This window comes from Mesorhizobium sp. M1342, from assembly GCF_040317955.1.
In the GTDB taxonomy this organism is placed as follows: domain Bacteria; phylum Pseudomonadota; class Alphaproteobacteria; order Rhizobiales; family Rhizobiaceae; genus Mesorhizobium.
Genome location: NZ_JAMYLI010000023.1, coordinates 1 through 54,515, shown reverse-complemented (window position 1 = coordinate 54,515; position 54,515 = coordinate 1). Strand labels below are relative to the sequence as shown.

The following is a 54,515-nucleotide window of genomic DNA, read 5'->3' as shown; positions in this document are numbered from 1 at the left end:
TATTTCGCGGATTCGTTGGGAAAGGTGATCATGATCGGCTCCTTCAAGTCGCGGCGCCGGCGTCCCGGCGCGGTTGCTCTGCGACCCAAGGACGTTTGGCGGCGATCGGTTCCGACATTTATTGCGCATGGTGAGATGTCGTAATACCTGTTCGGGCAGCGTGATCCGGGGAACAATATGCACGACGACGAGATCGATCTGCGCTGCCCGCAAGTGGTGGCCGACAATGCCGCCAAGGGCCTCAGGCTGCGCGGAGAATTCGGCCGCGGCGGCACCGAGATCGGCGTCGCCCGCGCCACCGAGCTGAAGAACCGGGAAAAGCTCGCGCCCTCCACCATCCGCCGCATGGTCAGCTATTTCGCCCGCCACGAGATCGACAAGCGCGGCAGGAACTACGGCAATGAGCAAAACCCTTCGGCCGGTTACATTGCCTGGCTGCTGTGGGGCGGCGACGAAGGCCGCGCCTGGGCGCTGGAGCTCAAGCAGAAGATCGGCAACGCACCGGACATCTGAGCGTTTCGCCCCCTCACCCCTTGACCCCGCCGGCGGTGAGGCCGGAGACGATCTTGCGCTGGAAGATCAGCACCAGCACCACCAGCGGCACCGTGACGATCACCGAGGCCGCCATGATGTTGCCCCAAGGGATCTCGAACTGCGAGTTGCCGGAGAGCAGCGCGATCGCTACCGGCACGGTCCGCTGTGCGTTGTTGGAGGTGAAGGTCAGGGCAAACAGGAACTCGTTCCACGCGCCGATGAAAGCCAGCAGGCCGGTGGTCGCCAGCGCCGGCCACATCAGCGGCAGGAAGACCCGCGTGATGATGATCCACGGCGTCGCGCCGTCTAGGATCGCCGCCTCCTCGACCTCGACCGGCAGGTCGCGGACGAAGGTGGTGAGCACCCAGACGGTGAACGGCAAGGTGAAGATCATGTAGGAGAAGATCAGCGCGAACAGCGAATTGTAGAGGCCGAACAGGCGGACCAGTTCGAACAGCCCAGCCAGCAGCGCCACCTGCGGGAACATCGACACCGACAGGATGATGAACAGCAGGGCCGAGCGACCGCGAAAGCGAATGCGCGCCAGCGCATAGGCTGATGTGACGCCGAGCAACAGCGAAAGCGCAACCACCGCGCCGGAGACGAACAGCGAGTTCAGCAAGTTGCGCACGAAGCTGCCCTCGGTCAGCACATTCCGGTAGTTGGCAAGGCTGATCGTTGTCGGCCACAGATCGGCCCGAAACAGATCGGTCCCCGATTTCAGGCTGGTGACGATGGCGTAGTAGAACGGGAACACCGCGACGAAGACGATGACCGCGACCAGCAGGTAAAAGGCCGTGCGCTTCACGATCCACATGTCAGCGGCCTCCGTCCAGGCTTATCCGGCCGATGCGGATGGTGACGATGGTGAGCAGAGCGAGGATCAGGAAAAGCAAGGTCGAGGCGGCAGAGCCATAGGCGAACTTGTCGAACTCGAACAGGTTCTCGCGGGCGAACACCGACATCGACTTGGTATGCACATTGTTGGGCGTCAGCACATAGATCAGGTCGAAGATGCGCAGTGCATCGAGCGCGCGGAAGATCACGGCCACCATCAGCGCGGGGCGGATGAGCGGCAAGGTCACCCGCCAGAAGATCTGCCAGGGGTTGGCGCCGTCGAGCCTGGCGACCTCGATGATCTCCCTCGGCAGCATCTGCAGCGCGGCCAGGATGAGCAGCGTCATGAACGGTGTCGCCTTCCAGATATCGACGATGAGGACGGCCGCCATCGCCGTGTCGGCGTTGGCCGTCCAGGCGATCTTGGTGCTGATCAGGCCGAGATTGAGCAGCACGACATTGATGATGCCGAACTGGTCGTTGAGCATCCATTGCCACATCTTCGCCGAGACGATCGTCGGGATCGCCCAGGGGATCAGGATCGCTGCCCTGACGATGCCGCGGCCGGCGAATTCCGCGTTGAGAACCAGGGCAACGATGGTGCCGAGGATGGTCTCGCAGGTCACCGAAATCACTGTGAAACGCACCGTGTTCCAGACGGCACGCCACCAGACCGGATCGACGAGCAGCCCGTCATAGAGGGTCCGGCCGCTCGGCATGTGCAGCACCGAGAAATAATTGGCGAAGCCGACCCATTGGCGCGCGTCGAGGTCGGCCAGCGAGGCGTCGGTGAAGCTGAAATAGACCGTGCGGGCAAGCGGCCAGCCGGCCGCCGCGGCGAGCACCAGCAGCATTGGCGCCAGGAAAAGCCACGCCGAGCGAACGCGCTGCGCCGTCAACTGCGAGTGCGCGGCCCTGGCTGTTTCCGGTTCCGTCCTTGTCATCTCGCTCCCGCTCGTTGCGGTCCCGCCGGGTGGCTGTCCCAGTATCGTCACCAGCCTCGGCCCTTCAACTTGGTCAGCATCGCTTCGAGATCGGCCAGATTGTCGGCGGCAGTGCCGTCGCCCGAGAGCGTGTTGTGCACGGCGTTCCAGAACTGGCTCGACGCCTCGTTGTATTTGATCCTGGTCGCGGCCGAGGGGCGCGGCACCGCATCGAGAAAGATCTGCTTCCAGCGCGGAACGATCGGCTGTTGCCTGGCGATGTCGGCATCGTCATACAGCGCCTGGATGGTCGGCAGGTTGGACGTCTTCAGCGTGCGGTATTTCTGCATCGCGGGCGAGGCGATGAACTTGATCAGCTCGATCGCGGCATCCGGATGCTTCGAATATTTGGAGACGGCGAGATTCCAGCCGCCCAGGGCCCCGACCGGTCGGGCGCCCTCGCCCGTGCCGGCCGGCAGCGGCGCCACGTCGAATTTGCCCTTGATCGGCGAGCCCTCGCCGTTGCCGAGCGCGTAGGCATAGGGCCAGTTGCGCATGAACACCGCATTGCCTGTCTGCCAGACACCGCGCGATTCCTCTTCCTGGTAGGCGAGCACGCCGGGTGGCGCGATGGTCCCGACCCAGCCCTTGACCATGTCGAGCACCGCCGCCGCTTGGCTGTTGTTGACGGAGATGGTGCCGTCCGGCTCGATGATCTGGCCGCCGCCATTCGACATCACCCATTCGAGCGCGTCGCAGGTCAGCCCCTCATAGGCATTGCCCTGAAAGACGAAGCCCCAGATATCCCGATTGCCAGCCGCACGCTCCTTGTCCATGACCAGCTTGGCGGTGTCGGCCAGTTCCTTCCAGGTGGCCGGCACCTTGGCGCCATATTTGTCGAGGAGATCCTTGCGGTAGTAGAGCGCCGGCGCATCGGTAAAGATCGGCAAGGCGACGAGCTTGCCGTCGACGGTCTGCGACTGGATGATCGACGGGAAATGCTCAGCCACGATATCCTTGGTCGCTGCGGTCAAATCCACGAGCTGGCTGGCGAGTTGCGGCGCCCAGATCACATCCGTCTGGTAGACGTCGATGTCGCTGTTTCCGGCGGCAAGCCAAAGCCGGTACTGGCCGAACTGGTCGGTCCCGGACGCCGGCATGACGACGATGCCGACCTTGTTGCCGCTGTCTTTCTCGTAACGGTCGAGGATCTCGCGCAGCACCTTGATGCCATCGCCGGTATCGCCCGACACGATCGACAGATCGACGGCCCATGCTGGCGTGCCAGCGAGCATGGCAGCGACGCCGACCGCAAGGAATGCGTGAGAAAACGTCATGGTGGTGGATGTCCCTCCGCAGCCGGTGACGGAAAATCCTCCCACGCGCCGGCAGCTTGTCAGGCCCTCACCTCCCATTAAATGCGAAGCGGCGCTTTTGGGTTCCCAAATCATGCCGTTCCTGCGTGGGCGACATGCATCAGGGTGTGTTGAGATTCAGGTCAGGCAACTATGGGTGCTTCGGCCGGCGAAGGCCGGAAGCGCAGGGAACCGTCGCTTGCAGGCCGGCATCACCTGAATATCCGCACACCCTAGCCTTCCCAGGCGACAGGCATCATCCCCAGCCGCTCATAGAGCCGGACCGCGGCGGGATTCTCGACCGTGTTGGTCTTGAGGTCGACATGATCGGCGCCGCGTTCGCGAAAAACGGCGAAGGCGTGCCACATCAGCGCTTCGGCAACACCCCTGCCGCGCGCCTCGGGATGAACGGCGAGGTCCTTGACGAAGCCGCGGGTCCAGCACAACGCCGCCGCCGCCAGCCGGCCCTTGGCGTCGATGACGAGGAAGCACAGCGCCGGGTCGAATTCGGGATCGTCCGCGATACGCGGCCACCACTCGTCGAACGGACCATCGGCGTCGTCATCGAACACTTCGGTCAAAAGCGCATGCAGGGCGGGCGCGTCACCGGGCTCGAAGCTGCGCATGACAAAACCCTCCGGCCAGTGCGGCGGAACCAGCGTCTCGTCGAGGATTTTGCACAGCCGGATGTCATTCAGAGCCGGCGGGCGCGGTTCAGGCATTGCGCTCAGGCGTCGGGCTGCAGGCGGCGGCGCTGGCGGTCGCGGCCAAGGCCGGTCGCCTCGAGCAGGCCCTTGCGCTTGGCGTCGTAATAATAGCCGGTTTGATAGAGCCAGTCGGCCTTCTTGGCGTTGCCGCCGGCCACCAGCCAGGCGCCGCGCAGATATTTCACCGCGTATTTCAGATTGGTATCGGCGTCGAACAGGCCCTTGGCCGGCCCGTCATAGCCCATGCCGCGCGCCGTCGCGTGTTTGATCTGCATCAGTCCCCAATGGCCGTTGTTGTAGGCTTTTGGGTTGAAGGTGCTCTCGCGGTTGACGACATGGCGCACCAGATCCACCGGCACCTGATAGATCGCCGCATATTTCTCGATCAGCCGCTCGACATCGCCACGCACGCCCGTCGCGTGTTCTTCTTGCACGGGCCCTGCCGGGAACTGGACCAGGGCCGCCGGGTTCTGCGGCACGACATAGGCGACCTGCTGGACGCCCGGCATGCGATCGCCCTTGGCGGTTGCCGGTATGACGAGCCCCGCGGTCGTATAGGTCTCGGCCGCCTTGACCGGCTCGCTCGCCTTTGCCGGCGGCGGCGCCTGCCAGGCATTGGCGGTCATCACCGCGGGCACGGCTGGTGCCGCCGGTGTCGATCCGGCAAAAGCGGCGGTCGCGGCAGCCGGCTGTGCGGCGGGATCGAGCGGCAGTTCGGCCGTCTGAGCGGGGGCGATTCCCGATGATTCCGGCAGCACCGAAACCGTCTCCGGCAGAGGCACGGTGAAGCCGGCGTCAGTGCCGGCGACGGTCGCTGTTTCGGTGAGAGCAGGCGCGGACTTCATCTGCGAGGTCGACGTGCAGCCGCTGATGCCGGCGGCGGCCAGGATCACGCCGATCGCGATAAGGTTGAGTTTTGCTGGCAAGCCGCGCTCGGGTCCGGTTTGTCGGGTTGTTAAGAAATCCCTTACACCAGCGATTCAGGCCGGGCAATCGGGGCGATCAGGTGGTTTTCGGGTGGCGAGACGCAGGCGGTGGTGCCATATTGTTCCGGATATGTACTGGGACGAATCCCGGATTTCGCCACTTTGCGGGAAGGAGCGCATCATGGTCACGACAGCTTCGATCACGGCCGGCCACGCAGTGTTAGAAACAGTGATCGGTTTCATGGGCATTGCCTGGAGCGAAAAGGGCCTGATCCGGCTCTGCCTGCCCGAACGCAGCCGCGAAGCGGTGGAGCGGCGCCTGCTGCGCCATGGCGGCGTTTCCACCTCCACGGCGCAGCCGCCATGGGTGGTCGAGCTGATCGCAGCGATCAAGGCCTATGCGGCGGGCGAGGACATCGATTTCTCCGCCGTGCCGGTCGATCTCGACGGCGTCGACGATTTCCGCCTCGCCATTTACGACGCGGCGCGAAAACTCTCCTTCGGCGAAACCACCACCTATGGTGAGCTGGCCAAAACCGCCGGCCATGCCGGGCTCGCCCGCGAAACCGGGGCCGCCCTTGGCGCCAATCCGGTGCCGCTGGTCATCCCTTGCCATCGCATCCTTGCCGCCGGCGGCAAGATCGGCGGCTTCTCGGCGCCCGGCGGATCGATCACCAAGGAGAAGATGCTGGCCATGGAAGGCGTGCGCGTCGGCCCGCTGCCACCGGCGCAGGTGTCGTTCGGGTTTTGAACGGCGGCCGGTGCTGGCAGTAAGCCGGGATCAGTACATCGATCGCCTGTTGACCGGGTTGGCGGGCACCGGCTTCCAACGCGGAAAATATCCACGATGACCGTCTCTGGCGTGTCAGCCGTTTTCGGCTGAACGACCTGGGGCATGACAAGATCGCCTTGGGCGATCACCCGCTTGAAGTCGACCGCCTGTTTCGGCCAATGGGCAACTCCCATCTTTTCCAGAAGCTGCCTGACCGAGTCGCGACCGTCCGTCATCGTCGGGTTTAAGTTGCAGCATGGATGTCTCCCTGGTTGCGTCGGTGTCAGGTCAGTGCGCGCGCGACGAGGACCGTATCGACATACTGCCGCATGCGGATGATCTTGCCGTCCCGCAGTTCGTAGAGATGAGCGAAGGGGGCCGTCATGGATTTTCCCGTCGCCTTGTATGTACCGGAATACACGCCGAAGGCCGCCACCCGGTCGCCATCGGCAATGAAACTGTGCACGGCGGCGTGGTATCCGGTCCACTCCGAGCCGAGCCGCTTGAAAACACCCTGCATCAGGGCCTCGACGCCGGTATAGGTGCCGGCATAGGGAAACCCTTCCGCCTCGGTCCATTCGATGTCGGCGGAAAGAACGGCCAGCAGATTGCGGCCGTTCTCCTCGGAAGTTCCCTCGTAGGTTCTACGGATCAAATCGAGGTTCGTCGCCATCTCAGCCCCACTTCATCTCGCCCTTGGCGACCTTGGATCCGACATCGAGGGCGACGCCCATACCGAGGCCGGGGAAGCGGGCCTCCATGGCCGCCTTCAACGCGGCGCTGTCTGCCGCCTTGCCCAGTTCTTCCTCGAAGGTGATGAGATAGGACTTGGTGAACTCCACCGCCGAAGGACCGATCGCGGCATCGGGGGCCATGTGGCCAGGCACCACGACAGCGGGCTTGCGGGCGGCAATCGCGTCCAGCGTCTTGATCCAAGCGGCGCGGCTCTCCCTGGTCTGCGTGTCGGCGGTCCAGACATGAACGCCCGAGAAGATCATCACTCCGCCGAAAACGGCATTGAGCGACGGCACGAACAGATAGCGGCGGTTGGCCAATCCTTCTTCCGCATTGACGATCTCGACAGTCTCGCCATCGACGGTCAGCGTTGCGCCGTCGAATGCCTCGGGGAAGACGATGTCGGACAGCGCCTGCGGGCCATTTTCCTTCAATTGCGGACCCCAGACGGCGAGCTTCTTCTCCACATTGCCCTTGATGGCTTCCAGCGTGGCGGAGGCGGCGATCACTTTCGCCTCCGGGAAGGCGTCCCGCACCGGCTTCAGGCCGAAGTAGTAATCGGGATCGGACTGAGTGACGTAGATGGTGGTCAGCTTCTTGCCGCTGGCCTTGATGGCATCGGCGAGCGCTTTGCCGTCCGGATAGGTGAAGCCGCCATCGATCAACAGGGCTTCGCTCGGCCCCGACAGCAGCACCGGCGCACGGAAGAAGCCGTTTGGACCCGCCGGGAAGTGTTTCCAGCCAAGCTTGGCGCCGGCGGCTCGGCCGCTGTCGATGGGAGCGAAAGCGGCGGTTGCGCCGAGGGCCAATGAGGTCTTCATGATCTGTCTCCTCGTGAACATGGAATATCTCCGTTGAATGAAAGGGATCGGATGCGGCTGCGCACCCGCCGGCCGCAGGACGGACGGTGGAACGGCACGGTAGGCTCTTTGGATTAATCAATAAATTGGCTATAATAATACAAACTGTATGTTGAAAGCTTACAATGAGCCTTCGTGGTGGAATCGATAAACCTCAATCGCCTCGCCTATTTTGCCACGGTGGTCGACGCGGGTTCCTTCACCCGCGCGGCCGAGCGGCTCGGCATCACGAAAACAGTTGTCAGCCAACAGGTCGCGCGCCTTGAGGCTGAGCTGCGAACCACGCTTCTCGTGCGCACGACGCGAAGGGTCGAGCCGACGGAAGCAGGCCGTCTTCTGCATGCACGCTGCGTTCTGATCCTGCGGGATGTCGAAGAAGCGATCGCCGAGGTTGGCGAGGCCAACGCCGAGGTGGCCGGTGTGCTGCGTGTTTCCGCGTCCAATGATTATGGCGCGATCGTGCTGGCCCCGATCGCCGCCCGCTTTCGCCAGAAATTTCCTGCCTGCGGCGTCGAACTGCTCATTTCCGATGCCATAATTGACTTGATCGACAACAAGATAGACCTGTCCATCCGGGTCGGCTGGCTGGAGGACTCCAGCCAGCAGGCGCGCCGCATCGGCACCTTCCGGCAAATCCTGGTCGCGTCGCGGGATTTCGCCGCCGGGATCAGAGTAGACAAGCCAGAAGACCTTTCTTCCTTACCGCTCGTTGCCAATGCCGTGCTTCGCAAGCCGTTCACCTGGAACTTCACCCGAGGCGGTTTCGAGCCGCGCACCATCACCCTGCGCGAGGCATTCTCCATCAACTCGACGCCGGCTGTGCTGGAAGCGACGCTCGCCGGGGGCGGACTGGCAGTTCTGCCGGACTATCTGGTCGTCGACCACCTATCGCAAGGCCGCCTCGTCCACGTGCTCCCCGACTGGGTGCTGCCCTCCGGCGGCATTCACGTGGTCTATCCGGCAGCGCGCTTTCGCCCGCAAAAGGTGACGCAATTTGTGTCCATGCTCACAGAACACATCCGGGATTGAGAGCAATGGCTGCCGGTCGATAAGCGCTAGTTGTTGTGGAAGAACCGCCGGCGGAAATGCCGGTCATTGTCCGGCCGCTTACAGTTGTAGACCGGGCAGGACTTTGTGTCGGCGCTCGGCACGTAGGCCCGTGTCCTCACCTCGCCCATGCTGCAGAATCGCTGGCTCTGTACATAGCGGTCGTAGAGCGGCAGCCCAGGCACCCGCTTCGACTGATAGCGCAGGATGACGGCCCCTTGCCGGGCGATCGTCCCCTGAACCTTGCCGCAGCTCATACGCGTCGGGTCGTAGCGCGAGATCGCCTGCGCCTGAGCGGCGACAAGCGTGAGGCAGGCGGCAAGCAGAATGATTTTCATGGTCGTCTCCCCTGATCCGCCGCTCGAGAACAGCGTGATCTGCCGCAACGTTTTCAGCAGATTGGGGCAGCCGTTGGGCAGCGCTCGATCACGGCTTTCTCACGCAGTCTTGTATTTTATGCGAAACCAGCCTATATGCCTTCCATTGATATTTCGGCCGATCGATCCGGGCCTCGCGATCTTCGCGTTTGCTGACGTCTATCTCCAAAATCTCGATGCACACCGGCTGGACTTCGGTCCGGTCAATCTAAAGCAAATGTTGAAGGACTATCTAAAATGGCAACAGGAACGGTCAAGTGGTTCAACGCCACCAAGGGCTTCGGCTTCATTCAGCCTGACGCGGGCGGCGCGGACGTTTTCGTCCATATCTCCGCTGTCGAGCGTGCTGGACTGTCGACCCTGGTCGAAGGCCAGAAGATCAACTTCGAGATCGAGCAGGACCGCCGCACTGGCAAGTCGTCCGCGGGATCTCTGAGCAAGGCAGCCTGATTTTGCGAAGTGCGCGCGCCGGGCGAGAGCTCGGGGCGCGCGGCAAGTCACGGATGTACTGACAGTCGCGCGAGAAGCGCGCTGGAGCGGAAAGACCCGACAAGCTGGATCAGCAGATAGCTGCCAGCCCGGACCCGACGCTCCCGATCAGGCTACCAAGCATGGAAGGCGGGATTTATCCCGCCTTTTTGCTGTCTGGAGATCGGCGCCGCAGGCGATACGACCACCGGCGTTACTTACTCCACCCACTCGATCGGCACATGCCCCGGATCGGCCTCTACCCGGCCAAGCCAGGCCGCCACCGCCGGATAGGCGTCGAGCTGGAAACCACCCTGCTCCGCCGTATGCGTATAGGCATACAGCGCGATGTCGGCGACGCTGAGCGTGCTGCCGGAAAAGAAAGCATTGTTTTCCAGATGCCTGTTCATCACGCCGAGCGCCTTGTTGCCGCGCTCCAGCGTCACCGCCAGCCGCTCCGGGGTCGCATCCCCGGCACGTTCGGGGAAGGTCAGCAGCGCCTTGCGCACGGCAATGTAGGGCTCGTGGCTGTATTGTTCGAAGAACAGCCATTGATAGGCGAGCCCACGCTCATACCTGTCCGCCGGCAGGAAGCGTGTGCCTTCGGCGAGATAGAGCAGGATGGCGTTGGATTCGGCCAGCCGCCGGCCATCGTCGAACTCGAGCAGCGGCACCATGGCGTTCGGGTTCTTGGCGACAAAATCGGCTTTGCGTGTGTCGCCTGTGTGCGAACTCACTCCGACATTGGTAAAGGCAAGGCCAAGCTTGGCCATCAGCAGGCGCGGCTTGTAGCAATTGCCGCTGTCGATCATGCCGTAGAGTATCATGGCTGTTCTCCGGAGCACTGTCTCCGCGCGATTATCGCAGCGGCGGCGGCCTCAACCAATGATTTGTTTTGGTACGACGATCAGCGCCGCTGATGCAAAGCGTCCAAGGACGCTCACGGCACCAATTGTCGGCATGCCCTAGCCAAAGAGGGGCACGACCTTGCTGTCCCGGCCCAGCAGCGCATCGATGACCAGCGGCTTTTCCTCGAATACCGTGCCGGCAAGCGCGGGACGGGCGAGGAGAAAACCCTGCAGCAGGTCGACGCCGCCTTCGAGCGCGACGCGCAGATGGGTGGGCTGCTCGATGCCTTCGACCAGCACCTTGGCGCCGCGGTCATGCAGGCTGGAAACCAGCGGGCGGAAGAACCGTTCGGCGGCAGCGTGGCGGCAGAACTCCGCGAACCAGGTGCCGTCGATCTTGACGATGTCGGGCTTGAGCAGGCTCACCCGCTCCTCGGTCGAGTGTCCGGTGCCGAAATCGTCGATGGCGATGCGGATGCCGTCGCGCCGCAATTCGCGCACCAGCCGCGCGAGAAGCGCGTCGTCGGCCGCCTGTTCGGTGATTTCGCAGACCAGCATGGCCGGCGCCAGGCCGAACTCGCCGAGATGCCTGGTCATCAGGCGAATCTCGGCCAGTGCCCGCCCGGCATGGTCGTTGATCAACGGGTTGTAGTTGAAGAACAGGTCGAGGCCGTCGACGCCGATGTTGCGGAAATTCCTGAGATGCAGCGCCCGGCACATGGTTTCCACAAACAGCCGGTCCGAGACGGCAACGCTTTCAAAGAATACCTTCGGCGCGCCGGGGCGGCCGGCACGGTGCGGCTCGATCAGGGCTTCGGCCGCGACCGCGTGAAGGAAACGGCCGCGCGGCGCGAAAATCGGCTGGTAGGCGCTGCGCAGCCGGAACTCGCCATGCATGCCGTATTCGATACCGACTTCGTCGACCTGGATCGCATCGCCGACATTGCGCCGCCGATCGTCTCTCATGTCGCCACACGGCGCCCGAAGACCTTGACCGGCCGCGCCGAAGGCGTTGCCACGGCAGGAACCGTGTCGACGGCAGCAGCGACAGGCGCCTGCCTGGCCTTGTCGAAGACGCCAAAGCTGGTCGGCGCCAATTCGGGCCGCGCCAGCACGAAACCCTGCACCATCGACGCACCCGATTTCTCGGCGAGCTCCAGTTGCCAGCCCTCCTCGATGCCTTCGAACACCGTATGGATGCCTTGCTCCTCGAAGTTCTTCACCATGGCGGTCAGCAACGCAAAGCCGGCGCCGGACTCCATCAGCTGCGTGATCCAGTAGGCATCGAACTTGACGATATCCGGCTTCAACTCCTTGACCCGATTGATGTCGGAATCGTCGGCGCCATAATCGTCGACGGCGATGCGAAAACCGTTGGCCCTCAGTGCCGCGACGAAGCCGTGCAAGGCTTCCTGCGACGCCGACCGCTGCTCGGTCACCTCGCAGACGACGCGACGCGGGTCGATGCCGGCCTCGTGCAGCACGAGCCGCATGTCGCGCAAGGCAGCGTCGGCAACAGTGCGTTCGGTGAACACCGACGGGTCGAAATTGACGAAGATCGACGCTTCCCGCGGCAGGCAGGCACCGGCGTTGAGAAGATGCAGCGTCCTGGTCAGCGCCTCGATATGCAGCCGGTCGGCGGCCGGACAGGTCGAGAAGAAATTCATCGGCGATTGTGGCTCGCCGTCGCGGAACGGTCGGATCAGCCCTTCGAACGCGACCACCGACAGCTTGCCTTCCTTGAAGGCGAAGATCGGCTGGAAGGCGCTTTGCAGCGTGTAGATGCCCCAGACACCGGTGGAGGTGCCGTCGTCCTGACGGATGATGTGGGCAAGCCCGACGCTGCGCGACACGGTTCCTCGCTCCGCAATTGGTCTGCGATCCTGCCACTCAAGCCTCTACCGCTCGTTAATGAATTTATTGTTGCCGACCGGGTCCCGATCACGGCTCCTTGAGACCTGGATCAGCCGACAATGCTTGCGTTGCGCGAAATCATGCGACATGAGAAGCGCCGCGGTCGCTCCTGGCCGCGCCGATCTTCCATGGAGACGTCAAGCTCATGGCCTTTCTTGCCGACACCCTTTCCCGCGTGAAGCCTTCCGCCACCATCGCGGTGACGCAGAAAGCGCGCGAGCTGAAAAATGCCGGCCGTGACATTATCGGGCTTGGCGCCGGCGAACCGGATTTCGACACGCCAGACAACATCAAGAATGCGGCGATTGAGGCAATCCACCGTGGCGAAACCAAGTATCCGCCGGTTTCGGGCATCGTGCCGCTGCGCGAGGCGATCGCAAAAAAGTTCAAGCGCGAGAACAATCTCGACTACAAGCCCGAGCAGACCATAGTCGGCACCGGCGGCAAGCAGATCCTGTTCAACGCCTTCATGGCGACGCTGAACCCCGGCGACGAGGTCATCATTCCTCGCCCCTACTGGGTCAGCTACCCCGAGATGGTGGCGATCTGCGGCGGCACCTCCGTGTTTGCCGACACCTCGATCGACGATGGCTTCAAGCTGACCGCTTCCGTGCTGGAAAAGGCGATCACGCCGAAGACCAAATGGCTGCTGATGAACTCGCCGTCGAACCCGTCGGGCGCTGCCTATACCGAGGCCGAACTGCGCGCACTGGCCGACGTGCTGTTGAGGCATCCGCATGTCTGGACGCTGACCGACGACATGTACGAGCACCTGACCTATGGCGATTTCGTCTTCAAAACCATCGCCGAGGTCGAGCCTAAGCTCTACGAGCGCACGCTGACCATGAACGGCGTGTCGAAAGCCTATGCAATGACCGGCTGGCGCATCGGTTATGCGGCGGGTCCGGTTCAACTGATCAAGGCGATGGACATGATCCAGGGTCAGCAGACATCGGGCGCCTGCACCATTGCGCAATGGGCATCCGTCGAGGCGCTGAATGGCCCGCAGGATTTCATCGCCAAAAACAAGGCGATCTTTCAAGGCAGGCGCGACCTTGTCGTGTCGATGCTCAACCAGGCACGCGGCATCACCTGTCCGTCGCCGGAAGGCGCCTTCTATGTCTATCCCTCCTGCGCCCAGCTGATCGGCAAGAAGACCAAAGCTGGCAGGCTGATCGACACCGACGAGACCTTCTGCTCGGAACTGCTCGAAGCCGAGGGCGTCGCGGTGGTGTTCGGCTCGGCCTTCGGCCTTGGGCCCAACTTCCGCATCTCCTACGCGACCTCGGAGAGGCTTCTGGAAGAAGCCTGCACACGCATCCAGCGTTTTACGGCTTCGCTGACCTGACCGACGCACTATGAACGCGAAAAACCCCGAAGGTTGTATCCAACTTTCGGGGGTCAGTTCATCACCGCCGTTTTTAATGGGTCGTCAGCCTCACGCCTCGTGCTTGGTCTCTTTGGCAGAGCGCGCCTCGGCCGGCGCCAACACGGCAACCAGCAGTGCGGCGGTGAGGAACGCGCCGATCGCTGCCGTCAGCATCGCGGCGTGGAAGCCGCCGGCATAGGCGGCAGCATAGAGTTCATGCACGCCGCTTTCGCCCATCGCCGCATCGGTTGCGAAATCATGCCGCGAAATTGCAGCACGAGCCACCGCTTCCGCGTCGGCGACACCGGCGTCGCCGAGATACCCGGTCAAAAGGTTGGTCGCCCGCATGCTCATCAAGGCGCCGAGCAAGGCGATGCCGATGGCAAGACCGCTCTGGCGGGTGGCATTGATGACCGCCGACACCATGCCCGAGCGTTCGCGCGGCGCATAGGACATGGCGGCAGCGCTGCCGGTCGGGATTGCAAGCGCATTGCCGAGGCCGCCAATGGCGAACAGAAGGCACAGCATCGCATAGGGCGTCGAAGGACCGGCCCAGCACATGCCGAGCATGGACAGGCCGATAGCAACATAGCTGATGGTCATCAGCGCGGAGTGACCATAGCGCGCGCTCAGCCTGCCGATCCATGGCGACACCACGATCTGAACGATGAAGGCCGGCGCCATGCGCAGGCCGGTCTGCGTCGGCGACCAGCCCTGCACCTGCTGCAGGAACATCGAGAAGAAGAAGACGCTGGAATAGGAGGTGAAGCCGAGCGCGAACGAAGCGACATTGGCGACGGCGAAGCGAACGTCACGGAACAGGCCAAGCGGCAGCATCGGCCGTGCCGTGCGCGCCTCGAAGCCGAGGAAAGCAGCCAGGCCGACGACGCCGGCGATGAGCGCCGCGACCGTCCTTGGCTCGCCCCAGCCATTCTCGCCGGCCGAGATCAGGCCAAAGGTCAGCGCCCCCAGCCACAGGATGCTGAGAGCCAGGCCGACGAGATCGAGATGGGCATGTTCGGGATGCGCCGTCTCGTTGATCGAAGCAGCACCGAGCGCGATCGTGATCAAGCCAAGCGGCAGGTTGATCAGGAAGATGCTTTGCCAGCCGACGGTCTCGACCAGGATGCCACCGAGGACGGGACCAACGAGCAGAGAGATGGCAGCGAACGACGCCCAGCCGCCAATGACGCCGGCGCGCTGGCGCGCATCGGGAAAGGCCTGCGTCAGGATCGACAGCGCGCCTGGAATGAGCAGCGAGCCGGCGATGCCCTGTACCACTCGGCCGGCCAGCAGCACCGGCAGATTGGGCGCGACGGCGCAGATCAGCGAGCCGGCCACGAAGATGCCGACGCCGGCCAGCCACGAGCGCTTGCGGCCATAGCGGTCGCCGATCAGGCCGGACGACAACATGAAGGCGGACAGGCACAGCGTGTAGGCGTCGGCCACCCATTGCAGGCCGCCGAAATCGGTTTGCAACGCTTGCTGGATGGTCGGCAGCGCGACATTGACGATGCTGACGTCGAGCAGAGCCACGAACGAACCAAGATAGACAGCGGCGACCAGGGGCAAACGGTGCTTTGACATGGCTACGTCTGGACGTGAGTTTCGCAATCATCACTGACCGACGGTCAGTTGAACGGGCGGCATGGCGCTGTCGATCCGGCGATTGAGCATGGCCTGCGCCACGATACGGGACTCGCCGCGAGTCGCCCTCTTCTAAAAATGTAGCGGCTGGAAGAGAAGCCGGCTTCCTGCGGACTGAGCATTCAGCCGCCATATTGTTCCGATGTCACCCCCTCCAGCCAATCGACATGGACATCGTCGAGCGCCTCCTGCATCGCGATATGCGTCATCGCCGATTTCGGCGCCGCGCCATGCCAGTGTTTTTCGCCAGGCGCGAACGAGATGACGTCGCCGGCCCTGATCTCCTGCACCGGGCCGCCCCACGTCTGGGCAAGCCCGGCGCCCACCGTCACGTAAAGCGTCTGGCCAAGCGGATGCGTATGCCAGTGGGTGCGCGCGCCCGGCTCGAAGCTGACCAGCGTGGCCCGCAGCCGCGCCGGCGCCTCTTTCTCGATGATCGGCGTCTGCAGCACCCGGCCGGTAAAGTATTTTTCCGGTGCGATGACGGTCGGCACGCTGCCGCAGGCAATGATCTTCATGGGTCGATGGTCCTTCAAACAGCGGGCGACGGATCGCCTGTTTTCAGTTTCGGCCGATATCGGTCGACGTGCAACAGCTTCCGGCTGCCAGCCCAGCATATGATCCGCACGGTCCACGGCCGAGCAAAGGGTTTCTATTTTTCTTGCCCTGCCGGCAAACAAGTGGGACGATGGCTTTGGGCAGGTGGCAATTGAAAAGAACCCCCGCCCGCGACGGTCGAACAGGCCGGCCGCCGCTCAGGACCGATTGACCACGCCTGAACCATGCATGCCAGTCGGTCCTACGGGAAAAGCCTGAGTGGAGGTCAGTCATGGGTACTCGCGCCGGAGGACGACGCACGGGACCGAAATGCATTGCCATAGTCGGTCCCTTCGCAAGCGGTAAGACGACACTTCTCGAAGCCATATTGGCCCGTACGGGCTCAATTCCCCGACAAAATCCCGTTTCATCAGGTAACACCGTTTCAGATCATTCGCCCGAGGCGCGCGCCCACGCCATGAGCGTCGAGGCGACGGTCGCCACGACCGAATTCATGGGCGAGCAGATCACCTTCGTCGACTGTCCCGGTTCCATCGAATTCTCCTTCGAGGCCGAGCCGGTGCTGGCCGCCTGCGACCTCGCGGTGGTCGTAGCCGAGGCCGACGAAAAGAAGATCCCTGCCCTGCAACTGATCATGCGCAAGCTCGACGATCTCGGCGTGCCGCGCATTCTGTTCCTCAACAAGGTCGACAAGGCAATCATCGGTGTGCGCGACACGCTGAAGATGCTGCAGCCGGCCAGTGCCGTGCCGTTGCTGCTGCGCCAGATTCCGCTGCGCAAGGACGGCGTCGTCATTGGTTCGATCGACCTGGCGCTGGAGCGCGCCTACATCTATCGCGAATATGCCGAAAGCGAGGTGGCGCAGATTCCCGGCGACGACAAGGCGCGCGAGCTCGAAGCGCGTTTCTCGATGCTGGAAACGCTGGCCGACCATGATGACCAGTTGATGGAACAGCTGCTTGAGGAGATCGAGCCGCCCCAGGACGCGATCTTCGACGACCTCGCCGCCGACCTGCGCGACGGTGCGGTGATCCCGGTGCTGATCGGCACCGCCGAGAAAGGCAACGGCGTGCTGCGCCTCCTGAAGGCGATCCGCCACGACGCGCCCGACATCGAGGCGACCCGCAAGCGGCTCGGCGCACCCGACGGCGCGGCCACCTTGGTCCAGGTAATCAAGACCATCCACACGCCGCATGGCGGCAAACTGTCGGTATCACGTATCCTCTCCGGCCAGGTCGTCGACGGCTCCGAACTTTGGCTGCCCGGCGGCGACACGGCCAAGGTCTCCGGCATTTACCGAATGCTCGGCAAGGACCAGGTTAAGCTCACCATCGCCAAGGCCGGCGACACGGTGGCGCTGGGCAAGCTGGACGAGGTCAAGACCGGCCAGACGCTGAGTTCGGCCAAGGGCGGCATCAAGCCGCTCGTCCAGTTCGAGCCGCCGCAGCCGGTCTTCGCCTTCGCGCTCCGCCCCAAGGAGCGCAAGGACGAAGTGAAGATGTCGGCTGCCATCCAGCGGCTGGCCGAGGAGGATCCCTCGCTCAGCCTGCGCCACAATCAGGACTCGGCCGAAACCGTGCTGTCGGGCCATGGCGAGATGCATCTGCGCGTGGTGCGCGAGCGGCTGGAAGGCAAGAACCAGATACCGGTCGAAGGCCATGCGCCGGCGGTGCCCTATCGCGAGACGATCCGCAAATCGGCGCAGCAGCGCGGCCGTCACAAGAAACAGTCCGGCGGCCACGGCCAGTTCGGCGACGTGGTGATCGAGATCAAGCCGCTGCCGCGCGGTTCCGGCTTCCAGTTCACCGATACAATTACCGGCGGCGTCGTGCCCAAGACCTACATCCAGTCGGTCGAGACCGGGGTGCGCGATTATCTGAAATTCGGGCCGCTGGGCTTTCCGGTCGTGGATGTCGCAGTCAACCTGTCGGACGGCTCCTATCATGCGGTCGATTCCTCCGACATGGCCTTCCAGATGGCGGCCAGGCTGGCGATGAAGGAAGGCATGGCCGCGTGCTTGCCGGTGCTCCTGGAGCCCGTGATGAAGGTCGAGATCGTCACCCCCTCCGACGCCACCTCGAAGATCATCGCTCTCATCCCGCAGCGGCGCGGCCAGATCCTCGGCTACGACGCGCGGCCCGACTGGCCGGGATGGGATGTCGTCGAGGCAACCATGCCGCAAGCCGAGATCGGCGACCTGATCATCGAGTTGCGCTCCGCGACCGCGGGCGTTGCCAGCTATCGTGCCGTCTTCGACCACATGGCCGAACTCACCGGCCGTCTGGCCGACGAGGCGATGAACACCAACGGCAAGGCTGCCTGATGGCGTGGCGTTCCTCTCGAACCTGATTTGGGGGAACAAGAGAAAACGACGTCCGGCGGGGCCGGACGTCGTTTTGTTCGCGGACCGTTTCCTTGGGAGGTAAAACGTCAGGTCCGCCGCATTTGGTACCGCCGTGTTCGGCGGAAAAACGGTTCGGACGCGGTAGCCGCCTGAGCCCGGGCCGTACGAGTGATGCCCCCATCTCCCGTCCGAACCACACCGCGTCCTATGATCTACATAGCAGGTCGCGAGCGTCCGGGATATGTTACCAGAGGTTACATGTCACCGTTACGTGGCAATTGTGATGGAATTTTTGGCCGGCCCAGCAGGGCACAGGCAACAAAAAAGCCGGATCAATGAAGATCCGGCTGAGTTTGATTGGAGTGCCTGTTAAGGCTAACCTCCAGAGGGGAACACTCGAGGGCGCTAATGGGAGGAGAACGCGCCCAGGAGATGATCTATATATGTGCTCATCATGCCCAAGAAACAAGCATCTATTTTGCAACACACACATGCAAAAAGACGCAGGCTGTGGTCTAACCCATTCCAGAAGCCAATAGGACCAGCAAAATCGTCGAAATGGAGCGCTGAATCGGGTAATTGCAACTACAGAATCGCCAATCTCGGCTGGCTTTCGGCTCGAAATGCCAAAACTGGGCAATGATGTGGAAGCGGGCAGCAGGCGTGCATTTCTAAGGCAATCGGGGAGGAAGCAGCCAATGCGGGCGTTTTCGGCGATCGCGGGCAGTGCGGCCTTCTTCATCGCGGCGCCCTGCGTGGTTGCCGGGCTGGTGCCCTGGCTGTTGACCGATCGCTGGGGTTTGCCGTGGTCTGGTCTGCCGGGCTTTGTCCCTGTCGGCGGGCTTCTGATCGTCGCCGCGGTCGCGGCACTCCTGCATGCCTTCGGCCGTTTTGCGCTTGAGGGCCTGGGCACACCCGCACCGGTCGCCCCGACCGAGAGGCTGGTGATCGGTGGCATCTACCGCCATGTCCGCAACCCGATGTATGTCGCCGTGCTGTCGATCATCCTCGGCCAGGCGCTGCTGTTCTCGAGCTGGGCGCTTGTCGCCTATGCAGTCATCGGCGCGATCGTCATGGGCTCTTTCGTGCGGTTCTACGAGGAGCCGACCTTGGCTCACCGCTACGGCGCCGAATACGACACCTACCGCCGCAACGTCCCGGGCTGGCTGCCTCGACTGTCGCCCTGGCGTGGTTGAGCCACCATCGCAGGGCGCGTTGAGATTCAGGTCAGGCCGAGTCGAGAATGGTGGCTGCCGAGAACCGGAGCGGAGCATACTTAAGTACGTGAGCACAGTTCTACCACGATGCGGTAGACGGGGAAGCGCAGGAAGCGGCCATTCGCGGGCCGGCCTCACTTGAATATCGGCATGCCCTCAGAAGGACCAGCTTCGGGCCTTGGCGATGATGAAGTCCCGGAACACATGCAGCTTGGCCTGGTTCTTCATCGCGTCGGGATAGGCGAAATAGGTGTCGAAAGACGGCACCTCGGTCTCCGGCAGCAGCTGCACCAGATCGGAGTCCTTGCTGATCACATAGTCGGGCAGCATGGCGATGCCGGCACCGCCCTGCACCGCACGCTTGATGGACAATATGTCGTTGATCTGCAGCGTCGGCACCCTTTGTCCGCCTTCGAAATCACCGACCGTCTCCAGCCAGTTCAGCTCCGACAGATGCGACGGCACCGGCACGCCAAAGGTGACGATGCGATGGGCCTTCAGCTCGGCGACGGAAGACGGCTTACCATGCTTGGCGACATAGGATGGGGCCGCGTAGAGGTGGAAATGCACGGTGAACAGGCGGCGCTGGATCAGGTCCGGCTGCTGCGGCTGGCGCAGCCGGATGGCGCAATCGGCCTGGCGCATGGTGAGATCGAGTTCCTCGTTGGCGAGGATCAGCTGCAGGCTGATTTCGGGATAGAGTTCGATGAATTCCTGTACCCGCTCGGTCAGCCAGCCGGCGCCCAGCCCCACCGTCGTCGTCACCCGCAGCACGCCCGACGGGCGATCCTTGGTCTCGGTCAGCCGGGACTTGATGGTCTCCAGCTTCATCAGCACGTCATGCGCCGTGCGAAACAGCATCTCACCCTGCTCGGTCAGCACCAGCCCGCGGGCGTGGCGGTTGAACAGCGGCACGCCGACATCATGCTCGAGCGCGCTGACCTGCCGCGAGATCGCCGATTGCGACAGATGCAATGTCTCGGCCGCATGGGTAAACGACCCCGCCTCCGCCGCAGCGTGAAACACGCGTAGCTTGTCCCAGTCCAACGCCATGATTCCCCTCGTTCTGTTTTGGCGTCTGAATGAAAAATCAGGCTTTTACACGGCGTTTCTAAGCCGCTCTCTGAACTCTCTACTCGGCCGCTTCGCGATGCACTTCGATGCCGGCCAGATACTTCTCCGCCTCGAGCGCGGCCATGCAGCCGAGCCCCGCTGCCGTCACCGCCTGGCGGTAGATATCGTCGGTCACATCGCCGGCCGCGAACACGCCCGGCACATCGGTGCGGGTCGAATCCGGCGCCGTCCACAGATAGCCGTTCGGCTTCTGCTTGAGCTTGCCGGCGAACAGTTCAACCGCCGGCGCATGGCCGATGGCCACGAACACGCCGTCGACCTTGAGGTGCGACACCTCGCCGGTCACCGCATGCTTGAGCTTCAGCCCCTCGACCGAGGGCGGCAGCGGCGTCTTGCCGGGTCGACCGGTGATCTCATCGACGATCGTGTCCCAGATGATGCGGACATTGTCCTTCTTCAGAAGCCGCTCGCGCAGGATACGTTCAGCGCGAAAATCGCTTCGCCTGTGGATGACCGTCACGCTCTTGGCGAGATTGGACAGATAGAGCGCCTCTTCCACCGCGGAATTGCCGCCACCGATCACCGCGACATCCTTGCCCCTGTAGAAGAAACCATCGCAGGTGGCGCAGGCCGAGACTCCAAAACCCATGAAGTCCTGCTCGGTCGGGATGCCCAGCCATTTCGCTTGCGCACCGGTGGCGATGATCAGCGCGTCGGCGGTATAGGTGGTGCCGGAATCGCCCTTGGCACGGAACGGTCGCACGTTGAGGTCGACCTCGGTGATGATGTCGTTGATGATGTCGGTGCCGACATGCTCGGCCTGTTTCAGCATCTGCTCCATCAGCCACGGACCCTGGATCGGGTCGGCGAAGCCGGGATAGTTCTCGACATCGGTGGTGATCATCAACTGCCCGCCCTGCTGCAGGCCGGCGACCAGCATCGGCTTCAGCATGGCGCGGGCGGCATAGACCGCCGCCGTATAGCCGGCCGGACCGGAACCGATGATGAGAACGGGCGCGTGCTTGGTGGTCATCTAAAGCCTCTGCGGAGGGCTGCCGGCAATTGCGGCATGGAAAACTCGATCATTGTCGCGCGTAATGTAAGTGTTGCCCACGACGCCAGCAAGGCAAGTTGGAGTTCGTCCCCGGAAAGCTTTGTCACACCTGTCGCCCGCTGATCCCGTGAAATATTCCGGGCGAAGGAGGAATGGACAGCGAAGTCGTTTAATTACAAAATCACGCAAGATTCTTGCGTATTGCCCCTGATGATCGAGAACCCCCATGCCGCTCAAGGCCGACCTCGACGCCATCGACTGGAAGATCCTGCGCGAATTGCAGGGCGACGGCCGCATGACCAATGTCGAACTGTCGAACCGCGTCGGCATTTCGGCTCCGCCATGCCTGCGCCGCGTCAAGCGCCTGGAGGAAGCGGGCATCATCCGTGGCTACCGCGCCTTGCTCAATGCGCCAGCGCTCGGCCTCGATGTCGTTGCCTTCTGCCTGGTCGGCCTGCATCATCAGGCCGATGCCGAGCTGCGCATCTTTGCCGAGCGCACCCGCGGCTGGCCGATCGTACGCGACGCCTGGATGGTGTCGGGCGAATCCGATTTCCTGCTCCATTGCGTGGCGAGCGACCTTGGCGCCTTCCAGACCTTCGTCATCGAGGAACTGACCTCGACCCCGAATGTCGACACGGTGCGAACAGCGCTCACCATCCGCCGGGTCAAGGACGAAGGGCTGGTCTCGTTCGCACAGCCTTGACCCGGTTGAACCGCAGCGGGCTTCGCCGATGCGGCTTGAACGCCTCGCCATATCAGCGCCGCTTTGGCGTTCGATAGCTCTCCTGTGAAGCCGGAATTTCTGCCGTAGCCGTCTTGTTGGTTTCCTAGAGCAATTCCAGAAAAAGTATGTAACGGTTTTCCCGGGAAAAGCGCATAGCGCTTTCGGGATTGCGTAAACAGGTGGCGCAGGGCAGCCCAATTCCGAGAACAGTGTGCCGTGGGGTGGGACGATGACTCGATTTTCTAGCCCGGTTTCGGCGCTGGTCATCTGCATGAACGAGGCCGATATGATCGGCGAGTGCCTGGAAAGCGTCGATTTCTGCGCCGAGATCATCGTCGTCGATTCGGGCTCGACGGACAGCACTCTGGACGTCGTCAATGGGTACATCGCCAAAGGCTACCCGATAAGGCTGTTTCACAACGATTGGCCGGGCTTTCCTCGTCAGCGGCAATTCGCGCTCGATCAGGCCACGCAACCATGGTGCCTTTCGATTGAAGCCGACGAGGCCATCGACGACGTGCTCAGGCAGTCAATCATGAATGTGACCCAGCTTGGGAATGACGCCTTCGACGGATGGTACATCAGACGCCGCGACAAGCTGAAGGGCTATGGCTATGCGCACCGCTGGGTGCTTCACAACAGGCTGCTGCGTCTTTTCCGCCGCGACAAGGCCACGATGGACCTTAATCTGCGGGTCCATGAGTCGTTCGAGGTGCCAGGCGAAACCGGCACGATAGAAAATGGCGTGCTGCTGCATCGCCGCGAAATGACCATTGCCGAGGATCTGGCAAGAGCCAACACCTACTCCAGCCTCAAGGTTGCCACGCTGGTCGAACGAGCCAAGAAGCCCGGCCTGATAAGACTGGTGCTGTCGCCTCTCGGCAACTTCCTGAAGTTCTACCTGGCCAAGCGCTACTTCCTGTGCGGCCGGCACGGATTCGTCTATTCGATGCTGGTGATGCTGTATTCGTTCGCGACAGAGGCCAAGCTTTATGAAGCCTGGCGAGACAAAGATCGGATGTAAGCCGTCACGGCGCGCCCGAGGCGGTGCCAAGCGCAGCTATTGCGGCGAGCAGGCCGTCGAAATCCGCGCGGGCGCACCAAGGCTGAATTGTGAAGCCCGATCGGACAGCTGCTTGCCCGTCTACCAGCCAGCCCTGCGCGAGGCCGGCGCGTTGTCCCGCCTCCATGTCGGCCTCCTTGTCGCCGACGATCAGCGAACGCCGCAGATCGAGCCCGAGGCGCCCGGCCGCCTCCAGCAACATGCCCGGATTGGGCTTGCGCATCGGATGATCGGCGACCGCAAGCACACCGGTGCCAGCTTCGTGATAGGCGCAGGCGACGACCATATCGACGAACGCATTTTCGGCGCGCAGCAGCTCGAGCACGCGGCCGTTGACGGCAGCGAAATCGCCCCAGCCGAAATAGCCACGCGCGATGCCCGACTGGTTGGTGACGATGATGACCGGAATGCCGGCCCGGTTGGCGGCGGCTATCACCGCGGCTATGTCCGCGCGCAGCACCATTTCGGCAGGATCATCCGGATAGCCCGTATCGACATTGATGGTGCCGTCGCGATCGAGGAACAGCGCCGGCGAGCCGGCGGCGAACAGCCTTGAGCCGACCTGCTCGACCCATAGGCCAGGCTCCGCCAGCGGATAGCGGCCAGAGGTCGGGGGATCAGCCATTGCTGAGGCGCGCTTCGACCACCTCGCACAAATGATGGTAAAGGCACAGATGCCCCTGCTGGATGATCGGCGTCGAGGTCGACGGCACGTTGAGCAGGATATCGGACAGAGGCTTCAGCTTGCCGCCGGTGTCGCCGGTCATGCCGATCACCGTCATGTCCATCCTCCGCGCCTGTTCGGCGGCGGCAAGGATGCTCGGCGAATTGCCGCTGGTCGAGATCGCCAGGAGCACCCCGCCGGCGGCGCCATGCGCCTCGACCTGGCGCGAAAAAACCGTGTCGAATCCATAGTCGTTGCCCCAGGCGGTCAGCACCGCTGCATTGGCCGGCAGCGCGATGACATTGTAGGCCTTGCGCTCCTTGAGAAAGCGGCCGACCAGTTCGCCGGCAATGTGGATGGCGTCGCTGGCCGAGCCGCCATTGCCGGCGATGAGCAAGGCTTTCCCCGACGAAAGCGCCGTCACCACCGCGCTCGCTGCCCGCCCCATCTCACCGGTCAGGTCCCGTTCGACCATGGCTGATATGGCAGCCGCGGAGCGGACAAGATAATCGTTCAACTCGGACATGAAACCCTCAGTTTGTGGTGCCGCCGGCGCGCAATTTGCCAATGGTGTTGGTGGTGCTTTTTCCGGCGACCAGATCGACCAGCACGACGCGTCCGCCGGCCTTCTGCACCACATCGGCGCCGACCACGGTGTCGACCGTGTAATCGGCCCCCTTGACCAGTATGTCGGGCAGCAGCGCTTCGATCAGCGCCAGCGGCGTATCTTCCTCGAACACCACGACCGCATCGACCGAGGCAAGTGCTGCCAGCACGCAGGCGCGGTCGTGCTGGTCGTTGACCGGGCGCCCGGCGCCCTTCAGTCGCCGCACCGAGGCATCGCTGTTAAGGCCGAGCACCAGCCGGTCGCACTGGCTGCGCGCCGCGTGCAGCAAGCTGACATGGCCGGCATGCAGGATGTCGAAGCAGCCATTGGTGAAGCCGACGCTCAGGCCCTCTTCCTTCCACGCCGCCACCATGCGGGCGGCCGATGTGGCATCGAGGATGGCGTCCTTGTGGGCGGTCGGCCCATGTGAACGGAACAGCGCGCCGGTGAGTTCCTCGACCGTCAGCCGCGCGGTGCCACGCTTGCCCACCACGACGCCACCAGCGGCATTGGCGATCGAAGCGGCCATGACCGTATCGGCGCCCACGGCCAGCGCCAGCGCGAAGCTCGCGATCACCGTGTCGCCGGCGCCCGAAACGTCGAACACTTCGCGCGCCTGGGTGGCGATGTGGCGCGCCTCGTCGGGACCGACCACGCTCATGCCCTTTTCGCTGCGCGTCGCAACGACGAAATCGAAACCATGTGCCGAAATCAGCTCGCGTGCGGCAGCCACGATCTCGTCATCGGCGAACACCGCATGGCCGACGGCCTCGCCGAGTTCCTTGCGGTTGGGGGTGATGGCGGTCGCCCCGGCATAGCGCGCATAATCGCGGCCCTTCGGGTCGACCAGCACCGGCTTTCCAGCCTCGCGGCAGATGGCGATCAAGTCGCCGGCGACGCCGTCGAGCAGGATGCCCTTGCCGTAGTCGGACAGGATGACGATGTCGGCGCGCGTCAGTGCGGCGCGGAAATGCCGGATCAGGCCGGCTCGCTCCGCAGCACCCAACGGCTTGATTTCCTCCTCGTCGAAGCGCAGCACCTGCTGGTTGAGCGCGCTGAAGCGGCTTTTGGACGAGGTCATGCGACCACGCTCCTGCGCGAGGCCCGCCGTATCGGCGCCAAGCTCGCCGAGCATCCGCACCAGGCTATCGCCTGCCACATCGGTGCCGATGACCGAGACGGGAACAGCGGCAGCACCAAGCGAAACGATGTTGGCCACGACATTGCCGGCACCGCCCATGGTCGAGGTCTCGCCGCGCCCGTGCAGCACCGGGATCGGCGCCTCCGGCGAGATCCGCTCGATGACACCGTTGACGAAACGATCGAGGATGAAGTCGCCGACCACCAGCACGGTGGCCTGGCCGAACCGCGCAATGGCGCGGTGCAACGGTTCGGGAGAAGGCGGATTGTGCTTGATCATGTCACTGGCAACACAGGGAAAAGGCCGATTTCAATCTCATAAGTGCTCATCAATCGACTGGTCGGATCGCTCATGGCGAAAGCCGATATACCGCAAATTCACGCAGCGCAACGGCAGGCATGATCCCGGCAGGCTCGGGCGGTCAGCTCTTCTGCAGGGCGACATGGACGCCCAGCCCGACCAGCACAGCTCCTCCCGCCCGTTGCATCAGCCGCTGTGCGCGGCTCGAACGCCGCAAACGGCCGATCACGGCGCCCGCCAGGAACACACAGACGATATCGGCCGAGGAGAACATCAGATTAACGATCGTGCCGAGCACGACGAACTGCAGCCAGACCGGAAACGCCGCCGAGGCGTCGATGAATTGCGGCAGGAACGCCATGAAGAAGATCGCTGTCTTCGGATTGAGCACCTCGACGGTGATGCTCTCGAAAAAGGCGCGCCGTGCCGATTTGCGCTCGATGGCAGGCAGCGACGCATCGCCGTCCGCGCGCTTGCGAAACAGCGAGACGCCAAGCCAGATCAGATAGAGCGCGCCGACCAGCTTGACCGCCTGGTAGAGGGTCGGCACGGCATGAAACAGCACCGACAGCCCGGCAGCCGCGGCGAAAACATGCACGTAGCCGCCCAGATGGATGCCAAGTGCCGCCGTCAGGCCGGACCAGCGGCCGCGCGCCATCGTCTGCGCGGCGGCATAGAGCATGGCCGGCCCTGGAATGTAGGCGAAGATCGCCGTGGTGGCGAAAAACGCGATGAGCAGTTCGGTCGATGGCATTTTTGGTCCCTCACGATCGTGCTCTGTTCTGTCGATTCAGTCCGCGCGCGGGATGGCTTTGGACTGACCCGTGCGGACAACCGCAGTAAAAGCGAACATAATTTTCTTGTGAAATGACGGGCTGAACGCGCCGATTCGCGCACCCGGCTCGAAATAGGCTGACGCTTCCAGGATATCATGATTGTACTCGTCGACCATGACCCAAAGGGGCATAGGGTAGAGGCCCGCACGGTGGCGTTCAATTTCCGGGATGCTGACGGCAACGCGATCACGGCCCGGCTGCGTGGAAGTGATTGCAAGGATGAAGAGGTTCGTACCGCCGGCTTTCCCAGGAAGGACAGCCACAAAGGCTACAGGCCGTGACTTCCGGCCTTCGGTCTCGCCGTCTCCGTGTTGGCGATGCCAAAGATATGGATATCGCCAGACGTCCGCAGCGGCGGGTTTAATCACGGTCCAATTCCGCGGCGTACTCCTCAAGCATCTCGACATGTTCGGTCGGGGCATCCTCCGCAGCGTAGACGCGGCGGCTGTCGTTGCCGAAGCGCGCTTCGTAGGCCTCGATGCTCATCAGGACGTATCTCGGCTTGTTGTGGCGAGTGATGGAGACCGGCTGCTGGCTGGCAGCTGCAAGCACATCTCCAAGATTCTGTTTCAGATCGGTCGATGGATAGTTTTTCATGGGATGTCCCGTTTTGTCCATAATAGACAAAACAGACAAAACAGACAAGCCCATAAAAATGGCAGGACAGGCACATGCCTGGCTTTATCGACAGCCCGCCTAGCCTCCCCTATAAGGGCCGGAATCGCAAGCAACCAGAGGCCCTTCATGATCATCGTCACGGGCGGCGCCGGTATGATCGGCTCCAACATCGTCGCCGCGCTGAATGCCGAAGGGCATGACGACATCCTCGTCGTCGACGACCTTACCGACGGTCACAAGATCGCCAATCTTGCCGATCTCAAGATCGCCGACTATCTCGACAAGGACGATTTCTTGGACCGCATGGAGGCAGGCTCGCTCGGCCGCATCGAGGCCATCTTCCACCAGGGCGCCTGCTCGACCACCACCGAGTGGAACGGCAAGTTCATGATGGAGGTGAACTACGCCTTCTCGAAACGGCTGCTGCACGCAAGCCAGGCGCTGCGCGTGCCCTTCCTCTACGCCTCCTCGGCTTCCGTCTATGGCGGCGGCTCGGAGTTTCGCGAGGATCCGGCGCTCGAGCGGCCGCTCAACGTCTACGCCTATTCCAAGAAGCTGTTCGACGACTTCGTCAGGCGAACCGTGTTCGCCGGGCGCACCGCCTTCGATACCGACCATTCACAGGTCGTGGGCTTGCGCTACTTCAACGTCTATGGCCCGCGCGAGGCGCACAAGGGCGCCATGGCCTCCGTCGCCTTCCATCTGTTCAACCAGGTCGAACGCGGCGAGAACCCGAAACTGTTCGGCGCCCATGACGGGTTCGGGCCCGGCGAACAAAGCCGCGACTTCATCCATGTCGGCGACGTCGCCGACGTCAATCTGTGGCTGTGGAAACAGGGCTCAAGCGGCATCTTCAATTGCGGCACCGGCCGTGCCCAGCCCTTCCGCGCCATAGCGGAAACAGTGATCGACACGCTGGGCAAGGGCGAGATCGAGTTCATCACCTTCCCCGACCATCTCAAGGGCAGCTACCAGAGCTTTACGCAAGCTGATATGTCCCGTTTGCGCGCGGCCGGTTACAATGGCCAATTCCGGACAGTGGAAACCGGTGTCAGAGACTATGTCGAATGGCTGAAAGCCCAACGATCCTCGTGATCGGCCCACGCTGGGTGGGCGACATGGTGATGGCGCAGTGCCTGTTTTCGGCGCTGAAGGAGTTGCATCCCAACGCCGCCATCGATGTGCTGGCGCCGGCCTGGGCAGCGCCGCTGGTCAAGCGCATGCCCGAAATCCGCCAGCAGATCGACTTTCCGCTCAAACCCGGCGCGCTCGAATTCACCCATCGCCGCCGCTTCGGCCGCCTGCTGCGCGGCCGCTACGACATCGCCTATATCCTGCCGGGCAGCTGGAAGTCGGCGCTGATCCCGTTCTTTGCCCGCATTCCGCGCCGGGTCGGCAACCTGCGCGAGATGCGCTATGGCCTGTTGACCGACATCGTGCCATTGCCCGACAGCATCAAACGACGCACCGCGCAGGCCTATTTCGGCCTTGCCCAGGGCGGTGGTTTCCGGGCGCCACGGCTTAGCGTGGACACGAAAAACCAGGTCGACCTGCTCGGCCGGTTCGGCCTAGCGCCGCAAAAATTCGTGGCCCTGATGCCCGGCGCCGAATTCGGCCCGGCCAAGCGCTGGCCCAGCGAAAGCTATGCCGGGCTTGCCCGCAATTTCATGGGCAAAGGCTTGAAGGTCGCTCTGTTCGGCTCGAAGAACGACCGCGACGTGACGGCGGAGATCGCGGCCCTGGCCCCCGGCGTCGTCGACCTCGCCGGACAGACGCGGCTGGAGGACGCCATCGACCTGATATCCGCCGCAAGGCTGGCCGTGTCCAACGACAGCGGGTTGATGCATGTCGCGGCCGCCGTCGGCACGCCGATCGTCGCCGTCTACGGCTCGACCTCGCCCGAGAACACGCCACCGCTGGCTGAGCACCGGGAACTGGTCTGGCTTAGCCTGTCGTGCTCGCCATGCCACCAGAAGGTCTGCCCGCTCGGCCACCTCAACTGCCTGAAGACGCTTGAAGTCGGCCAGGTCGCAGCAGCGGCGGAGCGGCTGCTGGACATCCCGGCAGCGGCATGAAGGTGCTGATCGTCAAGACGTCATCGATGGGCGATGTCATTCACACCTTTCCGGCCGTCGAGGATGCCCGTCGCAACCGCCCGGACCTGACCTTCGACTGGTGCGTCGAAGAGGCATTTGCCGGTATCGTCGCGCTTCACCCGGCGATCGACCGGATTCATACGGTGGCGATCCGGCGCTGGCGCAAGGCGCTGCTCGACGGCGCCACCTGGCGCGAGGCGGCCGCCCTGCGCCGGACCTTGCGCGATTGCCGGTACGACCTCGTCATCGATGCGCAAGGCCTCCTGAAATCGGCTCTGGTGGCAAGACAGGTGGGCTCCCACATTGCCGGCTTCGACCGTTCGAGCGCGCGCGAACCTTCTGCGACGCTGTTCTACGATGCCACTTATCCCGTGCCGCGCGACCTGCACGCCATCGAACGGACACGGCGGCTGTTCGGGCTGGCGCTCGGCTATCAGCCCGATCTTTCGACCCTGGACTCCGGCATCGTGCCGCCCGCCGGCACTCTGGCGGGCCCTTCTGGAAAAACCGCCTTCCTGCTGCACGGCACCAGCCGCGAAGACAAGAAATGGCCGGCCGAAGACTGGATTGAAACCGCCCGCCTGCTGGCTGAACGTGGGATGACGCCGGTCACGACCTGGTCGAACGAGCGTGAGAAGGCCGTGGCCGAAGCCATTGCCAAGGCAGTGCCATCGACAGTTGTGGTGCCAAAGTCACCGCTGGCCGACATCGCTGCGTTCATCGGCCGCTCGGAACTGGTCATCGGCGCCGACACCGGGCTCACTCACCTCGCCAGTGCCTTTGGCCTGCCGACGGTCGCGGTGTTCCTGGCAACCGAGCCCGGGTTGACGGGTCCTCGCGGGCAATATGCGTCGACGCTTTTGGCACCGCCCAGGGGGCGTGTGATGCCGGCGGAGGTGGTGGCGGAGGCAGAAAGGCTGCTGGCGCTTAAAGTCGGCGCCAGCACCGGTTGATTTAGTCAATAATTGAATTGAAAGGCTAGCGCTGCCGCGCCCACCTCAAATTGCTCTAGATGAACTGCACCTGGACGATCTCATACCCCCTGGCACCGCCAGGCGCATTGACCTCGATGGCGTCGCCGACTTCCTTGCCGATGAGCGCACGCGCGATCGGCGAGGAGATCGAAATGCGGCCGGACTTCACGTCCGCCTCCTGGTCGCCGACGATCCGGTAGGTCTTCTTTTCCTCGGTATCCTCGTCGACCAGCACCACGGTGGCGCCGAACTTGATCTTGTCGCCGCTGAGCTTGCTGACGTCGATCACCTCGGCCCGCGCGATATAATCTTCAAGCTCGTTGACGCGGCCCTCGTTGAGGCTCTGCGCCTCTTTGGCGGCATGATATTCGGCATTTTCGGACAGGTCGCCATGCGAGCGCGCTTCGGAGATCGCCTCGATGATGCGCGGCCGCTCTTCCTGCTGGCGCCAGCGCAGTTCTTCCTTCAATGACGCGAACCCCTCGCCTGTCATCGGGACCTTGTTCATGATGCCTGACCTTTCCTGCTGCCACCCCCGCGTTTCGGGGAAAGCCTTGTCGATGGTACAAAAAGAAAACGGGTCCGGCAGCCTCGGGCTAACGGAACCGTTTCACCGCAATTTCCCTGAATATAGCAATCTTCGCGGGTTTTTCACGCCCAAAAATCGGTTTTGTAAAAATCATCCCCGCATTCATCAGCCGGGGGCGGTGAATGAGACTGGGGGCAACAAAAGCGGCCGCGATCGCTCGCGGCCGCTTAAAAGAGCCCTGGAATCTTTTCAGCTTCGCATAAAATGGTCGATCTGCTCGGCCAGCATGCCGTATTCGCGCGAACCCTTGCCGGTCCGCTTCTCGATTTCCATCAGCTGTTGCTGGGCGCCGGCCAGATCGCCGATCTGCAGATGCGCTTCGCCGAGATATTCACGCACCAGCGTGTAGTCCGGATCGATGCGCAGCGCTTCCTCGTAATAGCCGAGGCCGACTGTGACGCGGCCGGAATGGCGGTGCGAATAGCCGAGATAGTTGAGGATGCGCGGATCCTGCTTGTTGGCGGCAAGGCTGAGCACGGCGATCGCCTCGTCATAGCGCCCGGCCATCGCCAACGCATGGCCGGCATCATAGATGCTGTCGTCGTCGAGCATGCCCTCCTGGGGTGCGACGCACTTTTTCTTCTTCTTATCCCAGACTTCGCCCTTCTTGCATTGGGTGACGGTCTGATCGCTGCCGCCACTGTCACCGCCGGCGGCGAACACCGGAACGGCAAGGAACTGCAGCGCGACAAGGGCAGTCGCCGCCTGGATCAGCACTCTTTTATGCATCGAAACCTCCTGGAGGGGTGAGAATGCAACACTAACGCCGGTCGGCTTGCGTTTCATCCCGGAAAATTACGTGCGGGAGAACATCAGGTGACGGATGCTGCGAATCCGCTATCATCCGGCAAACGACCTGAGGGAGACGGCCCTTGCAGCGGCGGCTTGAAAAGGACTGGGAGCTTTCGATCGGCCCCGACACGGTGCGCTTGTTCATCCTCAAGGCCAAGGCGCTGAGTGCGGCCGTCAATGAAGACTATGCAGATGGCGCCGAGCACGAGGTCGAACTCGACGGCGAGTCCCATGTCAACCATCACCATGACGGCCTTGCCGAGGAAAGCTCGGAGAATCTGACCGAGGAAGAGCTGCGCGAGCTGATAAACGACCTCAATGTCGATGAAGCAGCCGAGCTGATCGCGCTGGCCTGGGTCGGTCGCGGCGACTACGACGCCACCGAATGGGCGGACGCGCTGGCGGCAGCGCGCGAACGCGCCAACAAGCGCACCGCGAAATACCTGCTCGGCATGCCGCTGCTCGCCGACTGGCTGGAGGAAGGGCTGGAAGCGATCGGTGCGTAACGACGCGGTTACCGTTCGTGATGGGGCCAAGGCAACTTTCCTCGCGTCGGCGCCGTTGACGGCGATGGGGTCGATTGTCTTTTCCCGAATATGCAGGATCGCGTTCGTCATGGCCGTCACGGTCTTGCTGGTGATGCCGGCCGAGGCGAGACATCGCCATCGGCATCACGAGCCGTTGACACCGAGGATAGAGCAGCCGTTGACACCAAGAGCCGAACAGTCCCTTAAACCGCGAGGCGGAAAGCGCCTGAAACCACGAAGACACCGGTCGGTGACGCCGAAGCAGGCACAGCAGAAAACGCTGCCGCCGCTACCCTTGCCTGCCGATGTGCCGATGCCCAGACCCGGCATTTCGGGATCCGGACCCGCCATTCCAGTGCCGGAACCACGCCCGGCGGACGCTGCGAACACCGCCGGCGCGCCCGACCGTTCCAATGAAGAAAAATCCCGCCAGGAAAAGCAGGCACTTCCCGAGCCGCCGGCTCCCGAACCCTCAGCCGATACGGAAAGCGAACCGGAGCCGCCCGCGGTCGCGCCAACGCCGACACCAAAACCCGACATCGCGGAGCCCGAGGCTCAGCCGCCCAACATTGGCCCGCAGCCGTCGCAAAAGCCGGCCGATGCAGACGACGAGAAGATGCTGCCAGACCCGCGCTCGGCCGACATGCCCGATGAAAAAATGCCGGCCGAGGAAGTCGCATGCCGCGAACGGCTGAAGATGCTCGGCGTCGAATTCGAAGAACACAAGGCGGAAAGCCAGGCCGAAATCGGCTGTTCGATCCCCTATCCCATCGTGCTGAAGACCCTTGGAAAGTCCGTCGCCATCGGCCCCGCCACCGAGCTCAACTGCAAGATGGCCGAGGCAATGGCGCGTTTTGCCGCCGATGTCATCCAGCCGGCTGCGAAAGCCGAATTCGGTGCGGACCTGAAATCGATCGGCCAGGCGTCGGCTTTTGTCTGCCGGCCACGCAACGGCACACGAAAACTGTCGGAACACGCGTTCGGCAACGCACTCGACATCGCCAGCTTCACGCTGTCGGACGGCAAGAAGATCGAGGTCGGCCCGGCGCCGCCCGAGAAGGACGCCAAATTCCTCAACGCCGTGCGCAAGGCCGCCTGCGGACCCTTCAAGACGGTGCTCGGTCCGGGCGCCGATCCGGATCATTCCCTGCATTTCCATCTCGATCTCGAACCGAGACGGCATGGCGGAACGTTCTGCCAATAGCCGGAAGCGCACTCAGGAAGTTGGGCTAATATCTATTGCATAGCGCTCGGGGGAAGCGGCTTGTCGATCTCGGCCTTCATGATCAAAACACCACGTGTAAAATCATCAAAATCTTCGATACTCATGCTGCAAGTCTCTTGGACCAAACTTCTATGTCGGAATTGAACCACAACATATTTCTGCTGGTCCCTGTCCAGCTTCAGAAGAAAGGCAAACGAATAGGGGCTCCTACGCAGAGTTACATATACTTCACGCAGATCACGGGCGGTGAAGAACCGTTTTATCGCACGCCACATTGGCATTTCTCCCCCTCCAACAGCAATTGGTATAGGTTAGGCAAGCGACCCTGTCGAAGATAAATTGCCTTCCGCAATGATCCGCGTGCCGCAATTCGGCCGCAGGCATGAACGCGGACGCTGAGTTTTCCTTTACCCTTGATCGTTAAAATGCCGGATATCCATCAACGGGATTCCGCCAATGGCCGGCAAATTTCGGGCCGTGTTTTTCGCCGCCGCGCGCCAGTCAAAATATGCAGCAAGGCTGACCGCCGGCCTGGCGCTGGCGGCGCTTTCCGCCTGCAACACCGGCAGTGTGCTGTCGCTGCAGCCGGCCGTCGACGTCGGCGCGCAGACGGCTGCCGTGCCGCAATATGCCGGCATGCAGAAGCTTGTTCCTTCCAATCCATACATGACGCAGGCCGCTTATCCGCGCATGGACGAGCCGATGTCGCCCGTCGAGCAGATGCCGGCCAGCGAAACCGACTGCCGGCAGCAATTGAAGCGCCTCGATGTCGCCTACACCGACCTGGCGCCGATCCATGAAGGCCAGTGCGGCATCGATTATCCGGTCAAGGTTTCGGCCATCGGCAACATCCAGATGAAACCCGCCGCGACCCTGACCTGCGACATGGCCGCCACCTTTGCCGGCTGGACGAAGAACGAGCTCGTCCCCTCCGCCCGCTGGCGTTATTTCTCCGGTGTCAAGACCATCCACCAGGGCTCCAGCTATTCCTGCCGCAGGATTGCCGGCGAAGGTGTACTGTCCGAGCACGGCAAGGGCAATGCGCTCGACGTCATGAGCATCGAACTCAACAATGGCGACGACATCGACGTGCGCAAGCCCGGCCTGTTCGCCTTCCGCACCCGGGGCTTCCTCAACAATGTACGCGCCGACGGCTGCCAGTATTTCACCACCGTGCTCGGCCCCGGCTACAATTACGACCACCGCAACCATTTCCATTTCGACATCAAGAACCGCAAGAACGGTTATCGCGCCTGTCGTTAGAAAGAGATCAGCCTAGTCGGCGCCACCGGTTGAAGCGGCGATTTGCCGTGCGACCAAGTCCTGGATGCGCCAGAGATTCTGGTCGCGGATGCCGCTCTCTTCAAGCTTGCTCACGGTCCTGAACAAATACTGCGCCGAAGAGCCCCAATGACCGGCAGCCCGTGCCAGAGTGTCGGCAACCTGCTCCAATGGCAACCGGCCGGCATAGGCCCTGCCATCCGGCGCGGCGACGAAGGCCAAGGCATGCAGCGGCCCGTCCTTGGTCTTGACCTTGATCCAGCATGGCACGTTGTTTGGCGGGTTGGCATCGATCTCGCGGCGCATCAACTGGCCGAGTTGCCCGAAATGGTCTTCCGCGGGCAGCCGATAGACGATGCCGTTGCAACTGCCGCCTCGATCGAGCGCCAGCATCAGGGCCGGCAAATCACGGGTTCCGCGCCAGCGGGTCAGCTTCAGGCAAAACGAGCGGTGCCATCCCGGCGCCGTGGCCGGGCGCTGCTCGACATGGGCGAATTCGGGGTTCCAGATCAACGACCCGTAGGCAAAGACCCAAAGCGTGTCGGGACGATGCTGCGAAAGCAGCTTTTCGACCAGGCCATCGAACTCCGCATCGGTGTGCTCGCTGGTTCCGGGCTCTGGCCCGGGATCAGGCTCGACACGCTCAACTTGCGCGACAAGCTCGGCGGTCAACGCCATTGGCTTGCGGCCTGCCAGCTTCCGCTCCATTGCTGCCCCCACGAAGAAACGATGGCCCACGATAAAGCGGCGGCGCGCTGCTGGCCATTGATTTCCAGGGTCCCTCGGGCAAAAGATACCGCACGGATCGGGCGGCGTTCATGAGCCAGCGAAGTTTTCGGCGACGCGTTGCAATCTGGGTGGCGACCTTGCTGGCCGCCTATCTGGCGCTCGCCTATTTCGCCGCACCGGAATTCTGGACGTTTCACGATCGCGGCTTTCGCAAGCACAGCTTCGAGATGGTGACGCACACGCCGCAAGGCATTCCGGGCGATCCCATCAATGTCGGTCTTGTCGGTACGCGAAAGGAAGTAATCCACGCCTTCGCCGTCGCCGGCTGGGACACCGCCGACGCCGTGACCCTGAAGACCGCGATCGAGATCGGTGAAAGCGTGCTGTTCGACCACCCCTACCCCGATGCGCCGGTCAGCAGGCTGCTGTTCGATGGCCGCGCCCAGGATCTCGCCTTCGAAAAGCCGGAGGGCCTCAGCGCCGACCGCCGGCATCATGTGCGCTTCTGGCAGACCGAGGCAAGCGGCGACGATGGCCGGCCGCTGTGGCTGGGCTCGGCCAGCTTCGATCGCGGCGTCGGCCTCAGCCACGACACCGGCGCCGTCACCCACCATATCGGCCCCGACATCGACGCCGAGCGCGATTTCCTGATGCGCGACCTGGCCACCGCCGGCACGCTGATCTCGACCAGCGACATATCGGGCGTCGGCGCCACCAGTACGGGCCGCAATGGCGGCGGCGATCCCTATTTCACGGACGGCGAGGCGATTGTCGGCATGTTGAAGCAGCTGCCATGACCCATCGCAAAAGTCAGTTCGTGGTGATCACGATCTTGCCGAACGGCCCTTTCTCCAGATGCTGCAAGGCCTGTGGCACCTCGTCGAAGCCAAAGACCTTGTCGATGACCGGCTTGATCGCCAGCGCCTCGATCGCCTGATTCATACGTTCGAAGGCGCGGCGATGGCCGACCGACAGGCCCTGCACGGTGATGCGGTTGCGCATGAAGGGCACGATAGGGAAGCTGAGCTCCATCGCGCCCAGTAGGCCGATGATCGACAGCCGGCCGTCGGCGGCCAGCGCGTTCAGCGATCGCCGTGCATTGTCGCCGCCGACCATTTCCAGCACGTGGTTGACGCCCAGCCCATTCGTCAGCTCACGCGCGGCCTCGTCCCAGGCCGGTTGCGTGCGGTAGTTGATCCCTTGCCAGGCGCCGAGCTTTCTTGCCCGCTCAAGCTTTTCGTCGCTGCTTGAGGTGACGATGGCGCGCAGGCCGAACGCGGTGGCGAACTGCAGCGCAAACAGCGACACGCCGCCGGTGCCCTGGATCAGAATGGTCTGGCCCGGCACCGGTCTGGTCGCTTCGGCCATGGCGAACCAGGCCGTCAGCGCCGCGATCGGCAATGTCGCGGCCTCGATGTCGCCGAGCGATGGCGGCGCCAGCACCGCGGCGTCCTCGCCGAAGATGACATGATCGGAAAGCATGCCCGACAGCGACGACCCCAGCGTGTGCTTATGCAGCACTGGCGGTGCGTCGCCATCCGGCCAATCGGCGATCACCTGGCCGAGCACGCGCTGGCCGACCTGAAAGCGGCTGACCGCACTGCCGACGGCCACCACTTCACCCACCGCGTCGGATGTCGGCACGAAGGGAAAGGCAAGATCGGGGACCAGCACGCCGTCTACGATCATCTTGTCCTTGTAGTTGAGCGACACGGCCTTGGTCCGCACCAGCAAATCGTGCGGCCCTGGCTCGGGTACCTTGCCTTCCACCTGGCTTAGCCTCGACAGGCCAAAACCGCTCATCTGCCAGGATCTGTTGATTGGGGTGCTCATGTCGCGTCGCGCTCCGTGCGTTGATGCAGGCGAGACATTTATGCCTTTCGACTATAGAAAATAGTGCTTTCGTGCGGTATAATTTGACACTGATTGCGGACTAAAAGTCGACAATAGGAAATCGCCATGGAAACGGCCGACCTGCAAGGCATCGTCGCGTTCGTTCAGGCGGTGGAGGCCGGCAGCTTCACCAGCGCCGGCGAGCGGCTGCATGTGACGAAGTCGGCGATCGGCAAATCGATCGCGCAGCTGGAGCAGAGACTCGGCGTTCGCTTGCTGAACCGCACCACCCGCAGCCTCAGTCCGACCAGCGAAGGCGTCAGCTATTATGAAGCTTGCGTCCGGGCCCTTGCCGAGATCGAAGCCGCACAGTCGCTGCTTGCCTCGCGCCGGCAGGTCCCGTCTGGCCGGCTTCGGATCGACGTGCCGCTGGCCTTCGGCCGACGCTGCGTGGCCCCCGTGCTGTTCGAGATTTCGAGGGAATTTCCGGACCTGACGGTGGAAGTCTCCTTCAATGACCGCCGCGTCGACCTGATCGAGGAGGGCATCGACCTGGCGATCCGCATGGGCGAACTCGACGACAGCCTGTCGCTTGCGGCCAGGCGCCTCTACGCCCAGCGCTCGGCCATATGCGCGGCTCCCGACTATCTCGACAGGCATGGCCGGCCGCAATCGGTCGAGGATCTCGCCGATCACAGCGTCATTGGCTACGGTCGCGAGGGCATCGTCCGTCCCTGGGTGATCAGGCATTCCGACGGCCATCTCGCAACCTTCATGCCCAAGGCGCGACTCGTTCTCGGCCATGGCGAACCGATGCTGGATGCAGCGCTCGCCGGCTGCGGCATCGCCTTCCTGCCGACATGGCTGGCCGCCGACAGCCTCAAAAGCGGCGATCTCGAAATGGTGCTGTCGGACTGCCTGGTCGAGAACATCGTCGTGCATGCCGTCTGGCCGGTAACGCGCGCGCTCACGCCAAAGGTACGGGTTGTCGTCGACGCCCTCGTCGAACATTTTTCGACGCCGCCCTGGGATGCCGCGTGACCGAAATGCCGGTCATTTCTCAAAAATCACGTCAGACTATTTTCGAAGACCGCGCCGCAATGCTATTGACCGCTCATGTTATACGTAGAAATCGCGATCGTGGTCGTCCTCATCTGTGTGAACGGCCTTCTGTCGATGTCCGAACTTGCCATCGTCTCGTCGCGACCGGCCCGGCTGAAAGCGATGATCGACCGCGGCATCAATGGCGCCGGCCGCGCGCTCGAGCTTGGTTCGAATCCCGGCAAGTTCCTCTCCTCGGTGCAGATCGGCATCACCCTGGTCGGCGTCCTCTCCGGCGCCTTTTCCGGCGCCACGCTCGGCGAACGGCTGGCGCAGTTCCTGGCCTCGACCGGCATCCGCGAGACCGTCGCCGATCCGCTCGGCGTCGGCATCGTCGTCGCCATCATCACCTATTTCTCGCTGATCGTCGGCGAGCTGGTGCCCAAGCAGATTGCCTTGCGCGACCCAGAGCGGGTCGCCGCCAGGGTCGCTCCGGCAATGACCATCCTCGCCACCATCTCGGCGCCGCTGGTCTTCCTGCTCGACTTCTCCGGCCGCACCATATTGTGGCTGCTCGGCCAGCGCGGCGAAAGCGAGGAGAAGGTCACCGATGAGGAGATCAAGATGCTGGTCGCCGAGGCCGAGCATCACGGCACCATCGAATCCGACGAGCGGCGCATGATCGCCGGCGTCATGCGGCTTGGCGACCGCGCCGTGCGCGCGGTGATGACGCCGCGCACCGAGGTCGACTGGATCAATCTGCAATCCGACGAGGCGGCCATCCGCAAGCTGCTCATGGAAACCCAGCATTCGCGCCTGCCGGCAGGTGACGGCGGCGTCGATGTCATGATCGGCGTCGTCCAGACGCGTGACGTGCTGGCGGCGTTGCTTGCCGGCCGCGTGCTCGACCCGCGCAGGCATGTTCGCGCAGCCCCCATCGTCTACGACCAGGCCGACGCGCTGGATGTGCTACAGAAGCTGAAGGAATCCGACGTGCCGATGGCGCTGGTGCATGACGAATACGGCCATTTCGAAGGCATCGTCACCCCGGCCGACATTCTGGAAGCCATCACCGGCGTGTTCCGCGCGGACACAGACGCCGGCGACGAGGAGAACGCGGTCAAGCGCGAGGACGGCTCGTGGCTGCTCGCCGGCTACATGCAGGCCGACGAGATGGCCGACATTCTCGGCATCGACCTGCCGGAAAACCGCGATTACGAAACCGTCGCCGGTTATGTGCTGTCGCACATGCACCATCTGCCGGCGACTGGCGAATGCGTCGACGCGCAGGGCTGGCGCTTCGAGGTGGTCGATCTCGACGGCCGCCGCATCGACAAGCTGATCGCCACCCGCCTGCCCGGCGCCCACCGCGAGGCGGTGCGCTGACATGTTCGAATGTCAGCTTTTGACCGGTTAGCTGACGCCGCCCTCTGCCAGAGGTCGAACTGGTTTCAACAAACCGAAGAAGCCAATGATGCGCGTTATCCGTTTCTGCTCCTCATCTAGAAAAGCGATGTCCAGGCCCTCGGGTAAAGACGAACCGTCAGGCATCACAAACTTCCACGCGAAGCGCGCGACGCCGTGATGAACATCCACGTTGCTGGTCCGCAGAATGCAGGCACCAGGATGCTTGCTCTGAATTCCTGCAATGTGGGCTAGCAGTTCTTCGGCACCAACAGCGTGAACAGTTGGATCTGTATACGTCGCGCCTTCGCTCAAGATCGATAGCAGCGACACTCGCCGCTTCTCGACGTTTTCGGTGGACCACGAGGAACAATACTTATCAATGAGATGCGTCAAAGGCATGCTACTTCCCTATCGCCAGAAAATGCGAGAGCGCGGCGAAATCATCGTGCAAGTGGCCCGCCGCTATGGCCCGTTTGAATATCGCATCATAACCATCGACTATTGAACGGTCGATTCCGCGGAACTGCATCAACTCCAACAGATGCTGCATTGCGCCGTGGTGCGCCGAGATCGACGAGAGCGTTTCGTTATCGCTGGCAAATCGGCCAGCGCTCGTCCGCTTGATGAGGTCGGTCACCAGGCCGTCGATGACCGGCGCCGTCGCGGACCACTGCCGCGCCAGTTCACCGAGTTCGATCTCTTCGGCCTGCGACACGGCGATCGCATGGAGCGTCCCGAACAGAGCGCCCCACATGATAGCCAGTAGTGCGCTATCGAGCGCGTTCGCACGCCCTGGTTCTTCGCCAACATGCTGGACATTGCCACCCAAGGCGCGAAACACATCGCGGTTCGTGTCGAATGCCTCCCTTGGCCCGGCAAGCAGGATGGTCCCGGCGTCCGTGCCGATATAATCCGGCGTCGCCATGATCGCGCCATCAAGGTAGTTTGCGCCGTGCTTCGTACACCATTCAGCGGCTTCCCGTGCGCCACTCGGCGTCCCCGAAGTCAACTCCACGATCAGCTTGCCGCGAATGGCTGAGGCGATGGCGTCACTGTGGAGAAGCGCTTTTGTCGCCTCATAGTCGCTGACATTCACAATGATGATCTCGCCTGCGTTCACGGCTTCCTCCACGGAGGACGCGGCGATTGCGCCCAGCCTGGCGAGTGGATCGGTCTTCTGTCTGGTTCTGTTCCAGACAGTCGTCGGATATCCCGACTGAAGCAGGCTGCCGGCGAGCGCCGAGCCCATACGGCCCGTTCCAATGACCGTGATTGAAAGCTTCATTCCACACTCCATATCAATTGGCGGCGTCAGACCGCGTTTTGCTGTGATCGTCTTGAGAGGTATGTCAAAACGAGCGGCGCGCGATACGCACCCGGGCGTAAGTGGTCACCAGAAGGTAAGGAACGCGCGATGAACAATTCCGCGGACAATGGCTTTGCAGCGGCCGTCAGGATGGTCGAAGGAAAGTGGAAAGTAGATATCCTTTGCGAGCTCGGAACGGCGTCGCGCAGATTTGGTCGATTGAAACAGGCGCTTTCTGGCATCAGCGAAAAGATGCTGGCGCAACAATTGCGAGAACTGGAGGCCGACGCCTTGTCGACCGTAAAGTTTTTTCCGTGGTTCCAGCGAAGGTAGTCTATTCGCTGACAGAACGCGGCGCGGCGCTCAACGCAGCAGCAGGTTCACTATGTCTGTGGGCCGAGCAATTCGGCCTGCCCGGCTGCACTCAGATTGCCAATGGCGTACATATGGATGCCCTCTGATGCATGTCGCCCAAAGCGACCTCGATTTGGGAGAACAACATGCATAAAAACGAGGACCTAAAACGGGTCGCCTGAACCCGTTCGTACGGGACACGCTTCAGGGGTGCGACGCGCTCGATGTCCTGTCGAGATTAAAGGCGTTCCGATGGTGCTGGTCCATGACGAGTACTACCGTTTCGCACCGCCACAACGGCCGGCATTCTCCCATCACCGGGCTCCGTCGCCGGCTATGTGCTGGCGCACATGCATCATGCCGGCGACTGGCGAATGCGTCGACGCGCAGGGCTGGCGCTTCGAGGTGGCGATCTCGACGGCCGCCGCATCCCGCCTGGCAGGCGCCCATCGCGAGGCGGTGCGCTGACGCCCGAGCAATTGCGGCATTCGCTCTATCGTTCCCAGAAGGACTTGGCGATCTCTCCCTCGACCTGCTCTATCGTCAGGCCGATATCGTCGATCAGATGCGGATTGTCCTTCGACATCTGCCTGAGTTGCCAGCGAAAGCGTATCCGTTCGCGCCAGGTCCGATCGTGCCAGCTCGCTATGATGCTTCGCAGGGTCTTCAGGAGCCGGCGCGATGCCGGCCGCACGGGCGTTCCCGGTCGCGCTGCACAACGCTGGGCTGATGCAAGTGTATTGGTCATGGCAACCTCCATATGGTTTGAGGGCCTAGGGCTCTCGATGAGGTTGAATTCTGCAGGATACGGACGGCGCCGTAATTAAGCCCTCCCAAATAGTTCTCAAAACTTCCAAACGAGCTAGAGCAGTTCACCGGTTCACGGAACCGGTAACCTACTCTAACCCTTTGTTTTGACGCAATTCCGAACAGAAAACCGCTTCACACTTTTCCTGGAATTGCTCTATAGATGCGTCTATGGGATCGCGTTTTGCCTTTGGTCCGTTCGTGCTTGATCCGGGTGCGGGAACGCTGCTTCGGAACGACGTCCCCGTTGCCGTTGGCTATCGCGGGTTGAGCCTGCTTGCAGCACTCGTCGGGCGGCCCGGTGAAATCTTGGGAAAGGCCGAGTTGATGGACGCTGCATGGCCGGGCACGGCCGTGGAGGAAGGCAACCTCACCGTCCAGATCGCGCAGTTGCGCAAGCTGCTTGGTCCTGTCGGCGAGAACGGCGAATGGATATCCACCGTTCCGCGCGTCGGCTACCGTTTCACGGGGGCCGTCGAACAGCTCGGCCAGGCCAAGCGAAAACCCTTGCCGCTGCCCGACAAACCATCGATAGCCGTGCTGCCCTTCGTAAATTTCAGCAACGATCCCGAGCAGGATTCCTTCGTGGACGGGTTGACTGAAGACCTGATCACCGACCTGTCCAGGATCTCCGGCCTGTTCGTCATCGCCCGCAACTCGACCTTTGCCTACAAGGGAAAAGCGATGGACGTGCGCGAGATCGCCGGGGACCTTGGCGTGCGCTACCTGCTGGAAGGCAGCGCAAGACGCGCCGCGGGGCGCGTGCGCATCAACGCACAGCTGGTTGACGCAGTGAGCGGCGATCATCTGTGGGCGGAACGCTTCGATCGCGGCCTGGACGACATCTTTGCCGTTCAGGACGAGGTGACGGCCAAGATCGTGGAGGCATTGCTTGGCCGTCTGCGCACGCTGCCGCCGCGCAACCGGCCCAGCAATCTCGAGGCTTACGATCTCTGCGTGCGGGCGCGCAAGCTGATCGACGACTCGCCGCAGATGGCGCAGGAAGCGCATCTGATGCTGACGCGCGCGGTGTCGCTCGATCCCGGATACGCCGAGCCCTATCGCTGGCTTGCCATGAACCACTGGATGGGACAGGTGCATTGGGGCGGACCAACCGAAGCTGCCCGCAGCGTTGCCTTGGAGCTGGCGCGCAAGGCTGTGGCGATCGATCCCAACGATGCTGGCTGTCGCTGGATCCTGGCCTACCTGCTTGCCTATGAGCGCAGCTTCGCCGAGGCGGATGCCGAATTCGCCAAGGCGATCGAGCTCGACCCGAACGAGGCCGACACCTGGGCTGCATTGTCCGACATCGCGGTTCTGGCCGGCCGGGTCGAAGAGGGCCTTGAGCACATTCGCAAGGCGTTCCGGCTGAACCCGTTTCCGGCGAGCTGGTACTATCTGACGCTCGGCCAGGCGCAATATGCGGCGCGCGACTATCAAGCCGCTATCGAGACGTTGCGCCGTGACGAGACCTATCGCACAAGCTCACGCCGTTTCCTGGCGGCAAGCCTGGCGCAACTCGGCCGGCTGGACGAGGCGCGCGCGGAGGCCGAGCTGTTTCTCGTCGGCAACCCGCATTTCACAACCCATCACTGGGCGACGACCGAGCCATTCCGCGACGCCGCTACGCTCGAGCATTTCGTCGATGGTTTTCGCAAGGCCGGTCTTCCGGAGTGACGCGCCGGCATCCGGCCTGCCCGTGGCAAAGGCGAAGTGGTGCGCTAACCCGGATCTAGGCATGGGCATGATCTCGGTGGCGCGAGACCTTCTCGCGGTTACCGCAGGTGCGCATGCTGCACCAGCGCCGCTTGCCGCCTCGCGACGTATCGAGGAAAAGCCAGCCACAGCGAGGGCAGGAATGCAGCCTGTCGCGCGGCAGGGTGAAGAACGCTTCGATGGACAGCATGGCCAGCAAGGCGGTGACGGCATCCGGGTCCCGCCACCGGGCAAGGGCAAGCTTCGGTCTGGTGCGATCCAGCTCGATAGAGCCGGCGGCAAGCGAGCTTGCCGTGCGCGAGAATAACACGCCTAGAGCAATTCCAGGAAAAGTGTGAAGCGGTTTTCCGTCCGGGATTGCGTCAAAACAAAGAGTTAGAGCAGCTCGCCGTTTCCGTGAAACGGTGAAATGATCTAGCGGTTCGACCGCGGACGGTTTGCCGGCGGCGATTGACTCGAAAACCTGAAATGACGCCTCCCGCACTTCGCGGACCCGTTCCACGAACCGCCCATCCGCTATCTCGGCGACGGCCTGCGCCTGGCGATCGTCGGCAAGCCCTGAGGCGTTGAACCAGTTCGCAACATCCCGGACGGACTTAAACAGTTCATTATCAGCTGCTGGCACCCGCCGGTCGAACACGGCGTTCGACAGGTCCAAAGCGGGATGCCCGCCTATGAAGTGATCCGGCACCCATTCGGTGTGTGCATGGCTCACGGAACATAACCTCATTACTTGCATTATACGGTTACAAGATGAATCACTATCACACCGATATACGGTGTCAAAGCCACCCCAGATCGGCGCGAGAGCCTGGAGAGAGAGGATGTGCAGCAATCGTTACAAGACCCGCCACCAGACCATCAATGTCGACGGCCTCGACATCTTCTATCGTCATGCCGGCGACCCGGGCAGGCCGGCAATCCTGCTGCTGCACGGGTATCCGACTTCGTCGCACGTCTATCGAAATGTCATCGAACCGCTGGCGGAGACAGCCTATGTGGTGGCGCCGGATCTGCCCGGTTTCGGCTTTTCGTCCGCCCCTTCCATCGATGCCTATGACTACACGTTCGAGAACCTGGCCAACACGATCGAAGCCTTCATCGAGGCCCTCGGCCTCCAGCGATTCTTCCTCTACATCACTGACTTCGGCACGCCCGTCGGCTATCATCTCGCCACACGGCGGCCGGATCGCATCCTCGGCCTGATCGCGCAGGACAGCAACGCTCATGACGAGGGGCTGGGACCGGAATGGGACGCGCCGAAGGCGTTCTTCGCCGAACCGACTGAAGAAAACCGCGCCAAACTGCCGGACTGGATGAATTTCGAGGGGACCCGGAACCAATATATCGGCGGTCTCCCCGAGCGTCTGAAGGTGTTGTTTCCGCCCGAGGGTTGGTATCTCGATACGGAGCGTCTGGCGAGGCCCGGCAACACCGACATTCAGTTCGAACTCTTCACCGATTATGGCTCGCACATCGCCCGCTTCCCGGCCATCCAGGCCTATCTCCGCGACCAACAGCCAGCATGCCTCGTGCTGTGGGGACGGCACGACGCCTTCTTCGCGCTGGACGAGATCATGGCCTACAGCCGCGACCTCGACGCAGTCGAAATCCATGTCTTTGAGAGCGGACACATGCTTCTCGAAACGCATCATCGCCAATGCGCGGCTCTCATCGCTCACTTCATCCACGAGGTGGAGACTGGGGTATTTCGCGAACCTGCCGGGCGCTGAACGTCGGCGCTCAAACCGCCACTTCGATGGGCTCGGCAAGCCTGGGATTGGCCCGCGCGGCGATCAGGCAGCCGGCGACGATCAGGCACGCTCCGGTCAAGGTGGTCCAGGTCGCCTCCTCGCCGAAGAAGAACCAGCCGAGCGCGACCGCCCAGATAAAGGCCGAGTATTCCGTCGGGATCAGATATTGCGCTTCGGCGCGGGCGTAGGACCAGCTCATCAGGAACTGCCCGGCAAGCGACAGCACCGTCACCCCGGCCAAAGGAAGCCAAAGATTGCTCGGTAGGGCGACGGCAAGCCAGGGTGCTGCGAGACCGAGGAGGATGGCAACGCAAAGGTTCTGGAACAGCATGATCTCGATGGGCTTGGCCAACTGCGCCTGTTGCCGGGCGAGGATCAGATTGTAGCCGTAGAACACCGTCGACACGAGCACCGCTGCCGTGCCGAGCATGGCATCTTGCGAATAGTCTGCCTTCCCGAACTGGCCGGCCATGATGATGGCGACACCGGCAATGCCGCCAAAGATGCCCACACAGCCTGGCGCCGGATCCGTTCGCCCAGCAGCAGCGCGGCGAGAAACAGGGCAAACAAGGGCGCCACGAAACTGAGCCCGATCGCCTCCGCGAGCGGCAGCCTGGCCAAGCCCCAGAAGAAGGATATCAGGACGATGCCGACAATCGCGGCACGCAGCGCATGCAGCCTCAGCACCGGAACGGTTGGCGTTAGGCGCGGTCCCGCCAACCAGGCCACGCCCGCGACCACGGTCGCGACCATGCTGCGCCACAGCAAGGTGTTGTAGACGCCGACCGCGATGACCAGGATCTTCATCGCCGCATCCATCCCGGACAGCAGGAAGATCGCAAGCGCGCAAACGAGCACCGGGATCATCGGGGAAACGGCGCCGGTCAGGCTGGATGTCTTCACGGCTTCACTCATGTGACGGATTGCAGCCGGATATATCAGGCCACAGGGCGCGACCAGATGGCAGTCCCGTCGATGTAGCAGTCCAACCCCGATTGGCGTCGTGTTCGCGGCTATCGCCATATCAGGGTATCAGTACCACCTTCCCGGTCGACCGGCGCTCATCCAGCAACCGGTGCGCTTCGCCGGCCTGGTCGAGCCGGAATCTGCCGCCGATCGTGACCTGCAGTTGGCCGCCTGCCGCCATTTGGAACAGTTCGGACAGGCTGGCTTTCAGCACATCGGCAGACAGCAGCGGCAGCAGCGCGAAACCCCTGAGTGACTGGTTGCGGCCGATCAACTGCTCCAGATCGAAGGCAGCGAGGCCAAAGCGCCCGAGCGCAGCAAACACCAGTTCGCCGCCAGGCGCCAAGGCCTCAAGCAAGGCAGCGGTGAGCGCACCGCCGACTGTGTCGTAGATGATGTTGGCGCCCTCCCCGCCGGTGAGGTCGCGGACGCGAGCGGGCCAGTCCGGCTTGGTATAGTCGACTGCGGCATCGGCGCCGAGCGACAAGGCGAAATCCAACTTGGTTTTGCCGCCTGCGGCCGCGATCACCTGGCGTGCGCCCTTCAGCCTGGCCAATTGGACAAGCAGCGTTCCCACACCGCCCGATGCGGCCGGCACCAGCACCGCCTTGTCATCGGGCGGGCTTTGCCGAAGCAGATGAAGGGCCGTCAGCCCCTGCACCATCAGCGCCGTGGCAGCCTCGAACGGCAGCGCATCTGGCAGCGGCACGACGAGGTCGGCTGACATCGTCACCTGCTCCGCATAGCCGCTGTGGGGACGCTGCGACATGAACAAAGGCGCGGCCACGCGGCGACCCAGCAATTGTGCATCCACACCTTGCCCGACGGCCTCGACGACACCCGCCGCCTCGGCGCCCGGGATCATCGGCAGTTGCGGCGTTACCGCGTAGCGGTTCGCGCGCATCAGCACTTCGAAGAAGTTGATCCCGGCGGCATGGACACGGATCAGCACCTCGCCGGCCTGCGGCACCGGCGCCGGCAGATCGACCACCTCCAGCACCTCGGGACCGCCGAAGCGGCTGAGTTGAATGGCTTTCATGGCAAGCTCCGATAGCACTGGCATCGGCAGCGGTTTGCCACTATCTGCGGAGCCTCGACTACACACTCATTTGTCCCCTGCTGACCAGGAGGTGACCATGCCAGATCCCAAGAGAATGCCGATCAAAAGACTGCCGATGCTGCCGGCGGAACGGGCGCTGAAAGTGATCGCCGGTCGCTGGAAGGCGGTTATCCTCTACCATCTCTTCGATGGTCCCCGGCGCCTGTCGGCGCTCAAGACGCTGATGCCGGGCATCACCCAGAAAGTGCTGATCCAGCAGCTGCGCGAAATGGAAGAGCACGGCCTGGTCAGCCGTGAAATCTTCGCCGAAGTGCCATCGCGCGTCGAATACTCGGCGACGCACCTCGGCCTCAGCCTCGAGCCGATCCTGCTGGCGCTCTGCCAATGGGGCCAGCACCACGCCGACGAGTTGAACGAGACGAACCGCCTCGCAGACTGCATCATACGGCCGAGGCAGGCGACGCCTGCACAAATAGCATAAATCGAATTGACGGGGCGACGCGGGTTGCCCGTCGCAGGTTGTCGATTGTCCACAGAACGGATCGGAAAATGCACCGCATAGCTTCGGGCGACCTTTATCAGACCTACGATCTTGGTGACTTGCGCATCACCTCCTTGCGCGATGGCTATGTCGACATGCCGATCGGACGGCTTCGGCAACGCGGCGACAAGCCATTTGGCGATGAATTGCCGCAACAAGTCGCGTTGGTTGGTGGTCAACTCAGGCTTTCCGTCAATGCCTTCGCGATTGACGATGGAAACGGGATCATCTTGATCGATACCGGCGCCTCGAACGCCTGGCATCCCACCATGGGCCGACTTCCCGAGGCGCTGGACGAAGCTGGCATCGATGCAGGACGAGTCCGTACCGTCTGCTTCACCCACACGCATCTCGACCACATCCATGGTCTTGTGCTTGCCGACGGCCGCGACGCTTTCCCGCGTCTGGCGCGCTTGCTCGTTCCCGGGGAAGAACTCGGCTTTTTTCGCGCCGAAGCGCGGCTCGAACGATTTCACGGCACGGCGGAACCCTTCGAAGCCGGAGACCGTATCGGGACACATGTCGACATTGTCGGCGCTCATGGCCATGAAGCGGGACACAGCTGCTTTCGTGTTTCTGCCGGCGGCGAACGCATTTTGATCTGGGGCGACACCGTTCACGTCCCATCGCTTCAGTTCGATCGACCTGAGGTGACATGGGAATTCGACGCCGATCAGGACCAGGCGCGCGAAAGCCGGTTGCGGTTGCTGGCGCTTGCAGCCGACGATCATTGTTTCGTCGCCGGCGCGCATCTGGATTCGCCCGGTGTCGGCCGCGTCGTCCGATCCGGCGCCAGCTTTCAATTCGAGCCGCTATAATTGAAAAAGGGCGGCGCAAGACGCCGCCCCCGGATCCTTGGGAGGATAATTCGAATTGGCGGTCAGGCCGCCTTGACTTCCTCGGCAACGGCGTCGGCCTGACGCGCTGCCTTGAGAACCTTGGCCCACCACGCAACATCGTTGACCAGCGCCGTGGCGGCCTGGTTCAGATGCTCCAGGTCTTCCAGCTTCTTCTCGCCCTGGCGGACGGCGAGGAAATCGCCCCAGGCGATATGGACGGCCGACTTGACCGGCGCCATCTGCAATTCGACGGCATACAGTCTAAGCTGTTCGACGGCACGCGAGCCGCCGACGCTGCCATAACCGACGAAGCCGGCCGGCTTCTTGTTCCATTCATTGGCGGCGTAGTCGATGGCGTTCTTCAGCACGGCCGTCGGGCCATGATTGTATTCGGCGGCGGTGAAGATGAAGCCGTCGAATTCGGCGACCTTCTTCTGCCAGCGCTGTGCCACTTCGTTCTGCGACGGCGCCCAGGCGGAGGATGCGACCTCGTCGAAGAACGGCAGCGGGAAGTCGCGCAGGTCGACGATCTCGACATCGATGTCGGCATGCGACTTGGCGATTTTGGCGATCCACTGGGTTGGCACATCGGCGAAACGAGCGGCGCGCGTCGATCCGACGACGATGGCAATTTTGGGTTTGGACATAAGGGCTCTCCTTGCACGAAGTACTGGTATCATTTGGATACCTGCGCTATATGAGATACTGCAAACGCGATGCACAAGAAGGCACTTTTTTGTTACCGAGGCACCCACACCGCTCCGAAGACTGCCGCGCCATCTCGGAAATCCTGCAGCGCGTCGGCGACAAATGGACTGTTCTGGTCGTCGGCAAGCTGGGCGACGGACCGATGCGTTTCAATGAATTGCGCGCCGCCGTCGGCGGCATCTCGCAGAAAATGCTGACCACCACCTTGCGCGGCCTGGAGCGTGACGGCTTCGTCACCCGCACCGTGTTTCCAACCATTCCGCCGCGCGTCGATTATGAGCTGACCGAGCTCGGCCACGAGCTGCTGATCCCCGTCAGCGCACTGAGCGAATGGGCGCGCGCGAACACCATGCGCGTCAAGGCGGCGCGCGAAAAATTCGACGTCACGCACGCCTGAAACCCTTGCGCCGCAAGGGATTAGGCACACACCACCTTCGGCTTGTCTGATCGGAGATTCTATGGGCTGCGCGGGTCGTTGCCCGAATGCACGGGCCGTTTTGGCTGGTGGATTGCCGCTCATGCAGTCCCCTGACGGCTGCCGCTCAGGCTCCTGATGTGCGGACATCGCATCGCGCGGCGGCACAGGTATCACACCGTGCGCCCTGCTCGCCGGGAGCCTGTTCCCCATGCGTGCAGGCACTGCGCGAGATATCTTCCTTCACCTCCGCGTAAGCGGTCACGCCGAGCAGGCATGTCGTCGCGACCAGGGCTGCCACGAGCCAACCGTTCAGCAGATGTTGACGCATTGTCTCTCCTCCGATTGCAGCAGGATCGGGCATGGAGGCAACCGTTGGATGTCGCGAAACGGGTCCGCTACATGGCCCCTGTTACAAACGGCCCATCCCCGGCTCGCTCTACCTGATCCCAGCTATGTCGGCGTCAACCGATCCATGGCAGACTGGTACGATCGGCTGGGTATTTTCCGCCCCGGCTGCTACCGGTGAAAGCCGCCATTCGCGTCGAGGTTCATGTCGTACAAGGAATATCCCGCCATCGACCTGCCCCCATCGGAAGCACTGCTGCCGAGCCCGCTGCTTGTCGTCGAGGACGAGCCGATGATGCAGGTGCGGTTGCGCTCGATCCTGAAGGGCCTTGGCTATGCTCAGGAGGAGCTGTTTTTCGCCGGGTCGATCGCGCAGGCCAGGACCCTGCTCGTCGACCAGCCCTTTGCCATGGCGCTGGTCGATGTCGGCCTGCCCGATGGCAACGGCATCGACCTTATCGGCTCCCTGCACGAGCATGACGCGGCGCTGCCGATCCTCGTCATCTCGGCCTGGAGCAACGAAAACACCATCCTCGAGGCCCTACGTGCCGGCGCGACCGGCTACCTCCTGAAGGAGCGCGACGACATCGAGCTTTCGCTTTCGATCCACAGCACCATCCGCGGCGGCGCGCCGATCGATCCCTTCATCGCCCGGCGCATCCTGGAACTGGTGTCGGCGCCGGCGCCGACCGGGCGTGCCCGTCCTTCCACCGACAGGCCGGGGCGCGGCAAGCCCGCGCTTGCGCCGCCGCCTCCCTTGACGCCGCGCGAGATCGAGATCCTCAACCTCGTTGCCAAGGGGCTTACCAATCGAGAGATTTCGGGAGTCCTTTCCCTCTCCAGGTTCACGGTCGAATGCCACATTCGCAACATCTACAAGAAGCTGTCGGTCAAATCCCGGACGGAAGCGATCTTCGAGGCGCGGTCGCAAGGCTTCTTGCCCTGATATTCCTGCTCCTCGTGCCGGGCGGCATCGCCTTTGCCGCCGGCGGGGCCGTGCCGTTCAAGACGATCGAGGCCGTGAGATCCGGCTGGGACGCCGCCGCGCCGCCGGCCACCGGCTGGACCAGCGTGACCTTGCCCGACGACTGGACGACGCGCTGGCCCGGTTTCGACGGCGTGGTCTGGTATCGCCTCACCTTCGACAGGCCCGACGCGGCCGAACCGCTGGGCCTCGCGCTGAACTACTGGACACTGGCCGGATCGATCTCGGTCAACGGCGCGGAACTCGGCCGCGACGAATTCCTCGTCGAGCCGTTGACGCGCTCATGGAACGTGCCCCGCTACTGGCAGCTCGCGGCCCCGGTTCTGCATGCCGGCACCAACACGCTGCTGATCAGGGTCTCGGGCCTGGCGCCATACCAGCCAGGCCTTGGTCCGGTCCTGATCGGCCCGCCTTCGGCGACGCGTGCTCATTTTGTCCAGCAATTCTGGATTCGCCGCGAGCTGCCGGTCTTCTATCTCGGCGTCACCGCGGCGCTTGGCACCTTCTTTTTCGTCGTCTGGCTGCTGCGCCGAAGCCTGAAGGCCTATGGCTGGTTCGCCCTGATGACGATTGCGTGGTTTTGCTATTCGCTCAATTTCGTGGTGACGAGCCCTTGGCCGTTCGGGGCGACCGACACATGGCAGCGTTTCATCATGCTCTCCTTCATGGTCATGGCCGCCGCCTTCGTGCTGTTTGTCATCCGCTTTGCCGAGCGCCGCTTTCCCCGAGGGGAAGCCGTGCTATGGACCGCGCTGGCGATCGGCGCCGCAGCCCTGTTTGCCACGCCGCATTCCCAGCTCGGCCCGATGCTCAACCTGCTGGCCTTGTCCTGGTCGCTGCTTTATATCGGCGCCTGTTTCCTGTCGATCGGCCTGACCTGGCGCAGCGCTCGCCTGGACCACATCGTCCTCCATATCGTCAACGCGTTCACCATCGTGGCCATCCTGCATGACCTGATGACCTATCTCGGCATACTTCTTGGCAATGTCTACTACGTCACGCTGACATCCCAGTTCCAGATGGTCGGCATGGCGCTGGTGCTGGCCTGGAACTTCGTCGCCAACATGCGCCGCATCGAGGGGTTCAACGATGAGCTCACGGCCAAGATCGAAACCGCCAGGAAAGAACTCGCCCTCACGCTGCATCAGCAGCATGAGGTCATTTTGGCCAACACCAGGCTGGCCGAGCGCGTGTCCCTTTCGCACAATCTGCACGACGGCATGGGTGGCACCCTGGTCAATTCGATCGCCATGCTGGAACATGCGCCGCAGAACCTGCCGGCCGATCCCTTCCTGTCCGTCCTCAAGGAACTGCGCGACGAGTTGCGGGTGATCATCGACACCGCCGCCGACGACCAGACGGGCGGCCAGTCTCTGGCCGAGTGGATCGCACCGCTGCGCCGCCGCCACACGCTGGCATGTGAAAGCCGCGACATCGATTGCGTGTGGAACCTGACCGGGCTGGAGGACTGCCACCTGTCGCTCGCGCGAAGCCTCGATCTCGTCCGCATCCTGCAGGAGGGCCTGACCAACGTGCTCAAGCACAGCCAGGCAAGCTGCGTCGTCATCGACCTGCACCGGCGCGGCGAGACGCTGAGCCTGATGATCCACGACGACGGCGTCGGCTTCGATGCCGCCTCGGAGGCGCCCGTCCCGGGCACCGGCCTGCGCTCGATGCGGGCGCGGGCCGGACGGCTGGGCGGCACGCTCGACACGCGGTCGCGGCGCGGCGAAACCGTGCTGGCCCTGCATGTGCCCGCCGACGCAATTCCAGGAATGGCATGAACGGTTTTCCGCTCGCACTCGCGTGAAAACGAGGAGATAGGCGGTTCGACATTGCCGCAGGCGACGAACCGCCTTGAGCCCCGGCATAGCTAGTTTCAACGATATCGCGAGCCGGGCTTTCGCGGGATGCTGCAGGCTGGAGAGATTCCAGCGCAATCGGGTTGTGCCGGACACGATGGGATTGACATGGGCCGGAAAGAAACCACTGAACTCATCAAGAAGGGTAAGGAAAAGATCCTGCGCCTGGGCGCCCCCCTTGCCGTCTCGCAACCGACGCATCGGGTGCCGTCACGCAATCTCACCCGCCCTCGGCAAGCTGACGGTCCACGCGTGGCCCTTCTGACCCGTCTTCTATGCGCGAGCGCGCTGGGGGCCGCCATGGCTGCACCGGTCGTGCTGACGTTCTCGCCATCTGTGGCACGGGCGGACGGCGGCGCGGGTGCTAGTGGCACGGCCGGAGGGCAAGGATACACCGGCGCCAATGGAAGCGACAGTACAGGTACGGGCGGCGGTGGCGGCGGCGCCGCCGGCGGGGGTGACGGCGGAAAAGGTGGGGACGGTGCCCAAGGCGGAGCCGGAGGCGCCGGTGACCTCGGCAGCGGCACCATCACCGGCGATGGTGGCGCCGGCAGCAGCGTCGCAAGGGGCGGCTTTGGCAGTGGAGGGGGGGGCGGAGCCGCGGGTGCCAATGGTGGAGGAGGTGGTGCAAGCGGCGTTGCCGGGAGCTTTTTCGACACATTTAACGGCAGCGACGGACAAGGTGTTGCGGGCGGAAATCCGGGAGGCTCGGGGGGACGGCGGGAGGTGGCGGGGGTGGCGGAGGCAACGGCAATGGGGCTGGCACTTCAACGATCTCGATCGGTTCAACCGAACTGCTCCTGGGTGGGGGCGGGGGTGGCGGCGCTCTCGGCTATGG

General features: G+C 63.0%; 59 protein-coding genes and 2 pseudogenes (1 of these 61 running past the window's edge). 27 read left to right on the top strand and 34 right to left on the bottom strand.

Translation table 11 applies throughout. The features are described from left to right. On the bottom strand, positions 1–32 hold the 5' portion of the coding sequence (locus NKH06_RS22910) for a DUF899 family protein (protein ID WP_164892915.1). The gene continues 712 nt to the left of window position 1, outside the view; only the first 32 of its 744 coding nucleotides appear in the window; the start codon lies at positions 30–32; the stop codon falls past the left edge of the window. Between the two features lie 145 nt (positions 33–177). Between NKH06_RS22910 and NKH06_RS22905 the strand changes: the two genes are divergently transcribed. Beyond that, the gene (locus tag NKH06_RS22905) at positions 178–513 is read left to right on the top strand and encodes a hypothetical protein (protein ID WP_127399076.1); all 336 of its coding nucleotides are present in this window, start codon (positions 178–180) and stop codon (positions 511–513) included. Between the two features lie 13 nt (positions 514–526). Here the strand turns inward: NKH06_RS22905 and NKH06_RS22900 are convergent, their stop codons facing one another. The 5 genes from NKH06_RS22900 to NKH06_RS22880 all read right to left on the bottom strand — a co-directional run bounded on the left by NKH06_RS22900 (position 527) and on the right by NKH06_RS22880 (position 5,282). Further along, entirely contained in the window at positions 527–1,351 is an 825-nt protein-coding gene (locus NKH06_RS22900; RefSeq protein ID WP_128303824.1) for a carbohydrate ABC transporter permease, read from the bottom strand. Between the two features lies 1 nt (position 1,352). Next, positions 1,353–2,315, bottom strand: a complete 963-nt coding sequence (locus tag NKH06_RS22895) for a carbohydrate ABC transporter permease (RefSeq protein WP_352894103.1) — start codon at positions 2,313–2,315, stop codon at positions 1,353–1,355. Positions 2,316–2,362: 47 nt separating this feature from the next. Beyond that, on the bottom strand, positions 2,363–3,631 hold the full coding sequence (locus tag NKH06_RS22890) for an ABC transporter substrate-binding protein (protein WP_352721592.1): 1,269 nt from the start codon (positions 3,629–3,631) through the stop codon (positions 2,363–2,365). Between the two features lie 251 nt (positions 3,632–3,882). After that, the gene (locus tag NKH06_RS22885) at positions 3,883–4,371 is read right to left on the bottom strand and encodes a GNAT family N-acetyltransferase (RefSeq protein WP_023809718.1); all 489 of its coding nucleotides are present in this window, start codon (positions 4,369–4,371) and stop codon (positions 3,883–3,885) included. A gap of 5 nt (positions 4,372–4,376) precedes the next feature. After that, on the bottom strand, positions 4,377–5,282 hold the full coding sequence (locus NKH06_RS22880) for a lytic transglycosylase domain-containing protein (RefSeq protein ID WP_023809719.1): 906 nt from the start codon (positions 5,280–5,282) through the stop codon (positions 4,377–4,379). A 181-nt stretch (positions 5,283–5,463) separates the two neighbouring features. On the opposite strand from NKH06_RS22880, the gene NKH06_RS22875 reads away from it, so the two are divergent. Further along, positions 5,464–6,033 carry a methylated-DNA--[protein]-cysteine S-methyltransferase gene (locus NKH06_RS22875; protein WP_023809720.1) on the top strand — a complete coding sequence of 190 codons (570 nt, stop codon included), beginning with the start codon at positions 5,464–5,466 and terminating at the stop codon, positions 6,031–6,033. A 304-nt stretch (positions 6,034–6,337) separates the two neighbouring features. Here the strand turns inward: NKH06_RS22875 and NKH06_RS22870 are convergent, their stop codons facing one another. After that, entirely contained in the window at positions 6,338–6,727 is a 390-nt protein-coding gene (locus NKH06_RS22870; protein WP_352721595.1) for a nuclear transport factor 2 family protein, read from the bottom strand. Between the two features lies 1 nt (position 6,728). Beyond that, positions 6,729–7,631, bottom strand: a complete 903-nt coding sequence (locus NKH06_RS22865) for an MBL fold metallo-hydrolase (protein WP_023809722.1) — start codon at positions 7,629–7,631, stop codon at positions 6,729–6,731. A gap of 156 nt (positions 7,632–7,787) precedes the next feature. Here NKH06_RS22865 and NKH06_RS22860 point away from each other — a divergent pair, with 156 nt between their 5' ends. After that, entirely contained in the window at positions 7,788–8,678 is an 891-nt protein-coding gene (locus NKH06_RS22860) for a LysR family transcriptional regulator (protein WP_164892914.1), read from the top strand. Positions 8,679–8,704: 26 nt separating this feature from the next. Here the strand turns inward: NKH06_RS22860 and NKH06_RS22855 are convergent, their stop codons facing one another. After that, complete coding sequence (locus NKH06_RS22855; protein WP_023809723.1) at positions 8,705–9,034, bottom strand: hypothetical protein; 330 nt, start codon at positions 9,032–9,034, stop codon at positions 8,705–8,707. 276 nt (positions 9,035–9,310) lie between these two features. On the opposite strand from NKH06_RS22855, the gene NKH06_RS22850 reads away from it, so the two are divergent. Then, positions 9,311–9,523, top strand: coding sequence for a cold-shock protein (locus NKH06_RS22850; RefSeq protein WP_010910991.1), 213 nt, complete (start codon positions 9,311–9,313; stop codon positions 9,521–9,523). Positions 9,524–9,759: 236 nt separating this feature from the next. Here NKH06_RS22850 and NKH06_RS22845 read toward each other — a convergent pair whose 3' ends face one another. The 3 genes from NKH06_RS22845 to NKH06_RS22835 all read right to left on the bottom strand — a co-directional run bounded on the left by NKH06_RS22845 (position 9,760) and on the right by NKH06_RS22835 (position 12,242). Continuing rightward, positions 9,760–10,368, bottom strand: a complete 609-nt coding sequence (locus NKH06_RS22845; protein WP_352894096.1) for a glutathione S-transferase family protein — start codon at positions 10,366–10,368, stop codon at positions 9,760–9,762. Positions 10,369–10,506: 138 nt separating this feature from the next. Next, complete coding sequence (locus NKH06_RS22840; RefSeq protein WP_352894093.1) at positions 10,507–11,355, bottom strand: EAL domain-containing protein; 849 nt, start codon at positions 11,353–11,355, stop codon at positions 10,507–10,509. Then, positions 11,352–12,242 (bottom strand): EAL domain-containing protein, encoded by an 891-nt coding sequence (locus tag NKH06_RS22835; RefSeq protein ID WP_352894090.1) that lies wholly within the window; start codon positions 12,240–12,242, stop codon positions 11,352–11,354. The genes NKH06_RS22840 and NKH06_RS22835 overlap by 4 nt, the downstream gene beginning before the upstream one ends. 206 nt (positions 12,243–12,448) lie before the next feature. Between NKH06_RS22835 and NKH06_RS22830 the strand changes: the two genes are divergently transcribed. Continuing rightward, positions 12,449–13,651 (top strand): pyridoxal phosphate-dependent aminotransferase, encoded by a 1,203-nt coding sequence (locus NKH06_RS22830; protein WP_128303815.1) that lies wholly within the window; start codon positions 12,449–12,451, stop codon positions 13,649–13,651. A 90-nt stretch (positions 13,652–13,741) separates the two neighbouring features. Here the strand turns inward: NKH06_RS22830 and NKH06_RS22825 are convergent, their stop codons facing one another. Together NKH06_RS22825 and NKH06_RS22820 are read right to left on the bottom strand one after the other, a co-directional pair. Beyond that, complete coding sequence (locus NKH06_RS22825; protein ID WP_352894087.1) at positions 13,742–15,259, bottom strand: MFS transporter; 1,518 nt, start codon at positions 15,257–15,259, stop codon at positions 13,742–13,744. 182 nt (positions 15,260–15,441) lie between these two features. Continuing rightward, on the bottom strand, positions 15,442–15,837 hold the full coding sequence (locus tag NKH06_RS22820; RefSeq protein WP_128303813.1) for a (R)-mandelonitrile lyase: 396 nt from the start codon (positions 15,835–15,837) through the stop codon (positions 15,442–15,444). A 311-nt stretch (positions 15,838–16,148) separates the two neighbouring features. On the opposite strand from NKH06_RS22820, the gene NKH06_RS22815 reads away from it, so the two are divergent. Both NKH06_RS22815 and NKH06_RS22810 read left to right on the top strand, forming a co-directional pair. Next, positions 16,149–18,200 carry an elongation factor G gene (locus tag NKH06_RS22815; protein ID WP_352894084.1) on the top strand — a complete coding sequence of 684 codons (2,052 nt, stop codon included), beginning with the start codon at positions 16,149–16,151 and terminating at the stop codon, positions 18,198–18,200. Between the two features lie 719 nt (positions 18,201–18,919). Then, a complete protein-coding gene (locus tag NKH06_RS22810; RefSeq protein ID WP_352894081.1) occupies positions 18,920–19,417 on the top strand; it encodes a methyltransferase family protein in 498 nt (165 codons plus the stop codon). Positions 19,418–19,594: 177 nt separating this feature from the next. On the opposite strand, the gene NKH06_RS22805 is transcribed toward NKH06_RS22810, so the two are convergent. Together NKH06_RS22805 and trxB are read right to left on the bottom strand one after the other, a co-directional pair. Next, positions 19,595–20,491: a LysR family transcriptional regulator gene (locus NKH06_RS22805; protein ID WP_023809733.1), complete on the bottom strand. Its 897-nt coding sequence runs from the start codon at positions 20,489–20,491 to the stop codon at positions 19,595–19,597. A gap of 79 nt (positions 20,492–20,570) precedes the next feature. Next, positions 20,571–21,545, bottom strand: a complete 975-nt coding sequence (trxB, locus tag NKH06_RS22800) for a thioredoxin-disulfide reductase (protein WP_128303811.1) — start codon at positions 21,543–21,545, stop codon at positions 20,571–20,573. Positions 21,546–21,792: 247 nt separating this feature from the next. Between trxB and NKH06_RS22795 the strand changes: the two genes are divergently transcribed. After that, positions 21,793–22,272 (top strand): Lrp/AsnC family transcriptional regulator, encoded by a 480-nt coding sequence (locus tag NKH06_RS22795; protein WP_023809735.1) that lies wholly within the window; start codon positions 21,793–21,795, stop codon positions 22,270–22,272. Positions 22,273–22,522: 250 nt separating this feature from the next. Then, positions 22,523–23,317, top strand: a complete 795-nt coding sequence (locus tag NKH06_RS22790; RefSeq protein ID WP_127318541.1) for a glycosyltransferase family 2 protein — start codon at positions 22,523–22,525, stop codon at positions 23,315–23,317. 4 nt (positions 23,318–23,321) lie between these two features. Here the strand turns inward: NKH06_RS22790 and NKH06_RS22785 are convergent, their stop codons facing one another. The 6 genes from NKH06_RS22785 to NKH06_RS22760 form a co-directional block, all read right to left on the bottom strand. Next, the gene (locus NKH06_RS22785; RefSeq protein WP_352440413.1) at positions 23,322–23,981 is read right to left on the bottom strand and encodes an HAD family hydrolase; all 660 of its coding nucleotides are present in this window, start codon (positions 23,979–23,981) and stop codon (positions 23,322–23,324) included. Next, complete coding sequence (locus NKH06_RS22780) at positions 23,974–24,546, bottom strand: D-sedoheptulose-7-phosphate isomerase (RefSeq protein ID WP_023809738.1); 573 nt, start codon at positions 24,544–24,546, stop codon at positions 23,974–23,976. Before NKH06_RS22780 ends, NKH06_RS22785 begins: the two co-directional genes overlap by 8 nt. A gap of 7 nt (positions 24,547–24,553) precedes the next feature. Continuing rightward, on the bottom strand, positions 24,554–26,047 hold the full coding sequence (rfaE1, locus tag NKH06_RS22775) for a D-glycero-beta-D-manno-heptose-7-phosphate kinase (RefSeq protein ID WP_023809739.1): 1,494 nt from the start codon (positions 26,045–26,047) through the stop codon (positions 24,554–24,556). A 142-nt stretch (positions 26,048–26,189) separates the two neighbouring features. After that, the gene (locus NKH06_RS22770; protein ID WP_352440412.1) at positions 26,190–26,822 is read right to left on the bottom strand and encodes a LysE family translocator; all 633 of its coding nucleotides are present in this window, start codon (positions 26,820–26,822) and stop codon (positions 26,190–26,192) included. Between the two features lie 36 nt (positions 26,823–26,858). Then, entirely contained in the window at positions 26,859–27,272 is a 414-nt protein-coding gene (locus NKH06_RS22765) for a hypothetical protein (RefSeq protein WP_352440411.1), read from the bottom strand. Next, positions 27,265–27,501 carry a type II toxin-antitoxin system Phd/YefM family antitoxin gene (locus tag NKH06_RS22760; protein WP_023809741.1) on the bottom strand — a complete coding sequence of 79 codons (237 nt, stop codon included), beginning with the start codon at positions 27,499–27,501 and terminating at the stop codon, positions 27,265–27,267. Before NKH06_RS22760 ends, NKH06_RS22765 begins: the two co-directional genes overlap by 8 nt. A gap of 147 nt (positions 27,502–27,648) precedes the next feature. Here NKH06_RS22760 and rfaD point away from each other — a divergent pair, with 147 nt between their 5' ends. From rfaD to waaC, 3 genes are read left to right on the top strand one after another with little or no spacing between them, the layout of a single operon-like run. Next, positions 27,649–28,617 carry an ADP-glyceromanno-heptose 6-epimerase gene (gene rfaD, locus NKH06_RS22755; RefSeq protein ID WP_352440410.1) on the top strand — a complete coding sequence of 323 codons (969 nt, stop codon included), beginning with the start codon at positions 27,649–27,651 and terminating at the stop codon, positions 28,615–28,617. Then, positions 28,590–29,597, top strand: a complete 1,008-nt coding sequence (gene waaF / locus NKH06_RS22750; RefSeq protein WP_352440409.1) for a lipopolysaccharide heptosyltransferase II — start codon at positions 28,590–28,592, stop codon at positions 29,595–29,597. The genes rfaD and waaF overlap by 28 nt, the downstream gene beginning before the upstream one ends. Next, positions 29,594–30,571 (top strand): lipopolysaccharide heptosyltransferase I, encoded by a 978-nt coding sequence (gene waaC / locus NKH06_RS22745; RefSeq protein ID WP_352440408.1) that lies wholly within the window; start codon positions 29,594–29,596, stop codon positions 30,569–30,571. The genes waaF and waaC overlap by 4 nt, the downstream gene beginning before the upstream one ends. A 55-nt stretch (positions 30,572–30,626) precedes the next feature. Here waaC and greA read toward each other — a convergent pair whose 3' ends face one another. Continuing rightward, positions 30,627–31,100: a transcription elongation factor GreA gene (gene greA / locus NKH06_RS22740; RefSeq protein WP_013530066.1), complete on the bottom strand. Its 474-nt coding sequence runs from the start codon at positions 31,098–31,100 to the stop codon at positions 30,627–30,629. A gap of 270 nt (positions 31,101–31,370) precedes the next feature. Next, complete coding sequence (locus NKH06_RS22735) at positions 31,371–31,910, bottom strand: tetratricopeptide repeat protein (protein ID WP_023809744.1); 540 nt, start codon at positions 31,908–31,910, stop codon at positions 31,371–31,373. 143 nt (positions 31,911–32,053) lie between these two features. On the opposite strand from NKH06_RS22735, the gene NKH06_RS22730 reads away from it, so the two are divergent. From NKH06_RS22730 to NKH06_RS22720, 3 genes are all read left to right on the top strand, one after another. Continuing rightward, a complete protein-coding gene (locus tag NKH06_RS22730) occupies positions 32,054–32,479 on the top strand; it encodes a DUF3775 domain-containing protein (RefSeq protein ID WP_013530064.1) in 426 nt (141 codons plus the stop codon). Positions 32,480–32,666: 187 nt separating this feature from the next. Then, positions 32,667–33,704, top strand: coding sequence for an extensin-like domain-containing protein (locus tag NKH06_RS22725; protein WP_031212699.1), 1,038 nt, complete (start codon positions 32,667–32,669; stop codon positions 33,702–33,704). Positions 33,705–34,181: 477 nt separating this feature from the next. Continuing rightward, positions 34,182–34,988, top strand: coding sequence for an extensin-like domain-containing protein (locus NKH06_RS22720; protein ID WP_352440407.1), 807 nt, complete (start codon positions 34,182–34,184; stop codon positions 34,986–34,988). A 12-nt stretch (positions 34,989–35,000) separates the two neighbouring features. Here the strand turns inward: NKH06_RS22720 and NKH06_RS22715 are convergent, their stop codons facing one another. Then, a complete protein-coding gene (locus NKH06_RS22715) occupies positions 35,001–35,714 on the bottom strand; it encodes a gamma-glutamylcyclotransferase (protein WP_352894070.1) in 714 nt (237 codons plus the stop codon). 110 nt (positions 35,715–35,824) lie between these two features. Between NKH06_RS22715 and NKH06_RS22710 the strand changes: the two genes are divergently transcribed. Next, positions 35,825–36,532, top strand: coding sequence for an LssY C-terminal domain-containing protein (locus NKH06_RS22710; RefSeq protein WP_352796008.1), 708 nt, complete (start codon positions 35,825–35,827; stop codon positions 36,530–36,532). Positions 36,533–36,545: 13 nt separating this feature from the next. On the opposite strand, the gene NKH06_RS22705 is transcribed toward NKH06_RS22710, so the two are convergent. Further along, positions 36,546–37,568, bottom strand: a complete 1,023-nt coding sequence (locus NKH06_RS22705; RefSeq protein WP_023809749.1) for a zinc-dependent alcohol dehydrogenase family protein — start codon at positions 37,566–37,568, stop codon at positions 36,546–36,548. Between the two features lie 126 nt (positions 37,569–37,694). On the opposite strand from NKH06_RS22705, the gene NKH06_RS22700 reads away from it, so the two are divergent. Both NKH06_RS22700 and NKH06_RS22695 read left to right on the top strand, forming a co-directional pair. Beyond that, a complete protein-coding gene (locus NKH06_RS22700; protein ID WP_023809750.1) occupies positions 37,695–38,609 on the top strand; it encodes a LysR family transcriptional regulator in 915 nt (304 codons plus the stop codon). Between the two features lie 75 nt (positions 38,610–38,684). Beyond that, a complete protein-coding gene (locus NKH06_RS22695; protein WP_023809751.1) occupies positions 38,685–39,995 on the top strand; it encodes a hemolysin family protein in 1,311 nt (436 codons plus the stop codon). Between the two features lie 27 nt (positions 39,996–40,022). On the opposite strand, the gene NKH06_RS22690 is transcribed toward NKH06_RS22695, so the two are convergent. Together NKH06_RS22690 and NKH06_RS22685 are read right to left on the bottom strand one after the other, a co-directional pair. Beyond that, complete coding sequence (locus NKH06_RS22690) at positions 40,023–40,415, bottom strand: hypothetical protein (protein WP_352610440.1); 393 nt, start codon at positions 40,413–40,415, stop codon at positions 40,023–40,025. 1 nt (position 40,416) lies between these two features. Continuing rightward, positions 40,417–41,301, bottom strand: coding sequence for an NAD(P)-dependent oxidoreductase (locus tag NKH06_RS22685; RefSeq protein WP_352894065.1), 885 nt, complete (start codon positions 41,299–41,301; stop codon positions 40,417–40,419). A 129-nt stretch (positions 41,302–41,430) separates the two neighbouring features. Between NKH06_RS22685 and NKH06_RS22680 the strand changes: the two are divergent. Together NKH06_RS22680 and NKH06_RS22675 are read left to right on the top strand one after the other, a co-directional pair. Beyond that, positions 41,431–41,783 (top strand): annotated as a pseudogene (locus tag NKH06_RS22680) (winged helix-turn-helix transcriptional regulator). A 145-nt stretch (positions 41,784–41,928) separates the two neighbouring features. Beyond that, a complete protein-coding gene (locus tag NKH06_RS22675; protein ID WP_352775363.1) occupies positions 41,929–42,144 on the top strand; it encodes a hypothetical protein in 216 nt (71 codons plus the stop codon). Positions 42,145–42,169: 25 nt separating this feature from the next. Here the strand turns inward: NKH06_RS22675 and NKH06_RS22670 are convergent, their stop codons facing one another. Further along, positions 42,170–42,424 (bottom strand): DUF1127 domain-containing protein, encoded by a 255-nt coding sequence (locus NKH06_RS22670; RefSeq protein ID WP_023809755.1) that lies wholly within the window; start codon positions 42,422–42,424, stop codon positions 42,170–42,172. A 230-nt stretch (positions 42,425–42,654) separates the two neighbouring features. Here NKH06_RS22670 and NKH06_RS22665 point away from each other — a divergent pair, with 230 nt between their 5' ends. After that, positions 42,655–44,160: a winged helix-turn-helix domain-containing tetratricopeptide repeat protein gene (locus NKH06_RS22665; RefSeq protein ID WP_023809756.1), complete on the top strand. Its 1,506-nt coding sequence runs from the start codon at positions 42,655–42,657 to the stop codon at positions 44,158–44,160. 55 nt (positions 44,161–44,215) lie between these two features. Here NKH06_RS22665 and NKH06_RS22660 read toward each other — a convergent pair whose 3' ends face one another. After that, positions 44,216–44,914, bottom strand: coding sequence for a CGNR zinc finger domain-containing protein (locus NKH06_RS22660; RefSeq protein ID WP_032908926.1), 699 nt, complete (start codon positions 44,912–44,914; stop codon positions 44,216–44,218). A gap of 109 nt (positions 44,915–45,023) precedes the next feature. Between NKH06_RS22660 and NKH06_RS22655 the strand changes: the two genes are divergently transcribed. Beyond that, positions 45,024–45,932, top strand: coding sequence for an alpha/beta fold hydrolase (locus NKH06_RS22655; RefSeq protein ID WP_352610444.1), 909 nt, complete (start codon positions 45,024–45,026; stop codon positions 45,930–45,932). A 10-nt stretch (positions 45,933–45,942) separates the two neighbouring features. Here the strand turns inward: NKH06_RS22655 and NKH06_RS22650 are convergent. Both NKH06_RS22650 and NKH06_RS22645 read right to left on the bottom strand, forming a co-directional pair. Then, a pseudogene (locus tag NKH06_RS22650) lies at positions 45,943–46,868 on the bottom strand (DMT family transporter). Positions 46,869–46,977: 109 nt separating this feature from the next. After that, positions 46,978–47,958: a quinone oxidoreductase family protein gene (locus NKH06_RS22645; protein ID WP_352894060.1), complete on the bottom strand. Its 981-nt coding sequence runs from the start codon at positions 47,956–47,958 to the stop codon at positions 46,978–46,980. Positions 47,959–48,055: 97 nt separating this feature from the next. Between NKH06_RS22645 and NKH06_RS22640 the strand changes: the two genes are divergently transcribed. Beyond that, entirely contained in the window at positions 48,056–48,460 is a 405-nt protein-coding gene (locus tag NKH06_RS22640; protein ID WP_352894057.1) for a winged helix-turn-helix transcriptional regulator, read from the top strand. Positions 48,461–48,528: 68 nt separating this feature from the next. Then, a complete protein-coding gene (locus tag NKH06_RS22635; protein WP_352792980.1) occupies positions 48,529–49,338 on the top strand; it encodes an MBL fold metallo-hydrolase in 810 nt (269 codons plus the stop codon). 62 nt (positions 49,339–49,400) lie between these two features. On the opposite strand, the gene NKH06_RS22630 is transcribed toward NKH06_RS22635, so the two are convergent. Continuing rightward, complete coding sequence (locus NKH06_RS22630) at positions 49,401–50,006, bottom strand: NADPH-dependent FMN reductase (RefSeq protein WP_023809763.1); 606 nt, start codon at positions 50,004–50,006, stop codon at positions 49,401–49,403. A gap of 89 nt (positions 50,007–50,095) precedes the next feature. Between NKH06_RS22630 and NKH06_RS22625 the strand changes: the two genes are divergently transcribed. After that, complete coding sequence (locus NKH06_RS22625; protein ID WP_164892913.1) at positions 50,096–50,464, top strand: winged helix-turn-helix transcriptional regulator; 369 nt, start codon at positions 50,096–50,098, stop codon at positions 50,462–50,464. Between the two features lie 145 nt (positions 50,465–50,609). Here NKH06_RS22625 and NKH06_RS22620 read toward each other — a convergent pair whose 3' ends face one another. After that, positions 50,610–50,813 carry a hypothetical protein gene (locus tag NKH06_RS22620; RefSeq protein ID WP_081734779.1) on the bottom strand — a complete coding sequence of 68 codons (204 nt, stop codon included), beginning with the start codon at positions 50,811–50,813 and terminating at the stop codon, positions 50,610–50,612. 222 nt (positions 50,814–51,035) lie between these two features. On the opposite strand from NKH06_RS22620, the gene NKH06_RS22615 reads away from it, so the two are divergent. Together NKH06_RS22615 and NKH06_RS22610 are read left to right on the top strand one after the other, a co-directional pair. Continuing rightward, on the top strand, positions 51,036–51,776 hold the full coding sequence (locus NKH06_RS22615) for a LuxR C-terminal-related transcriptional regulator (RefSeq protein ID WP_352894051.1): 741 nt from the start codon (positions 51,036–51,038) through the stop codon (positions 51,774–51,776). A gap of 14 nt (positions 51,777–51,790) precedes the next feature. Further along, positions 51,791–53,599, top strand: coding sequence for a sensor histidine kinase (locus tag NKH06_RS22610; protein ID WP_352440396.1), 1,809 nt, complete (start codon positions 51,791–51,793; stop codon positions 53,597–53,599). Positions 53,600–54,515 lie beyond the last annotated feature (916 nt).

Bases quoted from the DNA above. Each gene is read 5' to 3' on its own strand.
- NKH06_RS22905 (WP_127399076.1), top strand. From the start codon at position 178: ATGCACGACGACGAGATCGATCTGCGCTGCCCGCAAGTGGTGGCCGAC.
- NKH06_RS22900 (WP_128303824.1), bottom strand. From the start codon at position 1,351: ATGTGGATCGTGAAGCGCACGGCCTTTTACCTGCTGGTCGCGGTCATC.
- NKH06_RS22895 (WP_352894103.1), bottom strand. From the start codon at position 2,315: ATGACAAGGACGGAACCGGAAACAGCCAGGGCCGCGCACTCGCAGTTG.
- NKH06_RS22890 (WP_352721592.1), bottom strand. From the start codon at position 3,631: ATGACGTTTTCTCACGCATTCCTTGCGGTCGGCGTCGCTGCCATGCTC.
- NKH06_RS22885 (WP_023809718.1), bottom strand. From the start codon at position 4,371: ATGCCTGAACCGCGCCCGCCGGCTCTGAATGACATCCGGCTGTGCAAA.
- NKH06_RS22875 (WP_023809720.1), top strand. From the start codon at position 5,464: ATGGTCACGACAGCTTCGATCACGGCCGGCCACGCAGTGTTAGAAACA.
- NKH06_RS22870 (WP_352721595.1), bottom strand. From the start codon at position 6,727: ATGGCGACGAACCTCGATTTGATCCGTAGAACCTACGAGGGAACTTCC.
- NKH06_RS22865 (WP_023809722.1), bottom strand. From the start codon at position 7,631: ATGTTCACGAGGAGACAGATCATGAAGACCTCATTGGCCCTCGGCGCA.
- NKH06_RS22855 (WP_023809723.1), bottom strand. From the start codon at position 9,034: ATGAAAATCATTCTGCTTGCCGCCTGCCTCACGCTTGTCGCCGCTCAG.
- NKH06_RS22850 (WP_010910991.1), top strand. From the start codon at position 9,311: ATGGCAACAGGAACGGTCAAGTGGTTCAACGCCACCAAGGGCTTCGGC.
- NKH06_RS22845 (WP_352894096.1), bottom strand. From the start codon at position 10,368: ATGATACTCTACGGCATGATCGACAGCGGCAATTGCTACAAGCCGCGC.
- NKH06_RS22840 (WP_352894093.1), bottom strand. From the start codon at position 11,355: ATGAGAGACGATCGGCGGCGCAATGTCGGCGATGCGATCCAGGTCGAC.
- NKH06_RS22830 (WP_128303815.1), top strand. From the start codon at position 12,449: ATGGCCTTTCTTGCCGACACCCTTTCCCGCGTGAAGCCTTCCGCCACC.
- NKH06_RS22825 (WP_352894087.1), bottom strand. From the start codon at position 15,259: ATGTCAAAGCACCGTTTGCCCCTGGTCGCCGCTGTCTATCTTGGTTCG.
- NKH06_RS22820 (WP_128303813.1), bottom strand. From the start codon at position 15,837: ATGAAGATCATTGCCTGCGGCAGCGTGCCGACCGTCATCGCACCGGAA.
- NKH06_RS22815 (WP_352894084.1), top strand. From the start codon at position 16,149: ATGGGTACTCGCGCCGGAGGACGACGCACGGGACCGAAATGCATTGCC.
- NKH06_RS22810 (WP_352894081.1), top strand. From the start codon at position 18,920: ATGCGGGCGTTTTCGGCGATCGCGGGCAGTGCGGCCTTCTTCATCGCG.
- NKH06_RS22805 (WP_023809733.1), bottom strand. From the start codon at position 20,491: ATGGCGTTGGACTGGGACAAGCTACGCGTGTTTCACGCTGCGGCGGAG.
- trxB (WP_128303811.1), bottom strand. From the start codon at position 21,545: ATGACCACCAAGCACGCGCCCGTTCTCATCATCGGTTCCGGTCCGGCC.
- NKH06_RS22795 (WP_023809735.1), top strand. From the start codon at position 21,793: ATGCCGCTCAAGGCCGACCTCGACGCCATCGACTGGAAGATCCTGCGC.
- NKH06_RS22790 (WP_127318541.1), top strand. From the start codon at position 22,523: ATGACTCGATTTTCTAGCCCGGTTTCGGCGCTGGTCATCTGCATGAAC.
- NKH06_RS22785 (WP_352440413.1), bottom strand. From the start codon at position 23,981: ATGGCTGATCCCCCGACCTCTGGCCGCTATCCGCTGGCGGAGCCTGGC.
- NKH06_RS22780 (WP_023809738.1), bottom strand. From the start codon at position 24,546: ATGTCCGAGTTGAACGATTATCTTGTCCGCTCCGCGGCTGCCATATCA.
- rfaE1 (WP_023809739.1), bottom strand. From the start codon at position 26,047: ATGATCAAGCACAATCCGCCTTCTCCCGAACCGTTGCACCGCGCCATT.
- NKH06_RS22770 (WP_352440412.1), bottom strand. From the start codon at position 26,822: ATGCCATCGACCGAACTGCTCATCGCGTTTTTCGCCACCACGGCGATC.
- NKH06_RS22760 (WP_023809741.1), bottom strand. From the start codon at position 27,501: ATGAAAAACTATCCATCGACCGATCTGAAACAGAATCTTGGAGATGTG.
- rfaD (WP_352440410.1), top strand. From the start codon at position 27,649: ATGATCATCGTCACGGGCGGCGCCGGTATGATCGGCTCCAACATCGTC.
- waaF (WP_352440409.1), top strand. From the start codon at position 28,590: ATGGCTGAAAGCCCAACGATCCTCGTGATCGGCCCACGCTGGGTGGGC.
- waaC (WP_352440408.1), top strand. From the start codon at position 29,594: ATGAAGGTGCTGATCGTCAAGACGTCATCGATGGGCGATGTCATTCAC.
- greA (WP_013530066.1), bottom strand. From the start codon at position 31,100: ATGAACAAGGTCCCGATGACAGGCGAGGGGTTCGCGTCATTGAAGGAA.
- NKH06_RS22735 (WP_023809744.1), bottom strand. From the start codon at position 31,910: ATGCATAAAAGAGTGCTGATCCAGGCGGCGACTGCCCTTGTCGCGCTG.
- NKH06_RS22720 (WP_352440407.1), top strand. From the start codon at position 34,182: ATGGCCGGCAAATTTCGGGCCGTGTTTTTCGCCGCCGCGCGCCAGTCA.
- NKH06_RS22715 (WP_352894070.1), bottom strand. From the start codon at position 35,714: ATGGAGCGGAAGCTGGCAGGCCGCAAGCCAATGGCGTTGACCGCCGAG.
- NKH06_RS22710 (WP_352796008.1), top strand. From the start codon at position 35,825: ATGAGCCAGCGAAGTTTTCGGCGACGCGTTGCAATCTGGGTGGCGACC.
- NKH06_RS22705 (WP_023809749.1), bottom strand. From the start codon at position 37,568: ATGAGCACCCCAATCAACAGATCCTGGCAGATGAGCGGTTTTGGCCTG.
- NKH06_RS22700 (WP_023809750.1), top strand. From the start codon at position 37,695: ATGGAAACGGCCGACCTGCAAGGCATCGTCGCGTTCGTTCAGGCGGTG.
- NKH06_RS22695 (WP_023809751.1), top strand. From the start codon at position 38,685: ATGTTATACGTAGAAATCGCGATCGTGGTCGTCCTCATCTGTGTGAAC.
- NKH06_RS22690 (WP_352610440.1), bottom strand. From the start codon at position 40,415: ATGCCTTTGACGCATCTCATTGATAAGTATTGTTCCTCGTGGTCCACC.
- NKH06_RS22685 (WP_352894065.1), bottom strand. From the start codon at position 41,301: ATGAAGCTTTCAATCACGGTCATTGGAACGGGCCGTATGGGCTCGGCG.
- NKH06_RS22675 (WP_352775363.1), top strand. From the start codon at position 41,929: ATGGTGCTGGTCCATGACGAGTACTACCGTTTCGCACCGCCACAACGG.
- NKH06_RS22670 (WP_023809755.1), bottom strand. From the start codon at position 42,424: ATGACCAATACACTTGCATCAGCCCAGCGTTGTGCAGCGCGACCGGGA.
- NKH06_RS22665 (WP_023809756.1), top strand. From the start codon at position 42,655: ATGGGATCGCGTTTTGCCTTTGGTCCGTTCGTGCTTGATCCGGGTGCG.
- NKH06_RS22655 (WP_352610444.1), top strand. From the start codon at position 45,024: ATGTGCAGCAATCGTTACAAGACCCGCCACCAGACCATCAATGTCGAC.
- NKH06_RS22645 (WP_352894060.1), bottom strand. From the start codon at position 47,958: ATGAAAGCCATTCAACTCAGCCGCTTCGGCGGTCCCGAGGTGCTGGAG.
- NKH06_RS22640 (WP_352894057.1), top strand. From the start codon at position 48,056: ATGCCAGATCCCAAGAGAATGCCGATCAAAAGACTGCCGATGCTGCCG.
- NKH06_RS22635 (WP_352792980.1), top strand. From the start codon at position 48,529: ATGCACCGCATAGCTTCGGGCGACCTTTATCAGACCTACGATCTTGGT.
- NKH06_RS22630 (WP_023809763.1), bottom strand. From the start codon at position 50,006: ATGTCCAAACCCAAAATTGCCATCGTCGTCGGATCGACGCGCGCCGCT.
- NKH06_RS22620 (WP_081734779.1), bottom strand. From the start codon at position 50,813: ATGCGTCAACATCTGCTGAACGGTTGGCTCGTGGCAGCCCTGGTCGCG.
- NKH06_RS22615 (WP_352894051.1), top strand. From the start codon at position 51,036: ATGTCGTACAAGGAATATCCCGCCATCGACCTGCCCCCATCGGAAGCA.